A 57,671-nucleotide genomic window follows, 5' to 3' on the forward strand; every position below is an offset into this window, starting at 1 on the left:
AATTGAGAATATGTTCGGAAAACTCAAAGACTGGCGACGCATCCATACTCGCTACGACCGATGCGCGCACACCTTCTTCTCCGCCATCTGCATCGCTGCAACCGTCATCTTCTGGCTAAATCAATGAGTCCTGAGCTTAGAGATCATTCAAGTTTACTTTGATGCTAGGCTCGCCAATTCGATTCTCCGCTATTGTGTTTAATTCATCATCTTCACTTACTTCAGTTGATTTTTTAATTCGGTATGCACCCATTCCGGCGCATCTTCTGGAGCAAGAATGTGGGTATGTTCAACGCCGCTACGCCGCTCATAATCGAACACAAAACCGGTGTGATGATCTTCAATGCGTTCAGCAGAGCGATAGGCACTAGCCGCAGTTGCGCTACGTCCTTGAGTTCGCGAAATCATCGTTGCTCGTAAATGATAAATCGCCGATTTAGCACAATACCTTACCTAAGAGTTAAGGGGAGCGTAGCATCCCCAACCCACACAAACGCGAAGCAGTTTGTATAAGTAAGCACTTCTATGTTAAAACCATAACCCGCAGCGCAACAAAAGGTTCATCCCCGCGTGTGCGGGGAACACGAGCATCCGCAGCAGGCGTGCATTACGGTACACGGTTCATCCCCGCGTGTGCGGGGAACACGCCGGTCGTCAAAACACCAATATTGCAAACAACGGTTCATCCCCGCGTGTGCGGGGAACACGTATTTTCTACGGACTGATTTGCCATCCTGACCGGTTCATCCCCGCGTGTGCGGGGAACACGGGTTGCCCCACTCAATGAATATGCGTGAGTGCGGTTCATCCCCGCGTGTGCGGGGAACACTATCCAGTTAATTGCCCTCTGGATATCCAGATCGGTTCATCCCCGCGTGTGCGGGGAACACTCTTTGGACTTCTAACATTAGTAGGTATAGTTCGGTTCATCCCCGCGTGTGCGGGGAACACCGTCCGGCAGGCTTGGGGAACTGAGCGGCCAGCGGTTCATCCCCGCGTGTGCGGGGAACACTGCCACCCGCGCTAATACTGATGTAGCTCAGCGGTTCATCCCCGCGTGTGCGGGGAACACAGTCTCTGCCGCTGTTTTTGCCGACTGGGCTGCGGTTCATCCCCGCGTGTGCGGGGAACACACGAGATCGGATAGGTTCGCCGTTTTCGCCAGCGGTTCATCCCCGCGTGTGCGGGGAACACGTATTCTGTTCCTGATGTACCGCCACCCTGTGCGGTTCATCCCCGCGTGTGCGGGGAACACACTGAACCGTTGTCCATTCCTGTAACGTTGGCCGGTTCATCCCCGCGTGTGCGGGGAACTCTCTTATGTCTGCTAACTTGCCTGTTGAGTTTCCGGTTCATCCCCGCGTGTGCGGGGAACACAATCAACCGGCCATTTTGTCATTTCATTTCTCCGGTTCATCCCCGCGTGTGCGGGGAACACGAATTGAAGCTTTTGCAGCGTGGCGGCGCTATCGGTTCATCCCCGCGTGTGCGGGGAACACGACCCAAAGGACTTTGCGAAGAGACTTCTTGCCGGTTCATCCCCGCGTGTGCGGGGAACACGCCGGTCGTGGTGCGTGCCCATACGCACATACCGGTTCATCCCCGCGTGTGCGGGGAACACTACTACCGAAAAAACGGTGATTTGGTTCGAGACGGTTCATCCCCGCGTGTGCGGGGAACACAGCGTCTAATCTAACAGGAGCAGCAACATGCGCGGTTCATCCCCGCGTGTGCGGGGAACACCACCGAACAAGAAGACAGTTATCTGTCGCGGTCGGTTCATCCCCGCGTGTGCGGGGAACACGGTCGACCACCCCCACCCTTCGACCTGGGGGGCGGTTCATCCCCGCGTGTGCGGGGAACACACAACCAATCTAAGCCCAGAGCAGCAGGCTATCGGTTCATCCCCGCGTGTGCGGGGAACACTGGACGATATGGGTCTGTTTGCCTGCAAGTCACGGTTCATCCCCGCGTGTGCGGGGAACACGGGAACGATGCAAGCCAGCGGAAAACAGTCGTCGGTTCATCCCCGCGTGTGCGGGGAACACGATGATGGCGCAGAAACCGTAAATTCAAAAAACGGTTCATCCCCGCGTGTGCGGGGAACACATATAATGGCAGATGCACGACGACTAGCAGAACGGTTCATCCCCGCGTGTGCGGGGAACACTTGTGAATGCCGCCGTTACCGCGTCAAGAATGCGGTTCATCCCCGCGTGTGCGGGGAACACCCGCACACCAATCGCAGCAGGCACAAGCATTTCGGTTCATCCCCGCGTGTGCGGGGAACACCTCTCCGTCAGCCATGCGACCTGCAATAGCTTCGGTTCATCCCCGCGTGTGCGGGGAACACTAACCGAGATTTAATCCGAGTTCCTCTGCCAGCGGTTCATCCCCGCGTGTGCGGGGAACACGTACCCGATCCATGCGTAATAGTATGGTGAGCCGGTTCATCCCCGCGTGTGCGGGGAACACGTGCGCCCGTAGATGCTGGAGATGCTGTAAGCCGGTTCATCCCCGCGTGTGCGGGGAACACCTGGCTGTTCGCCGCCATCATATTGGATACGTCGGTTCATCCCCGCGTGTGCGGGGAACACTGTGACTGGTAAGCCTGCATATCCGCATTATACGGTTCATCCCCGCGTGTGCGGGGAACACGCCACATCTGGGTTTAACGAGGGCTTGGCAAACGGTTCATCCCCGCGTGTGCGGGGAACACGCCATATCAGCATAATAGTCATTTGCCATGCGCGGTTCATCCCCGCGTGTGCGGGGAACACCCAGGTGGGTTACAGTGTCAACAGTTATTTTGCGGTTCATCCCCGCGTGTGCGGGGAACACATCGAAAAGCCAAGTAATACTAGCAATGAGGTCGGTTCATCCCCGCGTGTGCGGGGAACACGTCAACTCGCCACCCATAAAGACAAGTGGAACCGGTTCATCCCCGCGTGTGCGGGGAACACGCTGCAAATCCTAGAACTAGATCCTTTGGCGGCGGTTCATCCCCGCGTGTGCGGGGAACACCTCACCACAATGCAGGTATAAAGATCCGCCGACGGTTCATCCCCGCGTGTGCGGGGAACACAATGTCGTTGTCTTTCATAGTGAACTCCAATCCGGTTCATCCCCGCGTGTGCGGGGAACACCGAGCACAGCACGACATCTGGCGCACATCATTCGGTTCATCCCCGCGTGTGCGGGGAACACATTGTTAGGTGTGTTTTCCCATTTAGTCACGGCGGTTCATCCCCGCGTGTGCGGGGAACACTCTTCCTGTAGTCTATTGATTTACAAACATATTTGCAATGTCAAAGATCGTACCAACTTTTTAGCGCAATAAAATCAGCTTCAAGTGGTCTTTACAGGTGGTAAAAAACGCACCAGTTTCAGGCCGTCAAAATCAACCGGCATGCGGCGGTTCTGGCCAGCGGTACGAAAATCATAGCCCTGATCAGTCGGCGCATTCCACGCCATAACGGCATCCCCCTCACCAAGCCCGTCAAGCACCTGTTGCCAGATCATCTCACGGGTGCGCGCTGAATAATCGCCAACATAAACACCCGCTCTTATTTCCACCAGCCATGCCGCAAGCCGCCCGCGCAATCTTGGCGGAACATTGGAAACCACCACCACAATCATCCGCGATGCCCCGGATCCCCTGATTGCTCTTCTTCAAAAGCAATTGGCAGCGCCTCGGCCGGAGGTTCAGGACGCGGCAGCTCACCCGCCTGCAGCACTTCCTCAATAACCGGAATAATACGCCGCAAAATACCATCACGGCGGAAAGCATCGCGACAGGCAAGCCTTACTGCCCGGTCAGGTGCCATATCAAGCTTACCCTTGGCAGCAAGCCCCGCAATGCGGAAAGCCTCCGGCACCACCGTTGCCAGCTTGAAAATATCTGCAATATCATAAACAAAAGACAGCGGCTTGCCCGTATGCAGAAAACCAATGGCCGGTGCATAACCTGCCGCCAGCACTGCGGCCTCAGTCAGGCCATGCAAACAGGCGGTTGCGGCAGAAAGACAACGATTTGGCACATCGCCTGCCTCCCAATCGGCAGGATTATAACGGCGGCGTTTCCACTCAACACCATATTGTGCAGCCAAAAGCGCATAACTTTCACGCACGCGCACGCCTTCAATGCCGCGCAATTGCTCAACAGAACGGCGCAAGGGAGCATCCTCGCCAAAACGCATGGCATACATTTTGCGCACAACCCGCAAACGCGCTGCATCATCCAGGGCAATTTTTGCCTGCCACAATAACCGGTCTGAACGAGCACCCCCGGGCTGACCGGCAGAATAGAGACGCACCCCCGCTTCCCCCACCCATGTAATAAGCGTACCCGCACGGGCGGCAAGCGATACCGCCGCATGAGAAATACGCGCCCCCGGCTCCAGCATAATGCCAGCCAAACCGCCTACCGGTATTTGGGTGCGTGTGCCATCGGCATTCACCGCAACAAAAGCGCCATCCAGCACATCAAGCTGGGCACGCTCCACAAAAACCAGTGAAGAGCGATCTTTGAGCGGTATGAGCTTGGGCGGGGTAAGCCCGGGCAGACCAGACTGCCCGGACTTACTCATCTCGTCCTCCTGATCAGCATTAACCCGCAACCAAAGGCTTTTGCCCGCCCAAATCCCCTCGCCAAAGCGGCCAGAAAATCATCCGGCTTTTCAACCCGCAACCGGCCGGACAAATCTATAATGCCAAAATGAGGGCGGTCTTTGCGCCCGCGATAAAGCGGCAGGGTTTCAGTTGAATAATCATGTGCCTGAGATTCCAGCAGATGAAACCCTGATATTGCCCCCTGCCTCTCAAGCCACACGCGCCCTTCTTCATCCGCCAGTTTCATGCGTTGAGAAGCCCGCTCACTGCGTGATATCTGATGCAATGCATCCATCACCACATCAACGCGCTTGCCCTGTTTTGCCCGCGTTGCATTGACCCGCAGAAGAAAATCCAGCCTGTCACCGGCTGAAAAAGCCGGAGAAAACGGCTTGATCCGGTGCGGTTCAAACAGATCCGTCTGCAAAGGTGCACGGGAAGACAGTACAAAAAAACTGCCGTCTTTCTCCTCACGCCAGAGAAAATCGCGTTCACACTCCGGATTATCTGCAAAGACAGACCAGAGGAGATTATGCTGAACAGAACGCCGCAATGCGGCATTTTCCGGCATAAGCACCCCTGCAAGCGCACTTGCTGACGGGCTGCGCGACAAACGGAGATGACTGAGAAAAAGATTCATGCCTTGCCCCCCGCAACAATCTCCACCGGACGCAGCGCAACACGGCGCTGTGCAAAATGCCAAAGCTTCCGGTTAAGCGGGATATCATGAATGACCTCCCCTGCCGGATCGGCGCTGACCAGAATTTTTGCTCTTGCGCCCTCCGCCCGCTGGTGCCAAAGCGGCACGGAAACCTCAGAAAGGGCTGCTTCTGCCGTTTCTGCCTCCACAATCCGCGCGCCTGCAGGTGCTGCCAGCGGGCAGGATTTGCGCCCGAAATAAAGCGTGAAATGCGGCTTTGCCAAAGCGGTTTTCAGCTCTTCCAGCTCCTCTCCCCGTATGGCAACACCATAAAACACACCGGTTCTGTAATCACGCAATGTGATTGTCGTATTGGTTTTTCCGGATGCGGCGGCAAGCAGGGCTTGCGGGCGGGAATTGGGCATCTTTACCGCGGCAGAAGGCACTGTTTCCACCGTGTGGTAATCACGCAAAGGCGCCCCTGTTTCAAAAATGGCAATATCAACCTCCAGCCTGTCCAGTGCTGAAAAATCGCCATCGCGCCGGATACCGAGCGCCGCCCCGAGCAGGCCGATAATGGCTGAGCGCGCCGGCCAGATCAGGGAACCGCGCCTTTCATGACCTGCCAGCTCACCCATCGCCCCCAGCGATGCAGCGAGGCTGAATACAAGAAAAGACTGCATCACACACCCCGCACTGTATCGCCGGCAAAGCGCACGATCTCCTCAAGTGTTCCTTCTGCGCCCACTTCCATACGGCAATCTGTCTCACAGGTTTTTCCGTAAGCTTTATCAATGGCCGCACGCATTTCTTCCAAAGCTTTGACAGAGCTTGCCATATGCGGCTGAACCGGCTTGAAAAACGCCCCGGAAAGATCACGCGGTGCCTGCCGGCCGGCTTCAGCCAGCACAAAATGCGCGCGCGGATGATGGGCAAAACTATTCTGCTTGCCCCGCGGGGTTGTCTGCGCCAATGCACGGGCGAGAGCCTCGGCACCGCGTGCCGCCAGTTCACGGTCGCCAGCCAGATTCTCCAGCAAAAGATCGCAATTGACACAGACATATTGATAATAAATGCCTGAGCCATAACCGGTTTCCCCAAGATGTCCGGCACCGGTTTCTTCTTCTTTATTGAGATCATCAACGGCAGTAAACCAGTCTTCCTCAGCCTGAGCCTCATGTGTGGTAATGGCATGAGCCACCTGCACCGCCGCATCACGGTTATAATCTGCATCATCTGCCAGCATACGCCCGAACATGGCAATATCCACAGCACCATCGGCGCGGCGCAGCACCAGTTTTTTCAAATCCTTATCTGTTGGCAAATTTTCGCCTGCGGCAATTTTTTCTGCCAGTTCACAGGCAAACTGCCATTCCTGCGGAGAAATAAATGCCAGCGTCTTGGCAATTCTGCCAGGCGCATCTTTTTTCGGCGCTTCCAGCTTGCCAAAAATCTCGGCCACTGTCTCGGCCGCTTTTGCAGCCTCAGCTTCCGCCACATTCTTATCGAGCAAATGCGCAACAAGCTTTTCATAGAGCCGCTTGGTTCGTGTGCCGATATTGCCTTCAAGATCCAGCGCAAAAAAGCTGCTTTCGCGCAATGCCCGCTTCAGGGATTGTGACGACATGCGAAGACGCGGCGCGCCACCGATCACAGCCTGCTTTGGCCGCCCCAGATCATCACGGTTAGGATTAGAAGGGCCATAAGCTGTCAGCAGATGAAATTGCAGGAAAGTAGTCATTCAGTTGCCCTCCCCAGGCTGTTGTTTTGCGCTTCATCACGGGGCGCATCAGTATCAAAATAATGGAAGCACCAGCGGTTGCGGGTTGCCTCATTCCAATGGATAAGATCACCGGCAAGTGCTGCAACATTGCAGCGGTATTCTGCCATCCGGATCGCCCGCCGCATCAGGTTAGTCAGCGCCTCACCTTCAGAGCGGATCAGTTTTTCAAAACGCGCAGGCGAGAGAACAGGGTCATCACCGCCGAGCTTGCGGGCAAGCGGCGCCGCCTCATATCCGCGTATTTCAGCAAGCAGGCAAACAAGCTGCACCAATTGTTCAGCCTGTGCCGGCCCGAAATGAAGATCACGCGCCAATTCATGAACCTTCGGCTCACACAACACCGCCAGCGCACTGTCAGCGCGGCGCAACCGTGCAGAAAGGCCACGCGCTGCCGCCCCGTTATACAGATCATTCTTGTTGTGCAGATCAGCCTTATCACGCGGAGCAATATTGCTTTTCCACCAGCTCATGGCGATTTCGCCAGGGCGCTGTTTTTTTGCCTCCTCACTCATGCCGCTTTCCTCTTCTTGACAACCGGAACAGGCATGCCGAGGGCTTCAAAAATAAGTTTGCCCTGTTTGGAATAGCCGGCAAATGCCATATTCAGAAACTTGCGTGCGTTCACAATTTTTTCGACCACCCCAATTTCACGCTGATAAAGCAGGGGCTGTGCCTGCGCATCAAACTGCGCCAATGCCTGTGCGCGCAATTCAGCAAGCCAGACAGTTTCCGGCTCACCCCCTGCCTGAAGAGAACGGACATGATCAAAAAACCGCGCTTCCGTTGCACGGTAAAACTCTTCACGCTCTGCCTCGCGCACTTCTCCCTCCGCAAGCACAGTTGACAGGGCATTGCGCAACACCAATGCCGCATGTTCCGCCGCCTCAATCAATCCGACAAGACGACTGCTTGTCTCTGCCGGCAGATCAATCAGCGGCTGGCGTGAAAGGATAAAATCTCTCGGCTTCATATTATCCATCGCCCAGCCGGCAACAAGAAGCGAGCCACCGCCAACCCGCTGCCTCCACTCACGCAGTGAAGCGGAAAGTTCCGTCAAAACGCCAGCCTCATCAACCCTGTCTTCACAAACAATACCGAGCCAGTTGCGATAGCTGAAACGCCCCGCACGCGGATGTTTGGGCAACCACTCAGTGCCAACCTTGAGGCGATAATAAGGGCTGAGCGGATGTTTCCACCCCGCATAATTAATGCCATAGGGTTTTTGAATAACTCCGGTAACAGCCGCATTATTCCCAACCAGACGCAACCGGCGCGGCATGCCAAAAAATGCCTCCGCACCAAAGACATGCCCTTCCGGCATCACCTGCTCACCTTTTTCCGATGTGCGTACAGGCCGCATCCATGGCAGATCACTCATTTGCCCCGGCAAGCCTGCCGGAACATTGGCCCAGACAATATCCCAAAGCCCGCCGCCAGGATCTGCCAAGGTAACCATGGGGCCGCCGCCGCGCATGGATGTGCGGTTTCCGGCGCCGCCCGATGGCGCAAAGGCCTGAAATGTATAAAGCGCCATTGCTGCCAGCGGCAGATCAAGCTGATTATAGCGCGCGCGATGCACCATCAAATCAGCATTATTGCGCGCAGTCTGCGCGCCGGCACTGTCAATAAAAAGCATATCGACAGGATTAGGTTCACCCGCAAGCAATGCCGGATCCTGCAGAAAAAGCGCACCCTCACCAATAAGATTGAAAGCAGGAGCAAAAGGCGCAAGCCGTGCCCGCAACCGCTCGGGATCACCTTTTTCACGTGCATCCCAATCGCTGTTATTGGCAGGCGGATCAGCAAGATAAACCAGCCCGATCAACAATTCATAACAGGCAATATTCAAATCCGGCCGCGGCCAGTCCGGCTCGATAATATCCGGTTCAGCCATTTGCCAGGGCGCAATAATGCGCCGCTCCCCGCCAGCACAAATAACAGGAATCCACGCATCATTTATAAGATTAAGCGACATGACTCTCCCCCATAAATACGAATAGGCAGCAAGACATATGCCAAGCCACCTATCCGCCAAGAAGAACGCTTGCGTTTTTAACGCAAAATACCCCCCAGAACGGATAGACAGACAAGATTTTCCGTTGCCTTACCTCCGTTTTTTGTTTCTAGCATTTTTGCAAAGAGAAGTCAAATTCTCTACAAATTTAAATTCATACTTTATAAAACTTATAATCACACTTCCTCTTTGTTTAACATCCCCGCTAGCGCAAGGAACTAAAACCAATCTACGATCCCAAACTTAAAATCATACGGTTCATCCCTTTTTACAAAGGGAAGCATATATCAAACCGTATTCGCTGTCATAATGCAAGCCTTCACAAATTCTGCCATTATCCTCAACCGGACAAAGCAGATAGGCCTCGCGCTTCCATGCAGGCCAATGCTTGGTGATTGCGCAAATCTCCGGCGCTGATTGATCTGGTATCGGCAGATTGGCAATCCGCTTACAGGCAACAGAAACCTCCGAGAGCGGCCATGCCTCCCCCGCCGCCCCGTGATCAGCCCATGGCACCAGCCCGTCATTGGTGCGCCGGGCAAGCACAAGCATGCGCCGCTCATCACCCAAACGGGTCGGGTAATGTGCATCATCATTACCGCGCCCCTCGCTGCGGTAACCATTGCCCCATGTAATAATATTATGCAGCGCCTGTGTGCGGGCGCCAAGCCCCTTGCCCTCCGCCTCTGTTTCTGCCTGCACAAGAGGCGCCGGCACGGGCTCTGCCTCATCCCCGTGAACTGCCTCAATCAAGGCGCGCAGCCCCTTTGGTGCAGAGATTTTTCCGACGCCAAACAAAACACGCGCACTGCGCCACACATCACTAACCGGATAAACCCATGCACCGCGCTCCAGCGTGCCGTGAAGCCAGCGTGAATCCGCAACCTGATCAGGATCGGGCGAAAGCACATAAAGCACAGGCTCCCGCACCGGCCGCCCACATGCCGGACGCTCATCCATATGGCGCCACAGCCGCCCCGCCCGCTGGATAAGGGCGGCAACCGGCGCAATATCCGACACCATCACATCAAAATCCAGATCAAGCGAGGCTTCAAGCACCTGCGTGCCCACCAACACAAAACCCGCACGATTGCTGCCGTTTTTGCCTGCACGCGCCAGCATTTCCGCCTCAATGCGCTTACGATCACATAAAGCAAAACGCGCATGAAGAAGATGAGCCGCAATGCCCCTTTCCCGCAATGCGCTGACCGCCGCAATCGCATCATCAACCGCGTTGCGCACCCATGCACAGGCAGCCCCTTTAGCGGCTTGTTCTGCAATAAGTTGCAAAGCTTCATCCGCTGAATCCAGCCGCCTGACTGCCACATCGCCTTTTACCGGCCGCGGATCAGCAGCAAAGGCAGTTATTGCCTGCCCGCCCGCCACTGTTAATGCCGGATAAGCGGCATTTGCCGAGGAACCCCCATAGGTTGCCAACAATTTTTGGCGCAGATTGAGCGGCAGGGTTGCCGTTAACAATACGGCAGACCCGCCTGCCGCACGATGCATACGCAACAGCGCCACAAGCTCCTCGGCAATATAAGGCTCGCCCATCTCATGCACTTCATCAACAATCAAAATCTTTGATGAAAGACCATAATGGCGCAGAGCCTGATATTTGACCGGCAAAACCGCCATCAACGCCTGATCAATCGTACCCACGCCAATATCGGCAAGCAATGCGCGCCGGCGGTTTTCCATGAGCCAAGCGGTGGAGGATGGTTCATCCTCACCATAATTGGCGCCCGTATCACGCACCAGACTGCGAAATGTTTCTGAATAGGCAGCGCGGCCATGCGCCAGCGCAAGCGAGGCATTGGCAAACATGCGCTTCATCGCACCGGCAACACGCACAAACATGGCATCGGCCGTTGCCATTGTCGGCAGCGCAACATAAAGCCCGCGCCCCTTGCCCGCATTCACCATGCGTTGCGCAAGCAGCAAAGCTGCCTCGGTCTTACCCGCGCCGGTCTCCTCCTCAATAATTGCCAGAACAGGCTCCTGCTCCGGCAAATAGATATCACAACAGGCCTGCTGCATGGGGCGCAGGGCAAAATCAAACAAAGGCTCATTCAAGCAACGCGCACCGGCAAGCCCTGCCTCTTCAACTGCGGCTTGCGCCTTTTTGCGCGCCTGTTGCAGATAATCTTCAAGCGGCATTGCAAAAGGCGTGGATGCAAACCAGCATTTGCCGGAACCGATCCAGTCAGCCGCCGCACAAAAACCGGGCAGCCACCAGCCAAGCGCCGTCAGTCTCTCACTCTCCGGTTCCAGTTCATTCAGCGTGGCATCAGGCCATAAAGCGCAAAAAGCGGCAATCAGCTCCCCCGCCGCCGCCTGCCCGCTGCCCGCACACTTTAAGGCCTGAACAACCGCCCTGTTGCCCTGCACTTTTAAAGGAGGCCTGCCAATTTCACGGTCTGAAGGCCTGCCATGGTGCCCGGCAACAGCCGCATAGAGCACCTGACGCAAACGTTTTGTGCCGCCAAGATGCGCTTCTATAAGATCATCATAGGCATAAAGAAAAACTTCGCTCAGCTCCCAATGCCGCCAAGACTGCGGCACCCCCTCGCGCAGCATATTACGGAAGCTCTCGCTTATTTTGCCAAGATCATGCAGCGCCACCAGAAAAACCAGCGCATCCCGCAAGCCGGGTGAAAAATCAAACGGCGCGATCAGCTGCTCTGCCACTGCGGCAACATCCAGCATATGATAGGCTGCAGGATGCTCGGGCTCCCCTTCAACCGACGGGCTCTTGCCCGGCCATACTCCCCAGTCCATATCCCCCTCAGACTATTTTCAGACCCGACACCTAACCTGATAAGCAAAGATTAAGTGTTTCGGCACATTATATAAAGGAGAATTTTAAAAAACCGGAATAACTGCCGGCATATCAATCAAATTGATGTCTTTATTCTTCAAGAGGGGTAATTTTTCCCCAGCGTCTGGTTGTGCAACGATTAATATAAATCCCCCGCAAATAAACAGCCAGCCGCTTGAGCGGCCGTTTAATCTCACGAATAATTCGATATAACACCGGCGGGCGTTGATACTCTTTCTCGCGCTCTGCACCAAGTGTGCTTTCCAGCCCTGCCTACCCGCAAATCACAGGATTAACCTGATAAATTTTTAATTGCCTGAAAAATCCGCAAGCAGGCGTGAACAAAAAATGATCCATCGGTGCAGCCGCATCATTCATATGCTCCAGAAGATAGGCAGCGCAACGGGCAGAAATAATATAACCGGCAGATAAAATATTCTGGCTAAGCAGGCGCGCCACCTCATAGCCACCGGCAACTTGTGCCACCGGCTCACCTGTCAGCACTTTGCGGCCATGCGTTTCCAGCTTGATGATATCCGCATCATCGGGAATCCAGCCATCATCAGCAAAGAACTGCTGCGCATTTCTGGAAAAGGCAATATCATCCTCAAAAACGGCTGCGAATCTTTCCCCCGCCTGAACAATTTGCTCATAACAACGACGATGGCTGAGAAAACACCCGATCTCACTCAGAGATAAAGGCTGTTCCCAGCCCGGGTTACGTTTGATTTCTGCCAGTTCCGCATGATTCATCGCGCGCCCGTCAACAGCCGGAACACGGACGAATTCAAGCCCTGCCTTGGCAAACTGCCCCTTCATGCGCTGCAAACGGTCATCCGAACGATCCAGATTGATCAGATAGGCTTTCATAAAATTTCGCCTGTATAATATCGCGATAAAATGCAGCAATCATACCAGATTATTCAAGGAAAATGGTGCGGGTGGTCGGAATCGAACCGACACTCCTTTCGGAACCGGATTTTGAGTCCGGCGCGTCTACCAGTTCCACCACACCCGCACATTTTGCAGGCACTTCATATCAAGTGCCACACTGGTGTGCCGAAATATAGTGAGAACCGCCCTGCCGTCAACTGGCAAAATCCATTTATGACGATATTATTTTAACAAATATCGGTCGCACATGGATAATTTTCCGTATCAACCGCAATAACACTGCACTGCATTGCTCTGAAAGATATTTCGTTTTACACACAGCATCGAATTTGAATGGCTTGTGCCTCTTCCTTTTCCCAGATTTATAACAGAGGCTATTATGCTGCGCAGACTTTATGACTGGACAATTTCACTCGCAGGACGCAAATCTGCAGCCCTGTGGCTTGGTTTTATCGCTTTTGTGGAAAGTTCAGTTTTTCTCATCCCTGCGGATGTTTTGTTTGTGCCAATGGGCATTGCCCGCCCCCGCAAGGTCTGGAAATATGCCCTGATCGCAACTGTCATGTCTGTTCTGGGCGGTATTCTGGGCTGGTATATCGGCCATTATGCCTATGAGGCTGTGGCCAAACCGGTCTTGGAGTTTTACGGCAAGCTCGACACCTTTGAAAAATTGCGCGGCAGCACCAGCGCCGACATGATCCTGCTACTGTTGATTACATCCGGCCTATCACATCTGCCGCCGATCAAAGTAGTGACGATTCTTGCCGGTGCCGCCAATATCAATATCTGGCTGTTCATCATCTCAGCCGTTCTTGCCCGCGGCGCGCGTTTCTTACTTTTGGCATGGCTCCTGCAACATTTTGGCGAGCCAATCCGTGATTTTATTGAAAAACGCCTCGGCACCATCGCTATTGCGGTTGCATGTGTGCTGATTGCGCTCTTTGCCATCATCAAATATGTGCATCTATAAACCGGCACCTGCGATAATCAGAAGCACAAGATGAATTATGCGCACAAATATTAAGACACACCAGATATCAACAGGCTGTGCAATGAAGATAGTGCAGCCATGTTTATGCCATAACAAAATGACTGTACTGTCTTAAAACAACACATCACAAGGATCCCGCCCGTGCCGGACAGCAGCTGCACCTCAAAGACAATGTCAAGACAACATCTTCTGATCTCTGGTTTTCTGGCTATAGCAATGGCGGGCGTGGTTGGCACGGCGCTTGCTTTTCAATATATCGGTGGTTATCTGCCCTGCAAATTATGCCTTGAGGAACGTATCCCCTATTATACCGGCATACCATTAATGCTGTTTGGCGCAATTTTATCAGCATTGGGAAAATCAGAAAAACTCATCCGCATCCTGCTGGTTGTCGCCGGCCTGCTGATGGCTTATGGCTTTATGCTTTCCGTCTACCATGCCGGCGTAGAATGGAAATTCTGGGCAGGGCCTGCAGATTGCACAACCGGCGCTGTCGCTATCACCACCAATGCAGGCAACCTCCTCAATGAGCTTAATGCTATCCGGCCTGCTGCCTGCGATGTGGCTGCAGGGCGTTTTCTTGGCATTTCCTTTGCCGGCTGGAACGCTGTTGCCGCACTCATTCTGGCAATCATTGCCTTTTGCGGCGCAAACTGCAAATCCTGCCGCAAATAACAGCTCAAAAAAGCCGGAGGCGTTTATTTACGGCTCCAGCTCCACATCCCAGTATAAATAATCAATCCAGCTTTCATGCAGGTGATTGGGCGGAAACCGCCTGCCATTTTTATGCAGATCAAAAACTGTAGGCATATAGGGTTTCTGCCGCGGCCACATCTGTGCTTTGGCCGGCATCAGGCCGCCCTTGCGCAAATTGCAAGGGGAACAGGCTGCCACCACATTTTCCCATGTTGTCTCCCCGCCACAACAACGCGGAATGACATGATCAAAGGTCAGATCATGTTTTGCACCGCAATATTGGCACTCAAAACGATCACGCAAGAAAACATTAAACCGTGTAAAGGCCGGATAGGTCGGCGGTGAAATATAGGTTTTCAGGCTGATAACACTTGGCAGCCGCATGGAAAAACTCGGCGAACTGATCTCCGTATCATATTCTGCGACAATATTGACACGGTTGAGAAAAACAGCCTTGATCGCATCCTGCCACGACCACAGCGATAAAGGATAATAGCTGAGCGGACGAAAATCCGCGTTCAGTACCAATGCCGGCAACCGGCCGGCAAATGCGGCTACAGTCAAAGAAACACCTCCTGTGATTATATTGCAGTCTTTTCAGACATTCATGGCAATATAGAAATGAGAGCAGTTTCAGGAAAAATAAGCACCTGATAAAACAATACGCGAAAACCGGATATTTTTACCATAAGTAATATGGAAGCAGCACATGTCATTATTGTGAAGCCGCTGCATTTTTCAGTCAAACAGATTTTGTTTTTCCAGGGCTCTTCTGCCCCCATGTTACATGCAATAATACCAATATTTATTGACAGCTTTGACAAGACTGCTGCCTGACGGCACTTTCTTTTTATCTGCAGTTCGGACTAAGCTGAGGCGGAGGAAAGCAGCGAACACACAGGGAGCATATAATGAGCAGGCGTATTGAACATGCAGGCTTGCAGGTTGATCAGGAACTGAGCCGTTTTCTGGAAGGGGAAGTCTTGCCGCAGAGCGGCATAGAAGCAGCATCTTTCTGGGCAGGATTGGCGGCAATGGTCAGGGATCTTGCACCGCGCAACCGTGCATTGCTTGCCAAACGCGATGAGATTCAGGCAAAACTTGACGCATGGTATAAAGCCAACCGCAATTATACCATGGCTGATTATCAGGCATATTTGCGTGAAATCGGTTATTTGCTGCCGGAAGGTGAGGATTTTCAGGTCACGACCGCCAATATTGATCCTGAGATTGCCAGTATTGCAGGCCCTCAGCTTGTTGTGCCGGTGATGAATGCCCGTTACGCGCTGAATGCCGCCAATGCGCGCTGGGGCTCGCTTTATGATGCGCTTTACGGCACCGATGCGATCAGCGAGGAAGATGGTGCGGAAAAGGGCAAAACCTATAATCCGGTGCGCGGCGCTAAGGTAATCGCCTGGGCAAAAGCCTTTCTTGATGAGGCAACCCCGCTGAGTGAGGGGCGCTGGGAAAACGTGACAGGTTTTACAATTGCCGGCACAAAGCTCTCCCTTACGCTTGATAACGGCAAATCCGTATCCCTGAAAGATCCTCTGGGCTTTGCCGGCTATCAGGGAGAACCCTCATCCCCTTCCCTCATCCTTCTCAAAAATCACGGGTTGCATATCGAAATTTACTGCGATGCCACCCATGTGATTGGCAAATCCGATCCGGCGCATATTGCCGATATCACGCTGGAATCAGCACTCAGCACCATTCAGGATTGTGAGGATTCCGTTGCCGCTGTTGATGCTGCCGATAAGGTTCTGGCCTATCGCAATATTCTCGGCCTGTTCAAAGGCACCTTATCAGAGAGCTTTGAAAAGGCAGGCAAAACCATTACCCGCAAGCTCAATGCCGACCGTCATTATACCGCAGCCGATGGCTCTGCCCTCACTTTGCCCGGGCGCTCGCTGCTCCTGATCCGCAATGTCGGTCATCTTATGACCAATCCGGCTGTTCTTGACAGTGATGGCAATGAAATTCCGGAAGGTATTCTTGATGCCGCCTTCACCGCGGTGATCGCCCTGCACGATATTGGCACGGCAGATGGCAAACTCAGGGGCACACGGCTTAATTCCCGCAGCGGCTCGGTCTATATTGTAAAGCCAAAAATGCACGGCCCCGAGGAAGTGGCCTTTGCGGCAGAGATTTTTGCGCGGGCTGAAAGCCTGGCCGGCCTTGCGCCCAATACTCTGAAAATGGGTATTATGGATGAAGAACGCCGCATGACGGTAAACCTCAAGGAGGCAATCCGCGCAGCCAAAGAGCGTGTTTTTTTCATCAATACCGGTTTTCTTGACCGCACGGGGGATGAAATCCACACCTCCATGGAAGCAGGCCCTGTTATTCGCAAGGGTGATATGAAACAGGCGGCCTGGATTGCCGCCTATGAAAACTGGAATGTGGATACCGGCCTTGCCTGCGGCCTGACCGGCCATGCGCAGATTGGCAAGGGCATGTGGGCAATGCCGGATCTTATGGCTGCCATGCTGGAGCAAAAAATTGCCCACCCCAAGGCCGGCGCCAATACCGCATGGGTGCCCTCGCCCACAGCGGCAACGCTCCACGCCACCCATTACCACAAAATTGATGTGGCAGCGGTACAGAATCAACTGAGATCCCGTGAAAAGGCCAAACTGGAAGATATTCTGACAATTCCTGTTGCCCGTGATACCAATTGGGCGCCGGAAGATGTGCAGGCCGAAATTGACAATAATGCGCAAGGCATTCTTGGCTATGTCGTGCGCTGGATTGATCAGGGTGTCGGCTGTTCCAAGGTGCCGGATATTAATAATATCGGCCTGATGGAAGACCGCGCCACCTTGCGCATTTCTGCCCAGCATATTGCCAATTGGCTGCATCATGGCATTGTCAGTGAGGCGCAGGTGATGGAAACCCTGAAACGCATGGCCGCGGTAGTGGATAAACAAAATGCCGGTGATCCGGCCTATCTGCCAATGGCAAGGGATTTCAACGCTTCCATCGCCTTTCAGGCGGCATGTGATCTGGTCTTTAAGGGGCGGGAACAGCCAAATGGCTATACAGAACCTGTGCTCCATGCCCGCCGCCGGCAATTCAAGGCTGCGCAGCAATAAATTATTGACCAGCCGGATAAGCAGCATAAAAATGGCAGGCAGGGTGCATCCCGCCTGCCATTTTCATAAGAACAGATGCATTACAATTTGGCAGAAAAACGCCGTAAATAATTGATGCTCCTTATTTCTTTTTGCAAAACCGCTGCGTCATCCGTCAAAATGCCCCGAGGCCGATTATGCCAACCATTTCCCATGCTGACACCACCCATCTGCCGGCTATTCTCGATATTTATAATGATGCCATAGCCCATACGACAGCCGTCTGGATCAACAATATGGTTGATCTTGAAAACCGTGAGCAATGGTTGCTGTCCCGAAAAAAGGAGGGCTTTCCCGTGTTGGTTCTTATGGAGGGACAGCAACTGCTTGGCTATGCCAGCTATGGCCCGTTTCGTGCCTTTGAGGGCTATAAATATACAGCAGAATTATCAGTTTATGTGGCGGCACATGCCCGCGGCAAAGGTGCGGGCAGCAGATTGATGCAGGCTTTGCTGGAGCATGCATATGGCAATAATATCCACGTATTGCTCGGCGCTGTTGAAGCGCAAAACACCGCATCTGTGCGCCTGCATGAAAAATACGGCTTCACGCAGGCAGGCCTGCTGCCGCAGGTTGGCCGCAAATTCGGCCGCTGGCTTGATCTTATATTGATGCAGCGCATTCTCTGACATTCACGTTTTTGTTAACGCAAATTTGCAATGTAAAACCGCATTGCATTTAGAATTATTCTAATTTATATATTTTTAGAACAATTCTAAAAAAGAGGCCTGTATGTTTTCCTCCTTTTTTTCCTCTTCACGCCGTTCATTTGACAGTCTTTCAGAACAGGAAATTCTGGCGCTGGCCATATCTTCAGAAGAAGATGATGCCCGCATTTATCTCAGTTATGCCGATGGCCTGCGGGAGCAATATCCGCAATCGGCCAAAATTTTTGAGGCTATGGCGCAAGAAGAGCACAATCACCGTGATCGCCTGATTGCCCTGCACCGCCAAAGATTTGGCGAGACAATACCGCTGATCCGGCGCGAACATGTGCGCGGTTATTATGAGCGCAAGCCTGACTGGCTGGTTCGCCCACTTGGTATCGATAAGGTGCGCGCCACGGCCGCACAGATGGAAGAGCAGGCGGCACTGTTCTACCAACAGGCTGCCATGCGGGTTTCAGATGCCGCCACACGCAAACTGCTTGGCGATCTGGCACTGGAGGAGAAGCATCATGAGGCACGCGCGCAACATCTGGAACAAAAGCTGACACCGGAAGATGTGCAGGATCAGGAACGTGCCAGTGAGCGTAAGCAGTTGATTCTCACTTATATCCAGCCCGGGCTTGCGGGGCTGATGGATGGTTCCGTCTCCACACTGGCACCGATTTTTGCTGCGGCCTTTGCCACGCAGGATACATGGCAAACTTTTCTTGTCGGCCTTTCCGCTTCTGTGGGGGCCGGCATATCAATGGGCTTTACAGAAGCCGCCCATGATGACGGGCACTTATCAGGGCGCGGCTCGCCGGTGAAACGCGGCCTTGCCAGCGGGATCATGACTACAATCGGCGGTCTTGGCCATGCCCTGCCCTATCTCATTCCGGAATTCTGGACAGCAACCAGCATAGCAATCTTTATTGTTTTTGTGGAATTATGGGCCATTGCCTATATTCAGAACCGTTTTATGGAAACGCCGTTCATGCGCGCGGCCTTTCAGGTGGTGCTTGGCGGCGCACTGGTATTGGCCGCCGGTATCCTGATCGGGAATGCCTGAGGTTAAAACCTTTTCAGCCTGCCGCCACGCTCAGTGCTGCGGCAGGCCGGACAGGTTGCACATTATCCATAAATGGCTCAATACAAATATGATTTGGCCTGTCGATGGTGACAAAGCTGTTGCGTGGCACCGCCATCCAGTTTTCAGCCACACCATCCAGCGGCTCCGATACCACGCATACGCCTGATGAAGCCATTTTAGCGGTGTATAATGTCGGCGCATAAATATCACTGGCATAACGCACGGCAAATAAAGTCTTCCCGTTAGAAAATGCCGCTGTCAGGCGGATAAATGGCGGCACATGTGCGGCTTTCGCGGCATCATAAATTGTTTCAACCGTGCGCTTGAGTGCAGATACAGGATCATCATCCAGCCCGAAATGCAGCATCAGCAAAAAAAACAGTTCCGAATCCGTTGAGCCGGATTTGTGACTGTAAAGATTATCGGGGAGCAAGGCCTCAAGGCTGCGGCGCAACCGGTCAAAACTGCCGATCTGCCCGTTATGCATAAAACTCCAGCGCTGATAAACAAAAGGATGACAATTAGCGCGGCTGGTCTCTCCGCCGGTTGAAGCGCGCACATGCGCCAGAAACAACCGTGAATTGATCTGGCGAGCAAGGCTGCGCAAATTCTGATCCGACCAGGCAGGCAACAAATCCCGATAAAGCCCCGGCTCTTCCCGTGAGCCATACCAGGCCACGCCGAAGCCGTCACCATTGGTTGCGGTTTTTGCCTCATGCGCATGGTGGCTCTGCGCAATCAAGGAATGACAAGGCGAAGTTATAATATCTTCAAGATAAAGATCAGAACCGAAATATGCAGCCCAGCGACACATGAAAACACTCTGACAACTGATCGGAAGATAAAACTGACAGGCCGTTTGCTGCCTGCTATTATCTTTTACCAATATGGTTAATGCAATATGGTTAATAATGCCCTGCTCCACTGCATACTTATAGTTGTACCCATAAGAGCACACCGGAACAGCGCCTTGCGGTTCTGCCAGCTAAAAATGGCAAAATTACATAAAATGCTCCCACAAAAATAGCGGCAAAAACCGCAGAGCAACAGGTGGCCGATGCCATAAGTTTGAAATAATTTACACAGAAGATGAATGCTATAAATGCTCTGTCTCTTTTAAATTGCTTTCTTCTGTGGTTAGTGCTCTTTTTAAATCATATATTGTCTGAGAAGGTTTTATCATGTCTGCCAATTCCCCTTCATCTCATTCCCGCCCGAAGCTCGGAATTGTCCGTCTTGAACATGCCGAAGGGCTTGATCTGCCGGCATATGAAACCGCAGGCGCATCCGGCATTGATCTGCGCGCTGCAGTGCCGGAGGATCGTCAGATTGTTTTACTTCCCGGTCGCCGCGCTTTGGTGCCAACAGGTCTGATTTTTGAGCTGGAGGAAGGCTATGAGGCACAAATCCGCCCGCGTTCCGGCCTTGCCTTTAAAAACGGTATCACCTGCCTCAACACGCCCGGCACAATTGACAGTGATTACCGCGGTGAGGTTAAGGTTCTGCTGATCAATCTTGGTGATGATGATTTCCGCATTGAGCGGGGCATGCGCATTGCACAGGCCGTGATTGCGCCTGTGGCGCGGGTTGAAGTGGAAGAGCGTATTCAGATCAGCCAGACAACACGCGGTGCCGGCGGTTTTGGCTCAACCGGCCATAAATGACTTTTATCTGATGTCACAAAAAGCGCCGCAAAATTCATGCGGCGCTGCTTATCAGTTAAATTTGAACGGCACCTGAAAAGGTATGCGCGAGGCAGCCATTGACGGCGGCGGAGCCGGCACCGGTGAGGCCGCCTTTACAGCCGAGAGCGCGGCCTGATCCACCTGCGGATTTCCGGATGTGCCGCTAATACGTGCCGATATCACATTCCCGCCAGCATCAATCACAAAAGCAATCTGCACAATTCCTTTATCTGCACGCCCCAGCCTGCGTTGGGCTGTGCGTTTTTTGCGCTCAAGATGCGCCTGTACCTTTGACTGCCATTTGGCAGGGCTTATTCCGGCGGATGCATTGCTTTGGCGGTTGAGGCTGGCCGCCATGCGCGAAGAATTCTGCGCATTGATTTGCGGAGCGGAGGCAGCCTGTGTCTCAGCCGCTTTTTGTGTTTTTCCGGCCTTCTCCCTGTGCCGTGGTTTATGTTTCGGCTTTTCAGGTTTTGGCTCAGGCTTTTTCTCATTCTTCGGTTTTTCCGCCACTTTTGGCAGCACAATTTCAGGCTTTTGCGCCTCGATCACCTCCGGCACTTCTTCAACCGGATCCGCTGCAGCAAGCTCTTGCGGCTCTTCAATTACAGGTTCTTTGCTTTCAGCATGCTCTGCCTGCGGCTGCGGCTCATATTCTGCCTGATCAGGATGAGGCGAAGTTTCTGCTGAAGGGATTGCAGAATCCTGCGCCGCTTCCGGTGCCTGTGCAACCGGATCAAGCTCAAGCATAATGGCAGCGGGCGGCTCTCCCTCAGGCTGATGATGCACATGTTCAGAGTGCAGAGCATAGGCACCAGCCCCATGAACAGTTAAAACAACAAGAGCCGCAACACTCCAGCGCACTGCATCCCTGCGCTTGAAGCCAGCCTCTTCAGAGATCAGACCGTTTTTCATACCCCGCACCGGCGGATGATCAATCGGCAAATCTTTCATGCCTCATTCCCCAGCCTTTTGCGCTGCTCCCTGCACTGTATCATTTACAGTATCCTGCATTGCGGGGGCAGTTTCCAAACCAACCAGCGCAATTTTAAGATAACCCGCCTCACGCAGCAGATTCATAACATTCATCAGTTCGCCATAGCCAACCATCCTGTCAGCGCGCAGAAAAATACGCGTCTCCTTATTGCCTTCCGCCAAACGATCCAATGCCTGCCCCAGTGCCTCACGGCTCACTGTATCATTGCCAAGGCTGATGCTGAGATCTTCCTTTAAGGTCAGATAAACAGGCTTATCCGGCCGTGGCTGCGGTGTGGCGCTGGCTGCGGGCAGGTCCACATTAATATCAACCGTTGCCAGAGGTGCGGCCACCATAAAAATAATCAGCAGCACCAGCATCACATCAATAAAAGGCGTCACGTTAATTTCATGACTTTCCTGAAGATCATCGTCAACATTATCGCGTAAACGGCTGCCCATGATAATTACTCCGCAGCCTTGACAACGGCTGCACCGTCCTTGGAAACCGGCTGCCGGTCGGATTGTTTCTGCGCCATATCCCTGGCAGCACGCATATCAAGATCACGGCTGACAAGACGTTCCACACCGGCACTGACATCAGCCAGCAATTGGCGATAAGAAGTGACAGAGCGGGCAAAAATATTATAAATAATCACTGCGGGAATGGCCGCAACCAAACCGATTGCAGTAGCCAGAAGCGCCTCGGCAATACCCGGTGCCACAACAGCCAGATTGGTGGTCTGCGCCTGCGATATACCAATAAAGGAATTCATAATTCCCCACACGGTTCCGAACAAACCAACAAAAGGCGCGACGGAGCCAATTGTGGCAAGTACCCCTGTGCCTCTGGCAAGCCGGCGTCCGGCCGCGGCTTCAATCCGGCCAAGCTGTGAGGAGACACGCTCTTTCAGCCCCTCACCTCCGACATAGCTTACAGCAGGTGTTGATTGCAGCACCTCTTCTTGCGCCGCACGCACCAAATGGGCAGCGGAACCGCGCTTTTTTTCAAGCGCCTGCACAGCCGCAACCAGATGGTGCGCATGAGAAACCTCTTTCAACACAAAACGTGCATGACGGCGGGCTGCGGCAATCTCAACGGATTTGGCAAGCCACACTGTCCATGTTGCCAGAGATGCGAGTGCAAGGCCGATCATGACCGCTTTCACAACAAGGTCAGCGGCCATAAACATACCCCATGGCGACAAATCATGAGGCAGTTGCAATGTATTTATTCCGGCCTGCTGCGCCATAACCGGCGCGGCTGATGCAAAAATCATACTGCTTGCTGCCAGTATTACGGCACATGGCAATAGGGTCAATTTTGCCTGAAATGCTCTTTTTATCTTAAACACTGCATCGTCCTCATTGCCTGATGCATTTAAGTTTACAGAAATACCAAAATGCCTCATTCTCTGTTTAATGTATTATCGGCTCTGTTTACCTATTATTGACCTTGGCATTACACATTTGCGCTGCGCAAAATGCCTCAATATTCAGGACAGCCCTGCCCGCCGCAACAGGCGTTACTCCCCTCTGCATTACTACTATTAAATATGACAATTCAAGTCATATTTAAGAAAAAATATCTTTTCTGCCTTATTTGATCATAATTTCACAATCTGTGCAGCGATAAATCATCATGATGCCATGGGCGATACTGTTCTGTCCCTTATCACTGTTTTATCACAGCCCCTTGTCAAAGAGGCTTGATATCACTGCGCGGGCATAATGAGTTGCAATTATGCAATCATCTTATTGTCAGCAAACAATCATAAAGCTGACGTATAGACAGCCTATCATGGCTTTACGCTTTCCAGTGTATAAGCAGGGGACAATAAATGCACCAGAAAATGCAAAATATTGAGACCACCGCCCGCCTTGCCATGGTGCATCCTTGCGAGCCCGCCCGTCAGGAAACCGCCATTTTGCGTGCCGGTTTTTATGTAACCGCAGCCTGCATTTCTTTGACCGCGCTGTTTTTGATAATTATCTGATGTGCCTTCTTCTATAACTAATATTGTAATAATAGATATTCAGGCTGCGCGAATAAAATTTATCCTGTTAACTGTACCGGCATTTTTACAACACCAAAACACAGGTTTCAGCTGGCACTGCGCAGCAGGAACCATTATTCTGGCCGTACGTTATAAGTATGATTTATATTTCAGTTTTATTTAACGGAGGCTCTCATGGCTCGTGACGCAAAAAATATCAACGACACCCAGACGAGCAACACAGAAGAATTACAGGCGCAGATTGCACAACTCAAACAGGATATTGCATCCCTTGCCGCCACACTGTCTGATATCGGTTCACAAAAAATCAACCAGGCCAGACAAAACGCATCCGAGAACTATCAGGATATTTATGAACAGGGTGAAAATGCTATTCATGCACTAAAAAATCAGGCTTATTCACTTGAGGAACAAGTAACTGATTATGTGCGGGAGCGCCCTTTGACAACGCTGGCGCTGGCCGCCGCGGCCGGCTATCTTTTCTCCGCAATCACACGGCGCTGATATGCTGAAACGCCTTATCCCGCTTTTGACCGGCCTTGCTGACGCTGAAATGAAGGCTGCAGCTGCACGCACCAAACGCAATATCACATTCTTTACGATTATCACTCTGGCCACTCTTCTCACCGTCATATTTCTGGTTATTGCCGCTTATCTTGCCCTCACTGTCCGGTTCGGGCCTGTAATAAGCGCATTGCTGATTGCCGCAATCTGTGCAGTGGTGGCGTTTTTTGCCTTTGCCCTCAACCGGATATATGAGAAAGCGCACAAAAAGCGGCAGGCGGAACGTCGCGCCGCCATTGATACCAATGCCGCACTCACCGCCGCAGCCGTTGCAGCCGTGCCCACATTTCTAAAACGACCTGTACTGACAATTGTCCTGCCGCTGGCAGGCCTTGCCGTCTTGTCAATCTTATCCGGCAAAAACAGCAAAAAAACAGACCACGATGAGTAATTAAAAAGAGCGCATGGTTACCTGTGCTGACATATTATCAGGCCCGTAATCATAATTGCCTGTCACATTCAGCAGTTCCTGCAAACGCACACGCGCACGGCTGACGCGGCTTTTAATAGTGCCGATTGCGCAGCCGCATATTTCCGCCGCCTCTTCATAAGAAAATCCGGAGGCGCCGATCAGAATAATCGCTTCACGCTGATCATCCGGCAACTGGCTGAGCGCATGGCGGAAATCCTGCAAATCAAGTGAGCCATATTGTGCAGGATGCACAGCCAGCCGCTGCGTGTGATAGCCTTCTGTATCCTGCACTTCACGGCCGCGCTTGCGCATCTGACTATAAAACTCATTGCGCAATATTGTAAAAAGCCACGCTTTAATATTCGTGCCCATAATAAAACTGTCGCGCTTGCCCCAGGCTTTCATGATCGTATCCTGCACCAGATCATCAGCCTTATCCGGTTGTCCGGCAAGAGAAACCGCAAAAGCACGTAACGCCGGAAGAGCCGCAAGCATCAGGCGTTTAAAGTCGTCCTTCTCCTCCACCATAGGCATCAGTTCCCTGAAACTGAGGATAATTTATGCTCAGCCTGATCCAGTTTTTCCAGCAGATCGAGAAAACGCTCCGGAATTGCCTCTTCCTGAATACCCGTATAAAGCGCCCGCAATTTAAGCCCGATCTCACTATTAGAGCCAAGCTCATCACCCGCATTGGCTCCGTCGCACATTCTGTCATGCTGCGTGGTATTTTCTTGCGCCTGTGCAGTCATATTATCATCTTGCGCCTTCAAAGAATTTTTACAGTTCATCGCATCCGTATTCCGGTTGATTTGCTGGTATTTTCCGGCCAGTTGCATAGGCGAAGCTTGCCGCAATTCATAGCTACCTGTTTTTAAAACCCCTTATTATGCGCATTCTCCGGCAACTTACATTTGTTCAAATCCGCGCAATTAAAGAACATGTAATACCGCAGGAGCTGCAATGGAAAATACGCAATTACAATAAAATGCAGCATCGAAAAATTAGTTCCTGCAGCAGGAACATTTATAATTGCCAGACGTTTTAAAACCATACAATCTGATATGTCACTTCAGTCTGTAGCCAGTCTTCCTGACGGAGCATTCAATGTCACTATCCACACGTATTGCACCACATCTGCCCTATTTGCGGCGTTTCTCACGCGCCGTAACCGGCTCGCAGGCAGCCGGCGATGCCTATGTTGCTGCAATTCTTGAAACCCTGATTGACGATATCTCCGTATGGCCTGACTGCTCATCCGATAAGATAGCACTCTACCGCCTATATTCCAGTATTTTTGACCGCACATCCATTGAAATACCCGATAATGCCTCATCCGCCGTATGGGAAAAACACGCCGCGCGTAATCTTGCCCTGCTCACCCCGCGCTCACGGCAGGCTTTTCTGTTGGTTTCGGTTGAAGGATTTAATGAACGGGAAGCAGCAGAAATTCTTGATGAAGATCAGGCCGGATTTGCAGCTCTTCTTGCTGAGGCGTCTGAACATATCTCCCGCCATATCGCCACACGCATCATGATCATTGAAGATGAACCGCTGATTGCAATGGATATTGAGCAAATGGTTGAAGAGCTTGGCCATGAGGTTACCGCCATTGCCAGAACCCGTAAGGAAGCCGTTTCTCTGTATCATCAAACCAAACCGGCCATGATCCTGGCCGATATTCAATTGGCTGATGGCAGCTCCGGCATCGATGCTGTGAACGAAATTCTCAAACAGGACAATCTGCCGGTTATATTCATCACCGCCTTTCCTGAGCGCCTGTTGACAGGAGAAAGACCGGAGCCGGCTTTTTTGGTCACCAAACCGTTTAATCCGGATATGGTCAAGGCGCTGATCAGTCAGGCATTGTTTTTTGAAGAGGAGGCAACAGCGCAAGCCTGACACGAAGAGAAGGCGCCTCTGCCTTACAGGAAAATATCCCAGCCACAATACAAAACGGCTCGGGCAAAACGGCTCAGGCAAAACCGCTCGGAACCAAATCCGCAACCATTCGTTTCAGGTCAGGCAAACAAACAGATCTGCCGCGCCGCGGTTTATCACCTGTGCAATGCCCGCTATATCGGTGAGATAACAGAAAGCACATATGTTATGGCGCCAACTGCCTCTTCAACCAATTACAGCAGCACCGGCCAGATCCGGCTGCGCTCCCTGCTCCGCGCCATACGCAACAGCAATGTTGCCGTTTTTTACCAAACACCGGACCTCTGTTACGCCTGGGCAGAAAATGTGCCGGCATTCTGGCAATTATGCTGGCAAGCCGGCATCAGCGAACAGGATCTTATGCCGCGCCCCATTGCAGAAAAACTTATGCTTGCCAAAGCACGGCTCCTGCAAAATGGTGAGGCACAACGCCTTGAAATCGCTTTTACTGAAAAGAACAATCCGCGGTGGTACGAGTTTTTCATTGATCTGGATAAAGATGAAAACGGAGCAATTATCGGCATTGTCACCACCGCAGTTGAAATCAGTGAGCTGAAACACCGTGAACAGGTTCTTAAAATCCTGCTGCGCGAGGTCAGTCACCGCTCAAAAAACCTTCTGGCAGTCATTCAGAGTATCGCCGCACAGACAGCGCGTTATTCCGGCTCTGTTGATCAATTTCTGCACAAATTTCGCGGACGGCTTTATTCCCTTTCCCATTCGCAGGATCTGGTAACCGATTCCAACTGGCATGGTGCAGCGTTTCACGATCTTTTAAACGCACAACTGCAAAAATATATCCACCTCAAGGATGAGCGCCTCAAGATCGAAGGGGAGAATGTCTACCTGTTCCCGGGGGCAGCCTTGCATATCGGGCTTGCACTCCATGAGCTTATTGTTAATTCCGCCTCCTATGGCGCCCTTGCCTGCAATCACGGCAACCTCACCATCTCGGCAAGGCTTGGCACCAACAACAAGGGGGAAACAGATCTGGTAATTTGCTGGAAGGAACTCAGCCCCACGGCGGAAATCCCCCGTCTCCAACCACAAAAAATATCAGAGAAAAACAACCATGGCAGCAAGGCAGGCGCAGCGCAACATTTTGGCAGTGCTGTTTTGCTGCGCATTGTACCACAGGCTGTTAACGGCACAGCAAGCTATGATATTCACAACGGTCTTGTAGAATACAGGCTGCACATTCCCTATCAGCATTTTGATTATTGATAATTGCCAGCCTTTACAGCCAATCATGAGCCGGCATAAACCGCGTTGATTGCCAAGAAATGCTAAAAGCTAATAGTAGCGCAGGGACAATAGTGGCGCGCTCCGGAGATAAATCATCCGGAAGCGCGCGAGACCGGAAATAGGGGGCGTATTTACGGTCGGTAAAAAACATGATTGCGAGAAAACATGCTTTCTGTTGGCCATAACGCATCAAACAACAAAAAGTTTCATCCCGGCATAATAAAAACCAGAAAATAATCGATTTTTGTTATCAATATAAAAAAGAAGATGATTTTACCTGCAATATCAATAAGATAATAAAATTTATAACACTGTTTTTGAAGAAACCTGCTTTGCGGCTTTTAATAGGAAATTCGTCAATTCCGCTTTTTTAGTCTGCCTTGATTTTCCGGCCGTAAAGCTCAAAGCGATGATGAATAATCTCATAGCCGAGAGAGCGGGCAATCTCTTCCTGCAATTTTTCAATCATTTCTGAATGGAACTCAATCACATCACCGGTATCCATATCAATCAAATGATCATGATGCTCATTACCGGCCTGTTCAAAGCGTGACGGCCCGCCATCAAAGGCATGACGATGAATTGCACCCTGCTCCTCCAGCAATTTCATGGTGCGATAGACTGTTGAAAGCGAGATGCTCTTGTCAATCTCAACAGCACGGCGGAAAATTTCCATTGCATCGGGATGACCATCAGACTGGGCAAGAATATCAAGAATAACCCGACGCGGGCGCGTAATCCGCACGCCGGCTTCACGAAGCTGTTTCTCGTAATCAGTTTTCATTATCATAATCCCCATAGAAGCCCTTTGTACCAAGATCGGAAACACAGGCGCAAATGCGGGTAAACACGCAAATTATGACTGCAAAACCCTGTTTTACAAGCAGGGCTTTTGAGAAACACAAATATCAGTTTTGCAAAACCTGTGCTTCAGGTCAAATAACAGCCGGATACAGAATCTCTGTAAGCATGTTTATAAATTTACGAAAGACAATCAAAGCCTTTATCCGGCTTTACCGGCAAGAACACAAAGATTTAACAGGTAAACGCGGCAACTTATCATAGCGCCGGCAAAGCGGCGTAAACCGCTCTGCCGGCATAATGCAACAGGCGGTAAAATGCCGGCAAGGGCACGGAACCACCTGTTGATCAGCTTATTTTAAGATTATTCAAGATTGCCAAGACGCATACGGCCAACAAAACGGGATTTGCGGTAATCATAGATCATGATTTCCGTACCGCCATCTGGCAGCAGGGTTTCAAGTGAAACCAGATCACCTGAAAGGCTTTGCGAGAGCAGGCGTGTTCCCGGCGCAAGTTCCAGTTGTGATTCAACAAGCGGCAAAACATCATCCTTGACAGCCCCCTGCCCTGAAACTCCGGCCCCGGAGTTCCCCGGAATATCCGCTTTGGGGTTGTGCCCCGGAATATCTGATTGAGCTGCCGCGTTTTCTGCTGTATCGGGAGCCTTGTTAATTTTATAGATAACAGCACTCAGCACGGCCATCAGACCTATGACCATGATGGCAATTGATATGATCAACAGGCGAACCATTTTGCGGCGAACACGCTCCATAGCCGGATCGATCTGGGGTTCCTGATATGCCTGCGCAGCATATTGATGCGGTTCCGGATGTTCCTGATAATAATGGTCCTGCATTAAAGTCTCCGATTACTGGTATCGCGAGGCGTGATAACGAAGGGAAGAGACGATTGAAAGAGCTAATTGCCGATGCCGATGCCGCAGGAAAACGGCTTGATCAGTGGCTTGCTTCTCAACTCACGCCTGATCTTTCACGAAATCGCATCCAATCACTCATAAGTGCCGGCCATGTGCTGGTTGACAGCCGGATTGTGCGCGAGCCTAAGCACAAATTGCGCGAAGGTTCAATTATTACTCTGCACATTCCGCAAGCCGAACCAGCTGCTCCACAGCCGGAAGACATTCCGCTTGATCTCCTTTATGAAGATCATGACATAATTGTGGTCAACAAGCCTGCAGGGCTGGTTGTTCACCCGGGAAATGGCAATTGGAACGGAACTTTGGTTAACGCTTTGATACATCATTGCGGTGAAAGCCTCTCCGGCATCGGTGGCGTCAGACGGCCGGGGATTGTGCACCGGCTGGATAAGGATACGTCCGGCGTTCTGGTGATTGCCAAACACGACAAGGCGCACCAAAATTTAAGTGCGCAATTTGCTGATCACGGCCGCACCGGTATGCTGGAGCGCGCCTATCTGGCACTGTTATGGGGTATGCCGGAGCGCCCCGCCGGCACGATTGATACCTGGCTCGGCCGCTCCCGCCGCGACCGCACCAAACAGGCAGTGGTGCCGGAAGACCGTGAAGATGCCCGCCACGCAATCACCCATTATATGGTTGAAGAGCGGTTTGGTGAAAAGGACGATGCCACAGCACTTGCCTCACTTGTGGAATGCCGTCTGGAAACCGGCCGCACCCACCAGATCAGGGTGCATATGGCGCATATCGGCCATCCGCTGATCGGCGATGATGATTATGGCAGCGCCTATAAAACCAAGGCCAATCGCCTGACCGGTGAATTGCAGGAAACAATCCGGAATTTTCAAAGGCAGGCGCTTCATGCACGCCTTCTGGCCTTTGAGCATCCTGTAACAGGGCAATTTATGGAATTTACTACCGATATGCCGCAGGATATGCAAAAACTTCTGCATGCTTTTCGCCAAGGCGGGCTGGACGCAAAGTAATCGCAATCTTCAATATTGACGGATTAAATTTTTGTAATAACCGGAGAGAAGCCAAAAACACTCTCCGGCTTTTCTTTGCCATTATCAATTTACATCAAATAATATCCATATTTTTCATATTGTTAGGGAAAAGCTGACGGCGGACCATAATTTTATAGTCATATTGATAAAATTCACGTGTCCTGTCATTATCACCGTGTTTTTGCCCTAATTTTTCCTATATACTCACTTTATGCGACGAACTGCCTGAAATGGTGATCAGGCACAGGTTCGCCTTCAAGGGAACCTGTCATAAACAGGAGGGTGCTCTATGGCCCGTACAACATTACCGGCAATTACCGCAGGTGACGGCGGTCTTACGCGTTATCTGGATGAAATCCGCCGCTTTCCTATGCTGCAGCCGCAGGAAGAATATATGCTCGCCAAACGCTATAGCGAGCATGGGGATCCGGAAGCCGCACATAAGCTTGTAACAAGCCATCTTCGCCTTGTGGCTAAAATTGCCATGGGATATCGCGGCTACGGCCTGCCGATCGGCGAAGTTATTTCTGAAGGCAATGTCGGCCTGATGCAGGCTGTTAAGCGTTTTGAACCGGAACGCGGCTTCCGCCTTGCAACTTACGCAATGTGGTGGATCAAAGCCTCGATCCAGGAATATGTGCTGCGCTCGTGGAGCCTTGTTAAAATGGGCACCACAGCCAATCAGAAACGTCTGTTCTTCAATCTGCGCAAGGCAAAAAACCGTATTCAGGCACTGGATGACGGCGATCTCAACCCTGAACAGGTAAAAGAAATTGCCAATCGCCTGAGTGTAACGGAAGAAGAAGTTGTTTCAATGAACCGCCGCATGAGTGGCGATGCCTCACTTAATGCGCCGATCCGCGCCGCAGAGGGCGAAAGCGGCGAATGGCAGGACTGGCTGGTGGATGACAGTGCCTCACAGGAACAAATGCTGATTGATGAGGATGAACTGAACAACCGCCGCACCATGCTGGAATCAGCCATGTCCAAGCTCAATGAGCGTGAACGCCGGATTTTTGAAGCCCGCCGTCTGAGCGATGAGCCGCTGACACTGGAGGATCTTTCCGCAGAATTTAGCATCAGCCGTGAGCGTGTACGTCAGATTGAAGTGCGCGCCTTTGAAAAAGTTCAGGAAGCCGTTATGGCGGCTGCTCGGGCAGCATAATCTGCATAACACGCAGCCTGCAAAACAGGGCTGTTATTGATTAAATAAAAACCGCCTTCTTTATAAAAGAAGGCGGTTTTCTTTTACCCTTTCAAATGAAGAGCGGCAGATTGCTTTTCAGCCGTCCTGTATGCCTGCATGCCCATAAGAGTATTTCAGCTTTCAAAAAATACTGAAATTCCCTAATTGGCAGATGGAGCGCTGTTGCTCCAGTTTTTCATAACCTCATCAAATACCTTATCCCCCGGCACGCCTTTTTCCATGCTAATCAGCGCACGGCGGCCATTGCGATAGGTTATAGGAATATCAATCCACTGCTGGCGGCGCATCAAGGCCATATTCATATCCACCGCAGTGCGCGCATCATTCAAGGCGACGAGGAAAAAATTATCCGCAATTTTCATCGGTATAGCTGCCAGCGGATTGCCCGCTGCCTGTTCCGAATCCTTGAAAGTAATACGCTGCACATTTTCAATCACGCCGCCGGAAAAATCATCCGGCACAGTAAAGATCATCTCAATAAGATGGCTTGCCGGAATAGACTGATCCGCATTACGGCGGATTGTCATGCGCAGGCTGATTTTCGCATCAGGAAAACTCACATCAGCACGGATGGCCGGCTCATCCGGCGCGCCATCGCCCGGCGAATCCTGCACCACAGACCAGACAGCACTGCCCTTAACTGCCGGTGATGTTTCACCACCGCGCTGCTCTTCATAGAAGAAGGCGCTCTGGCCAACAGGGATTGGTTGTGATTGTGCGGCACCTGCAGGTGATGTCTGCCCGTTTGCCGGCGCTGTGCCGCTGGCAGCGGCTGTTGATGTGCCCTCACCAAAATTGGAGCCGCCATTGCCTGCGCCCTCATCAACCTCACTGCCATCCGGCAGCAATCGCTGTGTCAATTTTTGCTCGCTCTGCGGTTTATTTTCCGGTGGCTGGGCTTGCTGTGGCTGCGCCTGCGTCTGACTGTCAGCTTCCTCGCTATCAACATTATCGCCATCTCCGGCATCTTCTCCGGCATCCGTTCCCTCATCCGCAGATTGATCACCCGATGTCAAAGAGGCAACATAATCCCTGATCTGATCCTGATAGGTCCAGCCGGCATATCCGGCGCCGCCCAGAAGCAGAAGCGCAATCAGCCCGATTATCAGACCCTTACCGCGGTTGCGCGGCTCATCATCATAATCAGAAGCACTATAAGACGGGCGCCCTGCAAAGCCTGCATCATCATCGCGCGCATCCTGCAGATTATCATCCGCATTATCAACGGTTCCTTCATGCGGCGCATCGGATAATGCCGGATCAGGCTCAGTCCGCTCTTCAGCAACACCGGCTTCCTGCACGGCTTTCAGAAAATTTTCCAGCGGATCTGTTGTCTGCTCAGGCTGCGCCGCCTCTTCGGCCGCGCGCTCTGCAGCACGATAATCCGCTTCCACTTCTTCAATCGCGGCTTCCAATATCTGGCGCTGCTTTTGTGCCATGGCATCCGATGCATTGACCGCGGAAAGCTTTTGCTCGATTGTCGAGCGGGCCTTTGCATAGACACGCTGGCGCAACGCCTCATCAGGGTTTGCCTGTGCATCAATTGTCTTTTTCAGTACCGCTGCGAAATCTGCCATACTTTTCTATATCCGTTGCTGACGATTGAAATCTGCTGCCCTGTACACTTATCCGGCGCAATCTGCAGCAGCATCACCAAAAATCAGATGAAGCCTGAATGTTTATTAAGCATAAGTCTTAACGAATGCAAAGTTTACCGTATATTTCAACCTGTTAGAAGCGCCTAACTGCACCAATTGTGGCAAAAAAGTGCCTGTTTTATCAAAAAATAACCCATAAAACAGGGTGAACCACCCTGCCACAACAATCAGGCAGACTATAAATCAAAAAAGGCGGAATAAAAATTCCGCCTTTAAATCCTGTATTTTTTTGCATTCCGCAGGCAAATGCCGCAGGATTAATCCTGAAACGGATCTGTAACCAGAATAGTATCTTCACGCTCCGGACTGGTCGAGAGCATAGCAACCGGCGCGCCGATCAGCTCTTCAATATGGCGCACATATTTCACCGCCTGCGCCGGCAGCTCGCTCCATGAACGTGCGCCTGCTGTTGTCTGCTTCCAGCCTTCCAGCGTTTCATAAATCGGCTTGACACGCGCCTGCGCATCCATGGAGGCCGGCAGATAATCAATACGTTTGCCGTCCAGCTCATAGGCCACACAGACCTTGATCTCATCCAGACCATCCAGAACATCAAGCTTGGTCAGTGCAATGCCGGTAATACCGGAAGTGCGCACAGTCTGCCTGACCAGAACCGCATCAAACCATCCGCAGCGGCGGGAGCGGCCGGTATTCACGCCCACTTCCCGGCCAACAGTTGAGAGATGCTGACCGATCTCATCATTCAGCTCACAAGGAAACGGCCCTTCCCCCACGCGGGTGGTGTAAGCCTTGGTAATCCCCAGCACATAGCCAATCGCTGTCGGGCCAAGGCCTGAACCGGCAGCAGCCTGACCGGCCACGGTATTGGACGATGTAACAAACGGATAGGTTCCGTGGTCATTATCGAGAAGCGCACCTTGTGCGCCTTCAAAAAGAATACGGGCACCGGCCTTGCGCTTGTCATCCAGAATTTTCCAGACCTGATCCACATAAGGCAGGATCTTGTCAGCCACTTCCGTCAGCTCTGCATGGATTGCATCAACCGAGATCTCTGCAAGCCCCATACCACGGCGCAACGCATTGTGATGTGTCAAAAGCCGTTCAATTTTAGGACGCAGGCTTTGCGGCTCCGCCAGATCAATCACACGGATTGCGCGGCGGCCGACCTTATCTTCATAGGCAGGTCCGATGCCGCGCTTGGTGGTGCCGATTTTCAAACCGGCTGATCCATCTTCACGAATGGCATCCAGCTCACGGTGCAGGGACAGGATCAGGGGAGCATTTTCAGCAACACGCAACACCTCAGGCGTTACCTCAACCCCCTGTGCACGCAGTTTTTCAATCTCTGTCACAAAATGGTGCGGATCAACAACAACACCATTGCCGATAACGGAAAGCTTGCCGCGCACCAGCCCGGAAGGCAATAATGCAAGCTTATAGCTTACACCATCAATGACCAGCGTATGACCGGCATTATGGCCGCCCTGATAGCGCACAATCACATCGGCGCGTTCCGACAACCAGTCAACGATCTTACCCTTGCCTTCGTCACCCCATTGTGAGCCGACGACGATCACATTAGCCATGAAGAAAACTCCTCAGTACAAAATGTACAGCTTGTTTGGAATTTGAATCGAGCCTGTGACACATAGAGCATTTCCCGCAACAATGCGTAGCGATTTTACGTGCAGATAATGCGCCTAAACAAACACTTTAGGCCCGTTCCTTTCTAAAACGCGCTTTCATTCAAAACCCGCGCTTTTTTACAGAACGTGAGCTTCTATACAGCGTCACAATTAAAAGTGCGACTCCCGATTGCCGGAAATCGCACCTGTTCATGCAAAAACAGGCTTATTTATTCAGATTGCGCACCATAAATCGCGCATCAGCCGAATAGCTGAGCAGTTTTTCCCGCAGATCCGGCACATCCTGCACCACAAAACCCTGTTTTTCCCAATAAGGCTGCGAGCCATTTACGGCCACAAGTGACAGTGAGTCGAAACCATGCGCCAGCGCAATATCCTTCAGCAATTGCACAAGCTTGCGGGCGGCCCCCAAGGAACGCGCCTGCGGCAACAGCGCCACATCATGAAAATAATAAGTATCGGCATCCTCTGCCATGCGATGCAACAACGTGTTGAGGGCTGGCGCGCAATGACGGCGCCAAGGATGGCTGAAACTATAGCCGAGCAATTGGCCTGTCCCTTGCAAAACCAGAGCACCCTGCGCAAAAACCTTCAGGCGATCAGCAAAAATGGCCGGATCTTCCGGAAAGTCCGGATGCACAATACAGCTCATCGCATGCACTTCCGCAAGATCAGCTTCACACATCTGCCGCCATTGCGCCTTGAACGGCGCCGGATCTGCCGACATTAACAACCTCTTTTGAAAGAATATTCCGCAACAACCGGACAAGCGCCGGACAAGCAAATGACGGGAAAACCTGATTTTCCCGTCATTATATTTTTATACGATACTTTATACTTAATCTGCCGCCACATCAAAAACCAGTGGCCGCGCCTGCACAATTGCCTCATTGGCACGCAGAACATCCAGCACCGCTTCCGGAATACGCTCATCAAGATAAAGCAGCGCAATTGCATCGCCGCCCATACGTTCACGACCAAGCGAGAAATTAGCAATATTCACACCATGCTGACCGCAAACCGTTCCCAGCCAGCCGATCATGCCCGGCGTATCATTATTGGTGGTATATAGCATATGCCGGCCGACTTCCGCATCCAGATTAATTCCCTTAATCTGGATAAAGCGCGGCTTGCCATCAGAAAAGCATGTGCCGGCAATCGAACGCGTACGCTTGGTGGTGCGCACAGTGATCTTGATATAGCCGTCAAACACACCCGATTTATCGCGCTTGACTTCCGATACAATAATACCGCGCTCCTTCACCATAACCGGTGCAGAAACCATATTCACATCAGAGACCTGCGGGCGGATAAGACCGGCAAGCGCCGCGCTGATCAGGGCACGTGTATTCATGGTTGCGGTGGAGCCGTCAAAAAGAATTTCCACTTCCTGAATAGGCTCATCCGTCACCTGACCGATAAAGGCGCCCAGCACCTCAGCCAGTTTGACAAAAGGTTTCAGGCGCGGTGCTTCTTCCGCAGTAATCGACGGCATATTGATTGCATTGGTAACAGCGCCCTTGATAAGATAATCCGCCATCTGCTCGGCAACCTGCAATGCTACATTTTCCTGCGCTTCCGAGGTGGAGGCGCCAAGATGCGGCGTGCATACCACATTTGGCAGTTCAAATAATTCTGATTCTGTTGCCGGTTCCACTTCAAAAACATCAATACCGGCACCGGCCACCTTGCCGGATTTCAAGGCTGCAACCAGATCTTTTTCAACAATCAGGCCGCCGCGTGCGCAATTGATAATCCGTACGCCGTCTTTCATCTTAGCAATATTTTCTGCATTGATGATATTGCGGGTCTTATCAGTCATCGGTGTGTGCAGGCTGATAAAATCTGCCCGTGCCAGCAATTCATCCAGTTCCAGCTTTTCCACGCCCAGCTCTTCAGCGCGCGCCTCTGAAAGAAAGGGATCAAAGGCAACAACATGCATTTTGAGGCCGATAGCCCTTGTGGCAACAATGGAGCCGATATTGCCGCAACCGATAATGCCAAGTGTTTTGCCGGTAATTTCCACACCCATGAAGCGGTTTTTTTCCCACTTGCCGGCACGCGTTGACTGATCTGCCTCCGGCAACTGGCGGGCAACAGCAAACATCAGCGCAATCGCATGTTCCGCAGTGGTGATTGAATTGCCAAAAGGCGTATTCATCACAATAATACCGCGTCGCGATGCAGCCGGAATATCCACATTATCCACACCAATACCGGCACGGCCAACCACTTTAAGATTGGTTGCAGCGGCAATCAGCTTATCGGTTACTTTGGTTGCCGAGCGAATTGCCAGACCATCATATTGGCCGATGACTTCCAGAAGTTTTTCTTTATCCTTGCCAAGATCCGGCAGATAATCCACTTCTACGCCGCGATCCTTAAAGATCTGCACTGCGGTTGGCGACAATTTATCCGAAACGAGAACACGAGGTGCCATAACAGCCTCCGTAATGATGTGACAGAAGAATATAAGGGTGGCGCGCTGCAACCGTCCCAACACAGTTGCAGCTGATATTGCATTTCAAGAGAGCCTTGCGGCCAATATGGTGAAATCAGGAAAGCTGTGCTTTTTGCGTTTTGAATGCCCAGTCAAGCCACGGCAGCAATGCCTGCAAATCCGATGCCTCAACTGTTGCGCCTGTCCAGATGCGCAGCCCCGAAGGCGCATCACGATAAGCGCCGATATCAAAGGCAACACCCTCTTTTTCCAGCGAGGATACAAGTGCCTTGGCAAAAGCTGCCTGCTCATCAGCCGGCAGCGCTGCAACCTGCGCATCAGTAATGCTCAGGCACACAGAAGTGTTGGAGCGGGTGGCCGGATCTTTTGCCAGATTGGCAATCCAGTCACGGCTTTCAACAAAATCATTAATCACGGCAAAATTCTTGTCCGCCCGCGCCATCAGCCCCTGCAAACCGCCGATTGACTGCGCCCATTGCAGTGCATCAAGATAATCCTCAACGCAAAGCATGGATGGCGTATTAATGGTTTCGCCGCTAAAAATACCTTCAATCAGCTTGCCGCCTTTGGTCATGCGGAAGATTTTTGGCAACGGCCATTGCGGCTTATAGTTTTCCAGACGCTCAACAGCGCGCGGGCTCAGGATCAGCATACCATGCGCACCCTCACCGCCGAGCACTTTTTGCCAGGAGAAAGTGACAACATCGAGCTTGGCATAATCAAGATTCTGCGCAAAAGCCGCAGAAGTCGCATCGCAAATCGTCAGACCTTCACGTGTCTCAGGTATAAAATCCGCATTTGGCACACGCACGCCGGATGTGGTGCCATTCCATGTGAAGACCACATCACGGTCAAAATCCACTTTTGCAAAATCAACGATTTCGCCATAGGGCGCCTCAAATATACGGACGTCTTTAAGTTGAAGCTGTTTTACGACATCGGTCACCCAGCCGGCGCCGAAACTTTCCCACGCGACCATATCAATACCGCGCTCACCAAGCAGTGACCATAAAGCCATTTCAACAGCGCCGGTATCTGATGCCGGCACAATGCCAATACGATAATCTGCGGGAACCTGGAGAATTTCACGTGTCAGGTCAATTGCTGCTTTGAGCTTTGCCTTGCCGGTTTTGGCGCGATGCGAGCGGCCAAGCGGTGCATCTGCCAGCACATTAAGTGTCCAGCCCGGACGTTTTGTGCAAGGACCTGAAGAAAATTGTGCATTAACCGGACGGATATCCGGCTTTGGAAAAGTCGTCATTTAATCTACCCTTTCAGATAGCACGCTTCCCGTTGGGGAGAAGTGGCCCGCTGACCGGAATATAGAAACTTGTGCTTTTACGCAAGCTTTGTTTCATCAAACTGGTCTGCTTTTGTCTGTCTGCGACAATCTAACACCTCATAAAAGGATTTGACATATAGTTAGGTGCCAAACTATATCTGCCGTTATGGATAATAAATACACAGCCCTGCTCAGCCATGCTGAACGCAATGATCTCAATCCGCAGGATCTTCGCCTATGCTTTGAATTGCTCTCCACATCCAGACAAATTGATTTAAGCTGCGCTGCAAAACTTAGCCCCTATCAGCTGAGTGAAAGCCGCTTTGTCATTCTCTTTTTGCTGCGGGAGGAAAAAACAGGATTGCCCCCCTGTCTTCTTGCACAACGTGCGGGCATTAGCCGGGCAACGCTGACCGGCCTGCTCGACGGGCTTGAACGTGACGGCTTTATTCTGCGCAATCCTGTGCAGGAAGACCGCCGTTCAATTCTCATCACATTAACCAATAAAGGCGCAGACATAGCCTCGGCGCTGACCGATCAGCATATGCGATGGATTGCCTCCCTTATGAAGCCGTTAAACGCTCAGGAAAAACTTACATTAAGTGCATTGCTGACAAAAATCCGCATCACCGCAAAGGCTTCGGCAGATCATGACAAAGCCAGCGGTTAAGCCTGTTCGTCGTACCGGAGAAATTGCGCCGCAACGCCTGCGTGAACTCAATAACGGCACTGCGCAAACCACAATTTTGGCCGAGTGCCTTGCCGTTGATTTTGCACAATTGATGCAAAGCGCCTTGCCGCAAACCACATCCGAAATGCACCAGGTAATGGCCACTTCAACGGGCGGCATTACCGCACGCATGGCACTGGCCGCGCAATTACTGTATAAAAACGGTAATATTTCATTGTGCACACTCAGCAACCACCCTTCTGACACAATTCGCGGCTGGGCCTGTTATTTTATCGCAGCGCAAAAGAATCTCTCACTGTCAGAAAAGCTGGAGCACATTCACATTCTGGCCGATGATCCTCATTTTGGCGTGCGTGAATGGGCGTGGCTTGCTATGCGCAGCGACATTATTGCACAAGCAGAACACGCTTTTACATTGCTGCCCCCCTGGGCAAAGAGCCCGTCCTTTAAAATCCGCCGCTTTGCCAGTGAAGCCATCCGACCACGTGGTGTATGGTGCACTCATTTTAACTTGCTGAAAACCGAACCGGAGCGCGCATTGCCAATTCTTGAAGCATTACGCAGTGATCCGGAAATTTATGTGCAGGATTCTGTCGCCAACTGGCTTAATGACGCTTCCAAAACCACACCGGATTGGGTTCGGTCTGTGGTGGCGCGCTGGCGACAAGAAAGCACCTCACCAGCCACAGCGCGAATATGCAAACGCGCTTTACGCACAATTGATAAATGAGCAAACAGCATGACATATTATCTGGCAGAATTATACAGCCCGAAACCGGCATGGTTTGCAGCCTGCTGAATAGAAAAACACCGCGCCCTTAAGCCAGGCGCGGTGTTTTCAGATTATAGGGGTTTTCAGATTATAAAAGTGTTTCTGACCACTTATTTATAAACCGGTGTTGTCATGTCATTATAAGCGACAGGGGCATAACCGCCAAACTGATAGCGCAAGCCAACGCGCACATCATGAATGTCGAAATGCTTGTCATAACCATTGCCGATCCACTGATCCCCCTTGAACATCTGCCCCCCGTTAATGCGGCGGAAACGATAGCCCGCATCCAGTTTAAGGCTTTGGGTAAGATCATAAGAAACACCGGCCATCAATGCCCATGTAAAGCGCCAGTCTGATGAGCCTTCGTGCTCAGTTGAGCCGGGCTGATCAAAATTTCCGCCAATTGTATTGGTCAGATTACCCCATTTGATACGGGTACCACCAATACCGGCACCGACATATGGTGTGAAGCCATTGAAATTGCCAAGATCAATATATGCATTGGCCAAAATCGACAGAGCTGACATTTTTGCTGTATCAGTGGAGACGCAATCAAAAACCGTACCCCCAGATGTGCAGACACCGCTGGTTGAGCCGTTAAATTTCGAGCGCGTCAGATAATCAACCGTCAGATCAGTACGGAAATAATCAGTCACCTGATAACCGACACCGGCACCGATCAGGAACGAGCCTTTCAGCTTACCAAACAGCTCATTGCTGCCAAAACTTGAATTGGTGCCGCCACAGTCAGTCGGGCAATTATCAATCGTCGAATAATGCGCGCCTTTAAACTTGGGCGAGGAATAACCGATATCGCCACGCAGATACCAGCCACCCACATGTGCAGGCTGCACGATCACTTCCGGAACCGGTTCGGGAACAATAATATCTGCTGCAAGAACCGGAGAGGCTATGGCCGCCAATGCACCACCTGCAACACCGGCGATAAGCACGTCTTTCAATCTTTTCATCTTCATATCCTATCGCGTTTCCACGGCCTTCCAATACCGGGACAATCACTCTCGGATTCACCATAAGACTGAAAAGTTAAGCAGCATTTAACCTTAATTATTTACGATATTAATTAATACTTACGCAAATAATAGAATACGAATAGTATAATAAAATTCATATGTTCCGGCAGCTCCCTTCAAAATTGCAGCCGGAACTTTTTTTATAAAAACTTGTCAGATTTTGGAGGCGGCTCTGATTGAAGTGATAATATCATCCACCACGCTCTCAACCAGGCTATGATCATCGCCCTCCGCCATCACGCGGATCAACGGTTCTGTGCCTGACGGACGAATCACCACACGGCCGGACGCACCAAGCTGCCCTTTGGCTTCTTCAATCGCCTGTACGACCTTTTTATCTGCCAGCAGGCCGGAACCAGATACGCGGATATTTTTAAGAATCTGCGGCACCGGTTCAAATTTACGGCAAACCTCACTTAACGGGCGCTGCCGTTCCTGCATGACAGCCAAAATCTGCAAGGCTGAGATGAGACCATCGCCGGTTGTTCCAAAATCAGACAGGACAATATGGCCGGATTGCTCACCGCCAACATTGAAACCATGCTTGCGCATATGTTCCACCACATAGCGGTCGCCCACTTTTGTGCGCGCCAGCGATAACCCCTTATCACCCAAAAACCGCTCAAGGCCGAGATTGGACATGATTGTTGCAACAATCCCCCCGCCAACGAGACGACCGGTATCCGCCCAGTTTTCCGCAATCACCGCCATAAGCTGATCGCCGTCAATAATTGTGCCGTTTTCATCCACCATCAGCACACGATCAGCATCGCCATCCAGCGCAATACCAATATCTGCCCGGGTTTCATGCACTTTACGGATCAGCCCTTCCGGATGAGTAGAGCCGCAATCCTCATTAATATTGGTACCATTTGGCGCATTATTGATGGTAACAACCTCTGCACCAAGCTCCCATAATGCGGCAGGTGCCACTTTATAGGCCGCGCCATTGGCGCAATCGACAACAATTCGCAAACCATTGAGCGACAAATGCCGCGGCATTGTGCGCTTGGCAAATTCAATATAGCGATAAATATCGCCATCAACACGCTTGGCACGGCCAATCTCGCCATGGCTGCTCATATGCGCGCTCATATCATCATCAATCAGTTTTTCAATTGTCAGCTCCAGCTCATCCGACAATTTATAACCATCAGGGCCAAACAGCTTGATACCATTATCATAATAAGGATTATGCGAGGCAGAGATCATAACGCCGATATCTGCACGCAGGGAACGGCATAACATCGCCACGGCTGGCGTTGGAATAGGCCCCAGCAAAAACACTTCCATGCCCATGGCCGTAAAACCGGCAACCAGTGCATTTTCAAGCATATAACCGGAGCGGCGGGTATCCTTGCCGATCACCACGCGGCGCCCCTGCCCGCCATCGCGGAAGGAAAGCCCAACAGCCATCCCCACCCGCATGGCTATTTCTGGTGTCATCGGAAAAGAATTAGCCTTACCGCGGATGCCGTCAGTACCAAAATATTTACAGGACATATCCAAGCCTTTTCTTCACGGAACAACCAAACTGCCCGCCTAGAAAACAATATTTGAAAAAGACAGGTCAGCAGAAAAACAAGCAATGCAGCGATTTTCCGCCGCTTGTCAAACAATGTCTGGGATAATCTGCATTATTGGATAATTTTTTAACAACAGCCAGAAAAAACCGGGCTTCACAGCCCGGTTTTATTTCAGATTTTGGCTTATAGCTCAGGTGAGATCTTCATTCTCAGAATGAGATCGCTCTCACGCCTGCGGCTCAGGCTCCATATTCTGCCCGGCTTCCGGCTCATCACCTGGTTTTTTGCGGGCACGGCCTGTTTTTGGCACCGCAGAGCCGCGTGAAGATGTCGTATCATCGCCATTATCGCGATTAGGCTTCTGACCGGCAATCAGCTGCCTTATCTCTTCACCGCTCAGCGTTTCATATTCTAAAAGCCCTTCAGCAATGGCAACCCATGCATCATGCTGCTCTGTCAGAATACGGCGCGCCTCTGCATAGGCATTATCAATCAGTTCCCGCACTTCCGCATCAATCAGCTGGGCAGTTGCCTCGGAAACATTCTGTGTGCGGGAAACGGAATGACCAAGAAACACCTCTTCCTGATTTTCGCCATAAGCCACATAGCCAAGCTTTTCCGAAAAGCCCCAGCGGGTTACCATGGCTCTGGCAAGTTTGGTTGCCTGCTCAATATCGGAAGATGCGCCGGAAGTGATATTTTCCTTACCGAATTTGAGCTCTTCGGCAATGCGGCCACCCATCATAATAGCAAGGCGCGACACCATCCATTTATAACTCATGGAATATTTGTCGCCTTCGGGCAATTGCATCACCATGCCCAATGCCCGGCCACGGGGAATAATCGTTGCCTTATGCACAGGATCGGCCGCCGGAACATTCAATGCCACAATGGCATGACCGGATTCATGATAGGCGGTCAGCTCTTTTTCTGCCTGCGTCATGGCTGAAGAGCGCCGCTCTGCACCCATCATAATCTTGTCCTTGGCGTCTTCAAACTCCTGCATGGTGACCAGACGCTTGTTGCGCCGCGCCGTCATCAGCGCCGCCTCATTGACAAGGTTCATCAAATCGGCACCGGAAAAGCCCGGCGTACCGCGCGCCAGCACTTTCAGGTCAACATTTGGCGCCAGCGGCACATTGCGCACATGCACTTTCAAAATCTGCTCGCGGCCGGTTACATCCGGATTGGGCACCACAACCTGACGGTCAAAACGGCCGGGGCGCAGCAAGGCAGGATCCAGCACATCAGGGCGGTTGGTTGCAGCAATAAGAATAATATTCTCATTGGCCTCAAAACCATCCATCTCAACCAGCAGCTGGTTCAGCGTTTGCTCGCGCTCATCATTGCCGCCGCCAAGACCGGCACCGCGGTGACGGCCGACAGCATCAATTTCATCAATAAAGATAATGCAAGGCGCATTTTTCTTGGCCTGTTCAAACATGTCGCGAACACGGCTTGCACCCACACCAACAAACATTTCCACAAAATCCGAACCGGAAATTGTAAAGAACGGCACATTGGCCTCACCGGCAACCGAGCGTGCCAGCAAGGTTTTACCGGTTCCCGGAGGGCCTACAAGCAGCACACCGCGCGGAATTTTACCGCCAAGACGCTGAAACTTCTGCGGATCACGCAAAAACTCAACAATCTCTTCCAGATCTTCCTTGGCTTCCTCAACGCCGGCAACATCCTGAAATGTCACCCGTCCATGCGCCTCAGTCAAAAGTTTTGCCTTGGATTTGCCAAAGCCCATGGCCCCGCGTGAACCGCCCTGCATCTGACGCATGAAGAAAATCCAGACGCCAAGGATCAGAATCATCGGCAGCCAGGATAAAAGAATACCAAACAGCGACCCCGAACCATCACTTTCAGGCTTTGCGGTGATCGCAACATTTTTTTCTTCAAGGCGGCTGATCAGCGAGGAATCCGACGGAGCATAAGTCTGGAAACCGGCATTATTATCCGCATAAGAACCAATAATACGCGGCCCCGTGATCGTAACGGATTTAACCCGCCCGCTCGATACATCATCAATAAATTGCGAATACGGAATTTCACGAGACGACGCACGCTGCGCCGGACTCTGAAACAGGTTGAATAATGCAACCAGCAGGAGAGCAATGATCGCCCAAAGGGCGAAGTTGCGGTAATTTGGATTCATCTCGGGTCCAATCGACTATCAACGTCTTTCCGATCCTGAGCACCTTTTGCGCACATTCGGAAAAATATTCAAACCTAACATAGGTTCGATGAACCGCCTTGCCAAGACAGTGCAAAGCTTCATAAGTGATTCTTCTGCATTCTTTGCAGAATTTACATGATTTTATGGTCAAGAGGCATGGTTAAAAACGCTTTTACTACCCTTGCAACCTCAAAATCATAGCCGGAAAGCACATGATCAAAACAGGCAAAATAAGGTTTCACGCTCACAATACTGTTTTGATCAGCCAATCCGGACAAGGCAGGAATTGCCATACATAGATTATCAACAAACACAGCGGGCAAAACCAGCAACTCCTCCCGTCGCGCGGGCAGGGATGCAGGCAATTTTGCACGATCATGGCAGCGCAGAAAATCAGACAATTGTCGCATATTCACAGATGCGATTGTCAGCGTCAGCGTTGTCTTATTTATCACACTATAGCGCCCGTCCCAGATAATCCCCTGCCCTGCGGCAACGGCCATTTCCGGCAGGTTGCGCCGCTCGCGGCGGATCATAATTGCGCCCTGCACCCGCTCAATCACACAATGGTGCAATGTCCGGCTTCCGCCACCGCCAGCCTGCATTGCAGGCAGGCTTTGCAGCAATTGCGCACAATCACTGATTGCCGGCAAAAATGACCTGCCGCCAATTGCCGCCAAAAGATAGGCAAGCGCCAAAGATGCATATGCAGTATATTGCGCATTCCAGCCATCGCGCAGCAGCAAACCGCCATTTGCCAGCGGTTGAAAATATGCCCTGTTTTGGCACATCAATGCCGCAACTTTATGATTATCCTCCAGACGCTGGCCTGCATATTGGTGTATTTTCTGCAAAATTGCGGCTTTATCTGCAAATTGTGCTGCCGTTCTTGTGCGCGGGCGCTCATAAGCCTGGTTCATATTGCTCGGATCATCCACCCAGCCAATATTACGTGCGCGCAAAAATTGCCGCAGGGTTTCGCGTCCGGTTTTCAATAACGGACGGCACAATAAAACACTGTCTTGCAGCAATGTCTGCGGTGCCATAACGGCCAGCCCGCGCCCCGCACCGGCAATATGACATTGCCGGTTAAGGCGCTTTTGCCGCATCAGATAGGTTTCCACCTGATCATCAGCCGTATGCCCGCTCAAAATAACACTTGCACCAACCTGCCGCGCTGCGTGCACCAAAAGTGCATAACGGGCAGTTCTGGCTGCAGCTGCAATGCCGCTTGCAGGTTTTTCCCCCTCCCAGCTCAGAATTTGGTGCTCAATATTCAGGCGGCTGCACAATTGCCCCACGGCCGAGGCCTCAGCGGCTGATTCTGCACGCAATTGATGGTCAATTGTTACCGCAAGCAACTTGCTTTCAGGGCTTTTCCGGGCAAGATAAATTTGCGCCAGTAACAACAGCGCCACGGAATCACTCCCGCCGGAGATCGCAACCACCACCACGTGCGGGGCAGGCTCCGGCCAGCAAGCATCAAATCCGGCAAAGATGCTTTCATCAGCATCAATATTTTCAATGGTTGAAAATCCGCTCACATCATTGCTCAGCAATGGTTGAGTTTGCGTTCTTCATCGGCGCGTTTGAGCACCGCAGGAGCCGCATTGGGATAGCGGCTGCCGATTTTTGCCAATGTTGCGCAAGCCACCTCCCGGTCATTAAGCTTAGCCATGGCCATGCCAAGTTTCAGCATATTTTCAGGCCCGCGCCTCGAATCAGGAAAATCACGCTGCATATCAATAAAAACCGTTGCCGCCTCTGCATAACGTGCTTGCCCAAACAGCGCCTCACCCAGCCAATAGCGCGCATCTGCCGTCATCGGATCTGCCGGATAACGCTCAATATGCTGACGAAAAGCCACCTCTGCGGCACGATAATCACCGGAAAGAATATATTGATAGGCAGCCTGATAAAGCTCATTCGGATTATCGGTCTTAGGCAGGGATGCAACAACCTGCTGCTGAACGGCATCTTCATTCAGGCTGCCGCCGATTACATTGCCACTGGCATCAAACCGGATTGAGCCAAGCGCACGCGGCGCCTGTGAGGCAACAGTAACCGGATTTTGCTGGCCAGTGGCAACGGAATTGGCGGCAGGCGCAGTCTCTGCAATGGCAGGCTGTGCCTCTTTAAAATCTGAAATATCCTTATCCGCATCATCTGCGCTGCCAAAGCGCGCCTCTTTAGCAGAAGCTGCAGCGGCAGGATCTGCCGCCGCTGTTTTGGTTGAGGAATCAGAGCCTGCATCGGCTTTTTTCTGCTTTTCCAGCTCCTGAAAGCGGAATTCATTATCTTCCTGAATTTTGCGCATCTGCTCCTGCATCTGCAAAATCTGGAAATTAATCTCTTCCAGTTTACCTGTCAGGTCACGTACCTGCTCCTGCAACTGGTTAATGCGCTGATCATTCACCTGTGCCTGTGCGCCTGTTGCGCCCAGCCCCGTTCCTGACAGCAGTAAACCGGCAATAACAGCCAGTTTTGTCATTGCTCTCTTCATTCGCAATACCTCATGCGCCCGAAATTTGTCACGACTTCACTTCAAAAATGGTTGTCTCGGTCATTTCCTGTTTTTTTTAAAACTGAAAAATGCCTTTATGATGATATGAGCAAAATAACTGCCAAACACAGTTCTGCATCATATCCGGATCATCTTTATAATCTCCGTATGAATGGTGCAATTGAGTGCGGCTAAATTTGGGCTTTCATATTTAAAATGAAAAAGCGACCCTGAGGCCGCTTTTCACATAAGTCTGTGTCTTTTTTATCGCAGAATTATATCATCTCGCGAAATTTTCAGGGCAAATATTATACTATACGCGCACAATCTGCCCTGTTTTCACGCCTTGGCTATTTTTAACCTTAGCTGCCGGCACCATTAAGCACAGTCACAGCGCGGCGGTTCTGCGACCAGCAGGAAATATTATCACACACGGCAACCGGACGCTCCTTACCATAGGAAACAGTGCGCATACGGCTCACCGGCACACCGCGCGACGCCAGATAATCACGCGCGGCAGCGGCGCGGCGCTGACCAAGGGCAAGGTTATATTCGCGGGTGCCGCGCTCATCCGAATGCCCTTCAATAGTGATTGAATAATTCGGATAGCGGGCAAGCCACTGAGCCTGACGGTTCAGGGTTTGCTGTGCATCTGCGCGGATAACGGAAGAATCGAGGTCAAAGAAAACACGATCACCGACATTAACTGTAAAGTCCTGGGCAGAACCTGCAACCGCACCATTTGCACCATAGCCGCCATTAAGGCCGAGATCACCGGCATTGTTTGGCAGGTTCTTCTTATTGGCGCAACCGGCAACGGCAAGCGACAGGAACAGGGCAACAGCAAACGGGCTGCGGGCAATCGGCTGGGAACGGCGCATGGCCCGTACTCCTTAAAGAATATTGCGTTTAGATGGATATGACCAATCAAATGATTAATCATATTTAGGTTAAAAACCGTTCAAAAGACATGGTTAATTGTCGCTTAAACGGTGTAAAAACTCAACTGTTTTACCCCCGGGCAATCATAACCGGCGCTTATCCGGAGATTATCCTGAAAAAGCCTGCCGGAAGGCTTATATCACCCAAAGGCATGACCCTGCCGGCAACTTAAAAAACAATAAGGCAGAAACACGACTTGTGCGGCAAAAACCGGTTGCCAATATTGTTACAAACAGGCCTGCACAGTGAGATGACATTTATTTTCTCAACATGCTGACCTTATGCCAGACTTAAAACATCCGGCAAATACGTCCTGTCATCAATTCAGCAATGGTGACCATGCTGGATCGGAAGCTGCATTCGGCGTTTGAATTTGGCGTTCATTGCGCCCTGTAAGATCAATGGTGAACAGACGCGAAACCCCGCCAACCTCACGGAAGAACATCAGGACACGGCCATTTGGCGCCCATGTCGGGCCTTCATTATGGAAACCGCTTGTAAGGATACGCTCTCCGGAGCCATCCGGTTTCATCACGCCGATGGAAAACTGCCCGCCCGATTGCTTGGTAAAGGCGATAAGATCACCACGCGGCGACCAGACCGGAGTGGAATAGCTGCCATTGCCAAAAGAGATACGCTGCGGGTTGGAACCATCTGCCCCCATCACATAGAGCTGCGGGCGACCACCACGGTCAGAGGCAAACACAATCTTTGAACCATCCGGCGCGTAGGAGGCCGATGTATCAATAGCCTGTGTGCTGGTCAGACGGGTTGTGGTGCGCGACCGCAAATCCATTGTATAAATATTGGCACTGCCATCATCCTGCAAAAGGCTCATGATCACTTTCTGCCCGTCGGGCGAAAAGCGCGGTGCAATTGTCATGCCGGGGAAATTTCCCACCAATTCCTGCTGTCCGGTTTCCAGCTGCAGAAGATAAACGCGCGGGCGGTCACCCGCAAAGGACATATAGGTGATTTCCTGCCGGTTTGGCGAAAAACGCGGTGTCAGCACCAGATCGCGGCCATTGGAGAGATAACGCACATTGGCACCATCCTGATCCATGATTGCCAGACGCTTGATCCGTTTCTGGGCATTGCCGGATTCATCCACAAACACAATACGTGTATCAAAATAGCCCTTTTCACCGGTCAGGCGCTCATAAATCGCATCTGCAATAATATGAGCCACACGGCGCTTGTTCTCCGGTGTGGTAAAAAACTGCTGGCCGGCAAGTTGCTGGCCGGCAAATGTATCCCACAGACGGAACTCGGCTTTCAGGCGGCCGTCCGGCTGCTTGGTAACACGTCCGGTCACCAGAGCCTGCGCATTAATCACTTTCCAGTCTTCAAAACGCGGCGCCACATCCGGATTGCTGATCTTCTCAATAAAGGCCTTTTTATCAATCGGCGCAAACAGGCCGGAACGCTCAAGATCAGCAGCAATAATGGATGTGATCTCCGTACCCAGTTGATCACCGGATAAAAAATCGGTCAGCGCAATCGGCAGCGGGTCAACATTACCCTTATTGATATTGACTTCCACAACCGCACGTGCAGGCAGCACCGCAGCCGAACTTACTGCCGCAGTGGCAACAAACAACGAAATGAGTGTTTTAAACAATGTCTTCATGATGGCGTGGACCTCGTTTGTCCTGATCATTTGGTTTTGTGAGAAGTCTCACCTTAAGTTGGCGTTATTCTGACTGGAGCACATCCGGTTTGCATGCCGGATGTGCCGGCTATATTATCTTTATTAAGAGTATCCCGTTTTTCACAGAAATACCGGAATGCTCTAGAACATGTCGCTCGGATCAAAATTCACAATCACCGTTGCCCATGTATCATATTTATCCCGCGGCAGATTATAGGGTGCCGCGCGCAAGACTGCCCGTCGCGCACTGTCTGCCGCAGCCCGGCCAATCACGGAATCGCCGCCCGTATAGGTTACCTCCGGCGTACCGTCGATGTCGCCATTCTCCTTCAGCCGCATCTTGACCGTAATGCGCAAATCAGAAGCATCAGCCACACCGGCAGGCACACTCCATTTATCGCTGATCTGCCCCTTCAGGGCATCCATTTCCGTCTGGCTGAGTTTGCCGCCGGTCGTCTTCTTGCCGCCAAAAGATTCTTTATCCGTAGAGCGTTTCGCACCCCCGCCTGCCGCTTTTTCACGGTTCAGCAGAGCTGCTATTTCATCCGCCTTGGCATCTTTATCCTTAGAGGTATTTTGCGCTGCGGTGCTAGGCTTTTCCGGTTTTTTCTCAGCCTTTTTATTATCTTCCGCCTTGGCTGTTTCCACAGGTTTCGGCTTCGGCCTTGCTTCCGGCGCGGGCACACGATCAGGCAATTTCACATCCTCTTCAGGCTGTTTCTCAATTGCTTCTGCCACCGGATCAGGCTTGGTCTCGGCTTTTGGTTCAGGCTTTGGCTCAACCTTTGGCTCCGGTTGTTTCACCGGCTCCGGTGTTTTCACAGGCTCAGGCTTTGGTTGCGGCTGTGTCTCCTGCAGCGGCTCCGGTTTTTCTGCCGGTTTTTCCGCAGGCTTTGCCGCCTCGGCCGTTTCAACCGGTTTTGGTTTTTCATTCGGCATTGGCGGGGTTTTCAGATCAAGATCGCTATCGCCGGCATTTTCAGCCTGCTCCACAGTTTTGGGTCTTTCTGTCGGCTTTGGCGCAGGCTTATCCGTTTTGGCTGCTTTTTTCTCCCCCATCTGCACCTGAGAAATATCCTCAATCGGCACAATATCAACGGGAAAGGATTCTGTATCCGTCATGTCGAAAGGCTTTGGCGAGGAGAATGTAAACAATCCCCAGCCAATAATAATGACATGCATAAGTGTGGAGGATGTCAGACCTGCCTTCATGATGGCGTCAGCTATCCTGCTCCTGAAGGGTTACAAGACCGATATTCTTGAAACCAGCCGCAGAGATGCGTGACATCACTTTCATAACCGTGCCATAATCGGCGTTTTTGTCCCCGCGCACAAAAATACGTTCTTCATAACCGGTTTTGGAAATGGCTTCGAGTTTTGGCACCACTTCACTCATATCAATTTCCGTTTCCTGCAGATAGACCTGCCCCTTATCATTCACGGATACGGTAATTGGCTGTGTATCGGCATTCAGCGCCTTGGCCTGCGTATCCGGCAGATCAATCGGCACGCCGGAAGTAAGCAGCGGGGCAGAAACCATAAAGATAATCAGCAGAACCAGCATCACATCCACAAAAGGCGTAATGTTGATTTCGCTCATAGGAGCTTTTTTGCCCCCGCGCCGGCGGCGGCTGCCCGATCCGCCCTGACTACCCAATGACATACCCATATCTGAAACCTTCCGGCTTTTTTCCTAACCTGATAATCCGGGCCTGTTTTTAAACAACAGGCCTATAAACCGGATATTTTATCCGCGCGGCGTCAGCTTCTCATCAATTTGTCGCGAGAGTATGGCCGAAAACTCATCGGCAAACCCCTCCATACGTGCGGTGATCTTGGCCGCATCAGCCGTCAGCTTATTATAGGCAATAACGGCAGGAATAGCGGCAAGAAGGCCGATTGCTGTTGCCAGAAGCGCCTCGGCAATACCGGGCGCCACAACAGCAAGGCTGGTATTTTTTGAGGCAGCAATCGCCATAAATGAGGTCATAATCCCCACAACCGTACCAAACAGGCCGATAAATGGCGCGGAAGTTCCAATCGTTGCCAAAAAACCAAGTCTGGATTCCAGCCTGTCATTCTCCCTTGCCAGCGCAATATCCATCGCTTTTTCAATGCGCATCTGCAAGGCAATTGGTGAGCGGGCGCCTTTCTCAAAAGATTTTTTCCACTCACGCATCGCTGCCATAAAAATCGAGCTCATGCCCGTGGTGCGGCGCTCGCCAAGATTGCGGTACAATTCTTCCAGCGACTGACCGGACCAGAAAACCTGCTCAAAACGCTCAATCGCGCCGTTTGCACGGCGATAGGCCAGCATCTTGTCAATAATAATTGCCCATGTCCAGATTGAGGCTGCCAGCAAACCCAGCATCACCAGCTTGACAATCCAGTTGGCCTGCATGAACAGTCCCCAGAGACTGACATCAGCTGTATGCGCTGCAATGGGTAGCGTTTCCATTTGTTACCTGTCCTCGAATCCAAACGCCCGGCTCATCACCGGGCGGCAAAAGCAAAACAGCTGACATATATTGTGCCAGACTGTTTTAATCTGTTGTTACCTTGGCGTTCCGGATGCTTATTTGCACGGCTCGCCTGATTGCTTTGCGCCGTATATGCAATTGCCGGCCGTGATCTGCAAGACCGGCAAAAATGCTTTTTACGGTTAATTTTGGTGAAAGGAAGGCGACAGGCAGATTTCGCATGCCCCTTTCCGTCCTTGCTGCAAAGATGAACGATTATGGTTAAAGATAAGTTAGGATTCAGCTTCCTGCAGGTATTTTTATCAGTACTATTTATTTTTTCATGTCTATCCGGGTATTTAACGCCCCGCAAACAAGGCTTTCCATGCCGCCGGCATGCGGCGCGGCCGCCCTTGCTTGTTAATCAGCGCCGCCTCAACCCTGGCCTCAATTAAAAGCTCAGCCTCCTGCCCTGCCCCGTTATAGCGCCTGATCGTCTGGCCCATGGTAATACGCGCGCCCGATGCTTCTTCCACCATGGTTTCAACCAGCAACAAATCATCAATACGGGCAGACATACGAAAATCAATCTCCATACGCCGCACAATCCAGACAACCGGTTCCCCCAGCTGGCCTGCTTCCAATTGCGTGTGATGCACGCCTTTGAGCCGCAGAAAATCAGTGCGCCCGCGCTCCAGAAATTCCAGATAACGCGCATGATAAACCACGCCGGAAAAATCGGTATCAGCATAATAGACACGCGCCAGCAAGCAATGCCCCTGTGCTGTCAGCGTTCCGTTGATTACATCCGCCTGCGTCTCACTCAATCCGTTCGTTTCCGCAATAATGCCCATCAGTCTTCATCCTCAAACAGGCTGATCTGCTGTGCGGAAAGCTCTGCCGGAGCGGCAAGCCCCAGATGCTGCCACGCAACCGCTGTGAGCACCCGCCCCCGTGGTGTGCGCTGCAAAAAACCCTGCTGGATCAGATAAGGCTCAATAATATCCTCAATTGCATCACGCGGCTCGGAGAGGCCGGCGGCAATGGTTTCAATCCCCACAGGCCCGCCGCCAAAATTGCGCGCAATCATATTAAGATAGCGCCGGTCAAGCTGATCAAGGCCGATATTATCCACTTCCAGACGGATCAGCGCCTCATCGGCAATTTTCGCATCAACAATATCTGCCTTTGCTACCAGCGCAAAATCCCGCACACGGCGCAGCAAGCGCCCCGCAATACGCGGCGTGCCCCGCGCACGCCGTGCAATTTCCCGCGCGCCATCATCAGAAATATTCAGCTGCATCAGCCGTGCGCCACGGCGCACAATATATTCCAGCTCCTCAACTGTATAAAAATTTAACCGCACCGGAATGCCAAAACGGTCACGCAAGGGTGTGGTTAAAAGCCCGAGGCGGGTTGTTGCCGCAACAAGCGTGAATTTGGCCAGATCAATCTTGACAGAACGTGCTGCAGGTCCCTCACCAATAATCAGATCCAGCTGAAAATCCTCCATCGCCGGATAGAGAATTTCCTCCACTGCGGGGCTCAAACGATGAATTTCATCAATAAACAACACATCGCGCTCTTCAAGATTGGTGAGAAGAGCTGCCAGATCACCGGCCTTGGCAATAACCGGACCTGAGGTGGAGCGGAAATTAACCCCGAGTTCTTTGGACATAATCTGCGCCAAAGTGGTTTTGCCAAGCCCCGGAGGGCCGACAAATAACACATGATCCAATGCCTCACCGCGGGTTTTTGCCGCTTCAATAAAAATTTTCAGATTGGCGCGGGCGGCAGCCTGACCGACAAAATCATCCAGACTTTGCGGGCGCAAGGCCGCATCCGTATCCTCTCCGCGCTTTTGCGCAGAAATCAGACGATCTTCACCACTCATTAATTATACCCGCACTTTCAATTATTCAGCCGCACCTTAACGCGCCAGCTCTTTCAGGCCAAGCCGGATCAGCCTGGCAGAATCCGCATCTTCTCCAGCTTCGCGCAAGGCTGAAGCCACCGCATTGGCTGCCTGATCACGTGAATAGCCAAGATTGCTCAAGGCAGAAACCGCATCACTCACCGCCGTGGAAGCCACACCCTCACCGATTTCCTGTTTCAGCCCGATATTGGCCGCCGCCTCACCGGCAAAGGCAGGCGCTTTATTCTTCAACTCGGTAACAATACGCTCCGCCACTTTTTTGCCCACGCCCGGCGCCCGTGACACCATGGCAATATCGCGCAGGGCAATGGCATTGGCCAGTTCGGCAGGGGTTAATGTGCCGAGCACTGCCAAAGCCACTTTCGCTCCCACACCTTGCACATTTTGCAACAGCCGGAACCATTCCCGCTCCAGCGCCGTAGCAAACCCGTAAAGCCGCAGCACATCTTCCCGCACATAGGTTTCAATCAGCAAAATTGCCGCCTCACCCGCCGCAGGCAGATTGCCGAGCGTGCGTGCAGAGCAGAAAGCCACATAGCCAACACCATGCACGTCAAGAATAACGTGATCATCAGCAATCTCATCGACAATACCTTTCAGCTTCCCGATCATGATATGGCTGCAATCCTCCCGCTTTTCTTCAATTCCGCCAGATTATACAGGCTATGCCGGTTATGGGCATGGCAAACAGCAATAGCAAGCGCATCGGCCGCATCACTGCTATCAAAACTGGCGCGCGGCATCAGCACTTTCACCATCATATGAATTTGCTGTTTTTCACCATGCCCCACACCGATGACAGATTTTTTAACCGCATTGGGCGCATATTCGGCAACGCGCAACCCTGCCTGCGCCGGCACCAAAAGCGCAATACCCCGCGCCTGGCCAAGCTTCAGCGTGGCTGCGGCATCCTTATTGACAAAAGTATGCTCAACCGCAGCCTCATCCGGCATCATCCGGTGCAAAACCGCACTCAGCCCCTCATGCAATTGGCACAAACGGGATGCAAGATCCATCTTGTTATCAGAAGTAACGGTTCCTGCTGCCACAAAATGCAAAGCATTGCCCGCAGCCTCAATCACGCCCCAGCCGGTGCGGCGCAAACCCGGATCAATACCAATAATGCGAATCGCCTGTTTCATATGCCAACCTTATCTTGTGTAAGGGGCATTCAACAATCAAAATGTGAACAAAATGGAAACATTTACCTGAAAAGAAATAAAACAACAGGCCGGACTTTTTATCTATATGCTTATCAGGCCGCTTAATTGCTGCCAAAGGCAGTGCGCAATAACACAATCTGATCAGAAACAGAATTGCTCCGGCGTTCTTCCGGAACATGTGCCGGAGGCTGTTTATCACCATCCATACAACGCACACGATCCTGCAGATAAAGGGAACGGGCAACCATATCGCGAAAGACCTGCGGCAATTCCTGCCAGCCTTGTGCAGCTTCTCCTGCAGAAGCAGTCTCCAGGCTGATTTTGGCTTTTTCGCGCGCCACCATATCACGTGGCATATCACCGGAGCGGCTGGCGCGCTGCAATAACAGCCATGAGGCAATATGCATCAAACGTGATGTCAAACGCATGGATTCAGCCGCATAAAGCGTTGCCGCCTCATGAGACAGATGTCGCGCAACATCCCTGCCTTCATGATCAATATAAGCAGCAGCCTCTTCAACCAGCGCCATGCCTTCACTATAGAGCGGCTTGAAACTGTCCGAAAACACCATACGCTCCGACAGGCGGATCATATTATCCGTCATCCGGTTTTCATTGCGATATGTCTGTTCCATCATCTTGCTCTGCTCACTACAACATATCACGCCCGCAACCATTCAGGTAAAATAACCATTCAGGTTAACCGCGATCATGCGCCATATTCCGGCAAAGCGGCTTTGCAGCCTGTTGCCGTTTTTTGCCCCGCATCCTGAACCGCGGGTTCTTCAGGCGGCGCGGGTTGTAACCACCAGAGCCGGCGAATCCCCTGTTGTTCAGGCTGCATTTCACCCATGTGCAGCATAAAGCGCCGACAGAAAACACTCTCAGACCACAGCCTGTCCAAGTAAAATGCACGCTCATACACGCTCGCGCAATAATATGGTTAAAGAAAGATGAATTATAATTTTTTACTTGCCAGAGCCCTGATCTGCCACAATCTCAATAAATATATTTAATTCATATAGTTAGAAAGAATCAGGCGTATTTTCCCGCACAGAGATAAATTGTGCAGGCAAACGCGCTTATCCACAAAAGGCGGATATAAACCTCAGATACCGGTATATTATAAATAGCAGGACAGGATCAGAACATATCCGGTTGACGCCAAAATAATAAAAGGCGCTCTGTTTTTCACACATCCCGCCCCGTCAGCCCCTTACAAAACCCGCCACAAAAAAAGAGCCGCGATAGCGGCTCTCAAAAGTTTAACAGGGAGGCGTCATACAGAGGGACCAGGTCCACTCGGTAAGAATCCGACAATGCCGGATAGGTTCATATTGTTTCGTTAACGTTAATATTTGGTTAACCCGGCATTAACCCAGCCTTTTTCAGGAGGCTGCTACAGATTGCGGCTTAACCTTGATGAGAGCCGGTTTATGACGGTTCTCATCAGGACGCGCATCAGAGGGCACGGGCTCCGCTGCCACTGGCTTCACAGTGGTTTTGCCGTTCCAGCCAATAGCACGCAACCATTCCAGATAATAAACCAGCGCAAATTGTGCCATAATTCCGCCGGCAATCAGCAATGTATCAAAAGACAGGCTGACCGCATGCACATAGCGCAGCGCCTGCCCCATCATGGCAAGAATCGTACCGGCCACAAAAACCGGCAGCGAGTGCCGCCC

The 57,671-nt window shown here is 51.7% G+C and carries 55 protein-coding genes, 1 tRNA gene, 1 pseudogene and 1 CRISPR repeat array (1 of these 58 running past the window's edge); of the genes and pseudogenes, 16 read left to right on the forward strand and 41 right to left on the reverse strand.

The genetic code is table 11. The annotated features are described in order from the left end of the window. Positions 1-127: transposase (locus ACSTTO_RS01750; protein WP_439271086.1), on the forward strand; the 127-nt coding region annotated here is incomplete at its 5' end. An 89-nt stretch (positions 128-216) separates the two neighbouring features. Here the strand turns inward: ACSTTO_RS01750 and ACSTTO_RS01755 are convergent. From ACSTTO_RS01755 to ACSTTO_RS01805, 11 genes are all read right to left on the reverse strand, one after another. Beyond that, entirely contained in the window at positions 217-408 is a 192-nt protein-coding gene (locus ACSTTO_RS01755; protein WP_439271391.1) for a MobA/MobL family protein, read from the reverse strand. Between the two features lie 148 nt (positions 409-556). After that, positions 557-3,268: direct repeats of the CRISPR family, unit length 29 nt; unit sequence CGGTTCATCCCCGCGTGTGCGGGGAACAC. Between the two features lie 80 nt (positions 3,269-3,348). After that, positions 3,349-3,639 carry a type I-E CRISPR-associated endoribonuclease Cas2e gene (cas2e, locus tag ACSTTO_RS01760; protein ID WP_439271392.1) on the reverse strand — a complete coding sequence of 97 codons (291 nt, stop codon included), beginning with the start codon at positions 3,637-3,639 and terminating at the stop codon, positions 3,349-3,351. Next, complete coding sequence (cas1e, locus tag ACSTTO_RS01765; RefSeq protein ID WP_439271393.1) at positions 3,636-4,589, reverse strand: type I-E CRISPR-associated endonuclease Cas1e; 954 nt, start codon at positions 4,587-4,589, stop codon at positions 3,636-3,638. Before cas1e ends, cas2e begins: the two co-directional genes overlap by 4 nt. Then, positions 4,586-5,251: a type I-E CRISPR-associated protein Cas6/Cse3/CasE gene (gene cas6e / locus ACSTTO_RS01770; protein ID WP_439271394.1), complete on the reverse strand. Its 666-nt coding sequence runs from the start codon at positions 5,249-5,251 to the stop codon at positions 4,586-4,588. Before cas6e ends, cas1e begins: the two co-directional genes overlap by 4 nt. Continuing rightward, positions 5,248-5,934: a type I-E CRISPR-associated protein Cas5/CasD gene (gene cas5e, locus ACSTTO_RS01775; RefSeq protein WP_439271395.1), complete on the reverse strand. Its 687-nt coding sequence runs from the start codon at positions 5,932-5,934 to the stop codon at positions 5,248-5,250. The genes cas6e and cas5e overlap by 4 nt, the downstream gene beginning before the upstream one ends. Then, on the reverse strand, positions 5,934-6,992 hold the full coding sequence (gene cas7e, locus ACSTTO_RS01780; protein ID WP_439271397.1) for a type I-E CRISPR-associated protein Cas7/Cse4/CasC: 1,059 nt from the start codon (positions 6,990-6,992) through the stop codon (positions 5,934-5,936). The genes cas5e and cas7e overlap by 1 nt, the downstream gene beginning before the upstream one ends. Further along, positions 6,989-7,546 carry a type I-E CRISPR-associated protein Cse2/CasB gene (gene casB / locus ACSTTO_RS01785; RefSeq protein WP_439271398.1) on the reverse strand — a complete coding sequence of 186 codons (558 nt, stop codon included), beginning with the start codon at positions 7,544-7,546 and terminating at the stop codon, positions 6,989-6,991. Before casB ends, cas7e begins: the two co-directional genes overlap by 4 nt. Beyond that, positions 7,543-9,009, reverse strand: coding sequence for a type I-E CRISPR-associated protein Cse1/CasA (gene casA, locus ACSTTO_RS01790; protein ID WP_439271400.1), 1,467 nt, complete (start codon positions 9,007-9,009; stop codon positions 7,543-7,545). The genes casB and casA overlap by 4 nt, the downstream gene beginning before the upstream one ends. A 297-nt stretch (positions 9,010-9,306) precedes the next feature. After that, positions 9,307-11,829, reverse strand: a complete 2,523-nt coding sequence (cas3, locus tag ACSTTO_RS01795; protein WP_439271401.1) for a CRISPR-associated helicase Cas3' — start codon at positions 11,827-11,829, stop codon at positions 9,307-9,309. A gap of 313 nt (positions 11,830-12,142) precedes the next feature. After that, positions 12,143-12,739 carry a glycosyltransferase family 25 protein gene (locus tag ACSTTO_RS01800; protein WP_439271403.1) on the reverse strand — a complete coding sequence of 199 codons (597 nt, stop codon included), beginning with the start codon at positions 12,737-12,739 and terminating at the stop codon, positions 12,143-12,145. Positions 12,740-12,802: 63 nt separating this feature from the next. Next, positions 12,803-12,887, reverse strand: a tRNA-Leu gene (locus ACSTTO_RS01805). A gap of 255 nt (positions 12,888-13,142) precedes the next feature. On the opposite strand from ACSTTO_RS01805, the gene ACSTTO_RS01810 reads away from it, so the two are divergent. Both ACSTTO_RS01810 and ACSTTO_RS01815 read left to right on the forward strand, forming a co-directional pair. Then, positions 13,143-13,733 (forward strand): YqaA family protein, encoded by a 591-nt coding sequence (locus ACSTTO_RS01810; RefSeq protein ID WP_439271404.1) that lies wholly within the window; start codon positions 13,143-13,145, stop codon positions 13,731-13,733. A 162-nt stretch (positions 13,734-13,895) separates the two neighbouring features. Next, positions 13,896-14,429: a disulfide bond formation protein B gene (locus ACSTTO_RS01815; protein WP_439271406.1), complete on the forward strand. Its 534-nt coding sequence runs from the start codon at positions 13,896-13,898 to the stop codon at positions 14,427-14,429. Positions 14,430-14,456: 27 nt separating this feature from the next. Here the strand turns inward: ACSTTO_RS01815 and ACSTTO_RS01820 are convergent, their stop codons facing one another. After that, positions 14,457-15,014 carry an HNH endonuclease gene (locus tag ACSTTO_RS01820; protein ID WP_439271407.1) on the reverse strand — a complete coding sequence of 186 codons (558 nt, stop codon included), beginning with the start codon at positions 15,012-15,014 and terminating at the stop codon, positions 14,457-14,459. A gap of 347 nt (positions 15,015-15,361) precedes the next feature. Here ACSTTO_RS01820 and ACSTTO_RS01825 point away from each other — a divergent pair, with 347 nt between their 5' ends. The 3 genes from ACSTTO_RS01825 (at position 15,362) to mbfA (ending at position 19,300) form a co-directional block, all read left to right on the forward strand. After that, complete coding sequence (locus tag ACSTTO_RS01825; protein WP_439271408.1) at positions 15,362-17,545, forward strand: malate synthase G; 2,184 nt, start codon at positions 15,362-15,364, stop codon at positions 17,543-17,545. A 176-nt stretch (positions 17,546-17,721) separates the two neighbouring features. After that, on the forward strand, positions 17,722-18,213 hold the full coding sequence (locus tag ACSTTO_RS01830; protein WP_439271410.1) for a GNAT family N-acetyltransferase: 492 nt from the start codon (positions 17,722-17,724) through the stop codon (positions 18,211-18,213). 103 nt (positions 18,214-18,316) lie between these two features. Beyond that, positions 18,317-19,300 carry an iron exporter MbfA gene (gene mbfA / locus ACSTTO_RS01835; RefSeq protein ID WP_439271411.1) on the forward strand — a complete coding sequence of 328 codons (984 nt, stop codon included), beginning with the start codon at positions 18,317-18,319 and terminating at the stop codon, positions 19,298-19,300. Positions 19,301-19,313: 13 nt separating this feature from the next. Here mbfA and ACSTTO_RS01840 read toward each other — a convergent pair whose 3' ends face one another. Next, the gene (locus ACSTTO_RS01840; RefSeq protein ID WP_439271413.1) at positions 19,314-20,135 is read right to left on the reverse strand and encodes a class II glutamine amidotransferase; all 822 of its coding nucleotides are present in this window, start codon (positions 20,133-20,135) and stop codon (positions 19,314-19,316) included. A 367-nt stretch (positions 20,136-20,502) separates the two neighbouring features. On the opposite strand from ACSTTO_RS01840, the gene dut reads away from it, so the two are divergent. Next, a complete protein-coding gene (gene dut, locus ACSTTO_RS01845) occupies positions 20,503-20,985 on the forward strand; it encodes a dUTP diphosphatase (RefSeq protein ID WP_439271414.1) in 483 nt (160 codons plus the stop codon). A 51-nt stretch (positions 20,986-21,036) separates the two neighbouring features. Here the strand turns inward: dut and ACSTTO_RS01850 are convergent, their stop codons facing one another. The 3 genes from ACSTTO_RS01850 to exbB are packed head-to-tail and all read right to left on the reverse strand — an operon-like array spanning position 21,037 to position 23,303. Next, positions 21,037-21,960, reverse strand: a complete 924-nt coding sequence (locus ACSTTO_RS01850; RefSeq protein ID WP_439271416.1) for an energy transducer TonB family protein — start codon at positions 21,958-21,960, stop codon at positions 21,037-21,039. 3 nt (positions 21,961-21,963) lie between these two features. Further along, the gene (exbD, locus tag ACSTTO_RS01855; RefSeq protein WP_439271417.1) at positions 21,964-22,443 is read right to left on the reverse strand and encodes a TonB system transport protein ExbD; all 480 of its coding nucleotides are present in this window, start codon (positions 22,441-22,443) and stop codon (positions 21,964-21,966) included. Positions 22,444-22,448: 5 nt separating this feature from the next. Beyond that, positions 22,449-23,303, reverse strand: coding sequence for a tonB-system energizer ExbB (exbB, locus tag ACSTTO_RS01860; RefSeq protein WP_439271418.1), 855 nt, complete (start codon positions 23,301-23,303; stop codon positions 22,449-22,451). Positions 23,304-23,822: 519 nt separating this feature from the next. On the opposite strand from exbB, the gene ACSTTO_RS01865 reads away from it, so the two are divergent. From ACSTTO_RS01865 to ACSTTO_RS01875, 3 genes are all read left to right on the forward strand, one after another. Continuing rightward, complete coding sequence (locus ACSTTO_RS01865) at positions 23,823-23,978, forward strand: hypothetical protein (RefSeq protein ID WP_439271419.1); 156 nt, start codon at positions 23,823-23,825, stop codon at positions 23,976-23,978. A gap of 195 nt (positions 23,979-24,173) precedes the next feature. Further along, positions 24,174-24,503 (forward strand): ElaB/YgaM/YqjD family protein, encoded by a 330-nt coding sequence (locus ACSTTO_RS01870; protein WP_439271420.1) that lies wholly within the window; start codon positions 24,174-24,176, stop codon positions 24,501-24,503. Between the two features lies 1 nt (position 24,504). Then, a complete protein-coding gene (locus ACSTTO_RS01875; RefSeq protein WP_439271422.1) occupies positions 24,505-24,954 on the forward strand; it encodes a hypothetical protein in 450 nt (149 codons plus the stop codon). Here ACSTTO_RS01875 and ACSTTO_RS01880 read toward each other — a convergent pair whose 3' ends face one another. Next, complete coding sequence (locus tag ACSTTO_RS01880) at positions 24,955-25,509, reverse strand: RNA polymerase sigma factor (protein ID WP_439271423.1); 555 nt, start codon at positions 25,507-25,509, stop codon at positions 24,955-24,957. Then, positions 25,509-25,682, reverse strand: coding sequence for a NepR family anti-sigma factor (locus ACSTTO_RS01885; RefSeq protein ID WP_439271517.1), 174 nt, complete (start codon positions 25,680-25,682; stop codon positions 25,509-25,511). Before ACSTTO_RS01885 ends, ACSTTO_RS01880 begins: the two co-directional genes overlap by 1 nt. 397 nt (positions 25,683-26,079) lie before the next feature. Here ACSTTO_RS01885 and ACSTTO_RS01890 point away from each other — a divergent pair, with 397 nt between their 5' ends. Together ACSTTO_RS01890 and ACSTTO_RS01895 are read left to right on the forward strand one after the other, a co-directional pair. Then, positions 26,080-26,874: a response regulator gene (locus ACSTTO_RS01890; protein ID WP_439271424.1), complete on the forward strand. Its 795-nt coding sequence runs from the start codon at positions 26,080-26,082 to the stop codon at positions 26,872-26,874. Positions 26,875-27,081: 207 nt separating this feature from the next. Then, entirely contained in the window at positions 27,082-28,137 is a 1,056-nt protein-coding gene (locus ACSTTO_RS01895) for a sensor histidine kinase (protein WP_439271425.1), read from the forward strand. Between the two features lie 391 nt (positions 28,138-28,528). Here ACSTTO_RS01895 and ACSTTO_RS01900 read toward each other — a convergent pair whose 3' ends face one another. Next, entirely contained in the window at positions 28,529-28,957 is a 429-nt protein-coding gene (locus tag ACSTTO_RS01900) for a Fur family transcriptional regulator (RefSeq protein WP_439271427.1), read from the reverse strand. 366 nt (positions 28,958-29,323) lie between these two features. Beyond that, the gene (locus tag ACSTTO_RS01905) at positions 29,324-29,818 is read right to left on the reverse strand and encodes a hypothetical protein (protein WP_439271428.1); all 495 of its coding nucleotides are present in this window, start codon (positions 29,816-29,818) and stop codon (positions 29,324-29,326) included. A 53-nt stretch (positions 29,819-29,871) separates the two neighbouring features. Here ACSTTO_RS01905 and ACSTTO_RS01910 point away from each other — a divergent pair, with 53 nt between their 5' ends. Then, positions 29,872-30,885, forward strand: coding sequence for an RluA family pseudouridine synthase (locus tag ACSTTO_RS01910; protein ID WP_439271429.1), 1,014 nt, complete (start codon positions 29,872-29,874; stop codon positions 30,883-30,885). Between the two features lie 310 nt (positions 30,886-31,195). Then, on the forward strand, positions 31,196-32,071 hold the full coding sequence (rpoH, locus tag ACSTTO_RS01915; RefSeq protein ID WP_439271431.1) for an RNA polymerase sigma factor RpoH: 876 nt from the start codon (positions 31,196-31,198) through the stop codon (positions 32,069-32,071). A gap of 182 nt (positions 32,072-32,253) precedes the next feature. On the opposite strand, the gene ACSTTO_RS01920 is transcribed toward rpoH, so the two are convergent. The 5 genes from ACSTTO_RS01920 to ACSTTO_RS01940 all read right to left on the reverse strand — a co-directional run bounded on the left by ACSTTO_RS01920 (position 32,254) and on the right by ACSTTO_RS01940 (position 39,100). Continuing rightward, complete coding sequence (locus ACSTTO_RS01920; protein WP_439271433.1) at positions 32,254-33,690, reverse strand: transcriptional regulator; 1,437 nt, start codon at positions 33,688-33,690, stop codon at positions 32,254-32,256. 338 nt (positions 33,691-34,028) lie between these two features. Then, positions 34,029-35,318 carry an adenylosuccinate synthase gene (locus ACSTTO_RS01925; protein WP_439271434.1) on the reverse strand — a complete coding sequence of 430 codons (1,290 nt, stop codon included), beginning with the start codon at positions 35,316-35,318 and terminating at the stop codon, positions 34,029-34,031. A 265-nt stretch (positions 35,319-35,583) separates the two neighbouring features. Next, a complete protein-coding gene (locus ACSTTO_RS01930) occupies positions 35,584-36,105 on the reverse strand; it encodes a GNAT family N-acetyltransferase (protein ID WP_439271436.1) in 522 nt (173 codons plus the stop codon). Positions 36,106-36,216: 111 nt separating this feature from the next. Beyond that, a complete protein-coding gene (serA, locus tag ACSTTO_RS01935) occupies positions 36,217-37,818 on the reverse strand; it encodes a phosphoglycerate dehydrogenase (protein ID WP_439271437.1) in 1,602 nt (533 codons plus the stop codon). A gap of 115 nt (positions 37,819-37,933) precedes the next feature. After that, on the reverse strand, positions 37,934-39,100 hold the full coding sequence (locus ACSTTO_RS01940) for a phosphoserine transaminase (RefSeq protein ID WP_439271439.1): 1,167 nt from the start codon (positions 39,098-39,100) through the stop codon (positions 37,934-37,936). A gap of 187 nt (positions 39,101-39,287) precedes the next feature. Here ACSTTO_RS01940 and ACSTTO_RS01945 point away from each other — a divergent pair, with 187 nt between their 5' ends. Together ACSTTO_RS01945 and ACSTTO_RS01950 are read left to right on the forward strand one after the other, a co-directional pair. Beyond that, positions 39,288-39,791: a MarR family winged helix-turn-helix transcriptional regulator gene (locus ACSTTO_RS01945; RefSeq protein WP_439271441.1), complete on the forward strand. Its 504-nt coding sequence runs from the start codon at positions 39,288-39,290 to the stop codon at positions 39,789-39,791. Then, on the forward strand, positions 39,772-40,542 hold the full coding sequence (locus ACSTTO_RS01950) for a DNA alkylation repair protein (RefSeq protein WP_439271443.1): 771 nt from the start codon (positions 39,772-39,774) through the stop codon (positions 40,540-40,542). The genes ACSTTO_RS01945 and ACSTTO_RS01950 overlap by 20 nt, the downstream gene beginning before the upstream one ends. Before the next feature lie 152 nt (positions 40,543-40,694). Here the strand turns inward: ACSTTO_RS01950 and ACSTTO_RS01955 are convergent, their stop codons facing one another. The 16 genes and pseudogenes from ACSTTO_RS01955 to ACSTTO_RS02030 form a co-directional block, all read right to left on the reverse strand. Next, positions 40,695-41,558, reverse strand: a complete 864-nt coding sequence (locus ACSTTO_RS01955) for an outer membrane protein (protein ID WP_439271444.1) — start codon at positions 41,556-41,558, stop codon at positions 40,695-40,697. A gap of 216 nt (positions 41,559-41,774) precedes the next feature. Further along, positions 41,775-43,124, reverse strand: a complete 1,350-nt coding sequence (gene glmM, locus ACSTTO_RS01960) for a phosphoglucosamine mutase (protein WP_439271446.1) — start codon at positions 43,122-43,124, stop codon at positions 41,775-41,777. A gap of 249 nt (positions 43,125-43,373) precedes the next feature. Then, the gene (gene ftsH / locus ACSTTO_RS01965) at positions 43,374-45,311 is read right to left on the reverse strand and encodes an ATP-dependent zinc metalloprotease FtsH (RefSeq protein ID WP_439271447.1); all 1,938 of its coding nucleotides are present in this window, start codon (positions 45,309-45,311) and stop codon (positions 43,374-43,376) included. A gap of 152 nt (positions 45,312-45,463) precedes the next feature. Next, complete coding sequence (gene tilS / locus ACSTTO_RS01970; protein WP_439271449.1) at positions 45,464-46,876, reverse strand: tRNA lysidine(34) synthetase TilS; 1,413 nt, start codon at positions 46,874-46,876, stop codon at positions 45,464-45,466. 8 nt (positions 46,877-46,884) lie between these two features. Further along, positions 46,885-47,289 (reverse strand): annotated as a pseudogene (gene ybgF / locus ACSTTO_RS01975) (tol-pal system protein YbgF); the annotation flags it as partial. Between the two features lie 908 nt (positions 47,290-48,197). Continuing rightward, positions 48,198-48,716, reverse strand: coding sequence for a peptidoglycan-associated lipoprotein Pal (gene pal / locus ACSTTO_RS01980; protein ID WP_439271451.1), 519 nt, complete (start codon positions 48,714-48,716; stop codon positions 48,198-48,200). Positions 48,717-49,096: 380 nt separating this feature from the next. Next, the gene (tolB, locus tag ACSTTO_RS01985) at positions 49,097-50,407 is read right to left on the reverse strand and encodes a Tol-Pal system beta propeller repeat protein TolB (protein ID WP_439271452.1); all 1,311 of its coding nucleotides are present in this window, start codon (positions 50,405-50,407) and stop codon (positions 49,097-49,099) included. A 162-nt stretch (positions 50,408-50,569) separates the two neighbouring features. Further along, on the reverse strand, positions 50,570-51,640 hold the full coding sequence (tolA, locus tag ACSTTO_RS01990; protein WP_439271453.1) for a cell envelope integrity protein TolA: 1,071 nt from the start codon (positions 51,638-51,640) through the stop codon (positions 50,570-50,572). A 7-nt stretch (positions 51,641-51,647) separates the two neighbouring features. Further along, entirely contained in the window at positions 51,648-52,097 is a 450-nt protein-coding gene (tolR, locus tag ACSTTO_RS01995) for a protein TolR (RefSeq protein WP_439271455.1), read from the reverse strand. A 78-nt stretch (positions 52,098-52,175) separates the two neighbouring features. Beyond that, positions 52,176-52,886, reverse strand: coding sequence for a protein TolQ (gene tolQ / locus ACSTTO_RS02000; protein WP_439271456.1), 711 nt, complete (start codon positions 52,884-52,886; stop codon positions 52,176-52,178). A gap of 360 nt (positions 52,887-53,246) precedes the next feature. After that, positions 53,247-53,741 carry a YbgC/FadM family acyl-CoA thioesterase gene (locus ACSTTO_RS02005; RefSeq protein ID WP_439271458.1) on the reverse strand — a complete coding sequence of 165 codons (495 nt, stop codon included), beginning with the start codon at positions 53,739-53,741 and terminating at the stop codon, positions 53,247-53,249. Then, the gene (gene ruvB / locus ACSTTO_RS02010) at positions 53,741-54,781 is read right to left on the reverse strand and encodes a Holliday junction branch migration DNA helicase RuvB (RefSeq protein WP_439271459.1); all 1,041 of its coding nucleotides are present in this window, start codon (positions 54,779-54,781) and stop codon (positions 53,741-53,743) included. The genes ACSTTO_RS02005 and ruvB overlap by 1 nt, the downstream gene beginning before the upstream one ends. A gap of 36 nt (positions 54,782-54,817) precedes the next feature. Further along, complete coding sequence (gene ruvA, locus ACSTTO_RS02015; RefSeq protein ID WP_439271461.1) at positions 54,818-55,435, reverse strand: Holliday junction branch migration protein RuvA; 618 nt, start codon at positions 55,433-55,435, stop codon at positions 54,818-54,820. Next, the gene (gene ruvC, locus ACSTTO_RS02020; RefSeq protein ID WP_439271462.1) at positions 55,432-55,965 is read right to left on the reverse strand and encodes a crossover junction endodeoxyribonuclease RuvC; all 534 of its coding nucleotides are present in this window, start codon (positions 55,963-55,965) and stop codon (positions 55,432-55,434) included. Before ruvC ends, ruvA begins: the two co-directional genes overlap by 4 nt. A gap of 122 nt (positions 55,966-56,087) precedes the next feature. Next, positions 56,088-56,591, reverse strand: a complete 504-nt coding sequence (gene rcdA, locus ACSTTO_RS02025; RefSeq protein WP_439271518.1) for a protease adaptor protein RcdA — start codon at positions 56,589-56,591, stop codon at positions 56,088-56,090. A 783-nt stretch (positions 56,592-57,374) separates the two neighbouring features. Next, positions 57,375-57,671, reverse strand: partial view of an OpgC family protein gene (locus ACSTTO_RS02030; RefSeq protein WP_439271463.1) — the 3' end only. Its footprint extends 954 nt past the window's final position; 297 of the gene's 1,251 nt are visible here — the last part of the coding sequence; its start codon lies off the right edge, out of view; its stop codon occupies positions 57,375-57,377.

The sequence above is a fragment of the Pseudochrobactrum albidum genome (assembly GCF_051851455.1).
Lineage (GTDB): Bacteria > Pseudomonadota > Alphaproteobacteria > Rhizobiales > Rhizobiaceae > Pseudochrobactrum.

What these genes read in the sequence shown, in the direction of transcription:
- ACSTTO_RS01755 (WP_439271391.1), bottom strand. Translation starts at nt 408, where the DNA reads ATGATTTCGCGAACTCAAGGACGTAGCGCAACTGCGGCTAGTGCCTAT.
- cas2e (WP_439271392.1), bottom strand. Translation starts at nt 3,639, where the DNA reads ATGATTGTGGTGGTGGTTTCCAATGTTCCGCCAAGATTGCGCGGGCGG.
- cas1e (WP_439271393.1), bottom strand. Translation starts at nt 4,589, where the DNA reads ATGAGTAAGTCCGGGCAGTCTGGTCTGCCCGGGCTTACCCCGCCCAAG.
- cas6e (WP_439271394.1), bottom strand. Translation starts at nt 5,251, where the DNA reads ATGAATCTTTTTCTCAGTCATCTCCGTTTGTCGCGCAGCCCGTCAGCA.
- cas5e (WP_439271395.1), bottom strand. Translation starts at nt 5,934, where the DNA reads ATGCAGTCTTTTCTTGTATTCAGCCTCGCTGCATCGCTGGGGGCGATG.
- cas7e (WP_439271397.1), bottom strand. Translation starts at nt 6,992, where the DNA reads ATGACTACTTTCCTGCAATTTCATCTGCTGACAGCTTATGGCCCTTCT.
- casB (WP_439271398.1), bottom strand. Translation starts at nt 7,546, where the DNA reads ATGAGTGAGGAGGCAAAAAAACAGCGCCCTGGCGAAATCGCCATGAGC.
- casA (WP_439271400.1), bottom strand. Translation starts at nt 9,009, where the DNA reads ATGTCGCTTAATCTTATAAATGATGCGTGGATTCCTGTTATTTGTGCT.
- cas3 (WP_439271401.1), bottom strand. Translation starts at nt 11,829, where the DNA reads ATGGACTGGGGAGTATGGCCGGGCAAGAGCCCGTCGGTTGAAGGGGAG.
- ACSTTO_RS01800 (WP_439271403.1), bottom strand. Translation starts at nt 12,739, where the DNA reads ATGAAAGCCTATCTGATCAATCTGGATCGTTCGGATGACCGTTTGCAG.
- ACSTTO_RS01810 (WP_439271404.1), top strand. Translation starts at nt 13,143, where the DNA reads ATGCTGCGCAGACTTTATGACTGGACAATTTCACTCGCAGGACGCAAA.
- ACSTTO_RS01825 (WP_439271408.1), top strand. Translation starts at nt 15,362, where the DNA reads ATGAGCAGGCGTATTGAACATGCAGGCTTGCAGGTTGATCAGGAACTG.
- ACSTTO_RS01830 (WP_439271410.1), top strand. Translation starts at nt 17,722, where the DNA reads ATGCCAACCATTTCCCATGCTGACACCACCCATCTGCCGGCTATTCTC.
- mbfA (WP_439271411.1), top strand. Translation starts at nt 18,317, where the DNA reads ATGTTTTCCTCCTTTTTTTCCTCTTCACGCCGTTCATTTGACAGTCTT.
- ACSTTO_RS01840 (WP_439271413.1), bottom strand. Translation starts at nt 20,135, where the DNA reads ATGTGTCGCTGGGCTGCATATTTCGGTTCTGATCTTTATCTTGAAGAT.
- dut (WP_439271414.1), top strand. Translation starts at nt 20,503, where the DNA reads ATGTCTGCCAATTCCCCTTCATCTCATTCCCGCCCGAAGCTCGGAATT.
- ACSTTO_RS01850 (WP_439271416.1), bottom strand. Translation starts at nt 21,960, where the DNA reads ATGAAAGATTTGCCGATTGATCATCCGCCGGTGCGGGGTATGAAAAAC.
- exbD (WP_439271417.1), bottom strand. Translation starts at nt 22,443, where the DNA reads ATGGGCAGCCGTTTACGCGATAATGTTGACGATGATCTTCAGGAAAGT.
- ACSTTO_RS01865 (WP_439271419.1), top strand. Translation starts at nt 23,823, where the DNA reads ATGCACCAGAAAATGCAAAATATTGAGACCACCGCCCGCCTTGCCATG.
- ACSTTO_RS01870 (WP_439271420.1), top strand. Translation starts at nt 24,174, where the DNA reads ATGGCTCGTGACGCAAAAAATATCAACGACACCCAGACGAGCAACACA.
- ACSTTO_RS01875 (WP_439271422.1), top strand. Translation starts at nt 24,505, where the DNA reads ATGCTGAAACGCCTTATCCCGCTTTTGACCGGCCTTGCTGACGCTGAA.
- ACSTTO_RS01880 (WP_439271423.1), bottom strand. Translation starts at nt 25,509, where the DNA reads ATGCCTATGGTGGAGGAGAAGGACGACTTTAAACGCCTGATGCTTGCG.
- ACSTTO_RS01885 (WP_439271517.1), bottom strand. Translation starts at nt 25,682, where the DNA reads ATGTGCGACGGAGCCAATGCGGGTGATGAGCTTGGCTCTAATAGTGAG.
- ACSTTO_RS01890 (WP_439271424.1), top strand. Translation starts at nt 26,080, where the DNA reads ATGTCACTATCCACACGTATTGCACCACATCTGCCCTATTTGCGGCGT.
- ACSTTO_RS01895 (WP_439271425.1), top strand. Translation starts at nt 27,082, where the DNA reads ATGGCGCCAACTGCCTCTTCAACCAATTACAGCAGCACCGGCCAGATC.
- ACSTTO_RS01900 (WP_439271427.1), bottom strand. Translation starts at nt 28,957, where the DNA reads ATGGGGATTATGATAATGAAAACTGATTACGAGAAACAGCTTCGTGAA.
- ACSTTO_RS01905 (WP_439271428.1), bottom strand. Translation starts at nt 29,818, where the DNA reads ATGCAGGACCATTATTATCAGGAACATCCGGAACCGCATCAATATGCT.
- rpoH (WP_439271431.1), top strand. Translation starts at nt 31,196, where the DNA reads ATGGCCCGTACAACATTACCGGCAATTACCGCAGGTGACGGCGGTCTT.
- ACSTTO_RS01920 (WP_439271433.1), bottom strand. Translation starts at nt 33,690, where the DNA reads ATGGCAGATTTCGCAGCGGTACTGAAAAAGACAATTGATGCACAGGCA.
- ACSTTO_RS01925 (WP_439271434.1), bottom strand. Translation starts at nt 35,318, where the DNA reads ATGGCTAATGTGATCGTCGTCGGCTCACAATGGGGTGACGAAGGCAAG.
- ACSTTO_RS01930 (WP_439271436.1), bottom strand. Translation starts at nt 36,105, where the DNA reads ATGTCGGCAGATCCGGCGCCGTTCAAGGCGCAATGGCGGCAGATGTGT.
- serA (WP_439271437.1), bottom strand. Translation starts at nt 37,818, where the DNA reads ATGGCACCTCGTGTTCTCGTTTCGGATAAATTGTCGCCAACCGCAGTG.
- ACSTTO_RS01940 (WP_439271439.1), bottom strand. Translation starts at nt 39,100, where the DNA reads ATGACGACTTTTCCAAAGCCGGATATCCGTCCGGTTAATGCACAATTT.
- ACSTTO_RS01945 (WP_439271441.1), top strand. Translation starts at nt 39,288, where the DNA reads ATGGATAATAAATACACAGCCCTGCTCAGCCATGCTGAACGCAATGAT.
- ACSTTO_RS01950 (WP_439271443.1), top strand. Translation starts at nt 39,772, where the DNA reads ATGACAAAGCCAGCGGTTAAGCCTGTTCGTCGTACCGGAGAAATTGCG.
- ACSTTO_RS01955 (WP_439271444.1), bottom strand. Translation starts at nt 41,558, where the DNA reads ATGAAAAGATTGAAAGACGTGCTTATCGCCGGTGTTGCAGGTGGTGCA.
- glmM (WP_439271446.1), bottom strand. Translation starts at nt 43,124, where the DNA reads ATGTCCTGTAAATATTTTGGTACTGACGGCATCCGCGGTAAGGCTAAT.
- ftsH (WP_439271447.1), bottom strand. Translation starts at nt 45,311, where the DNA reads ATGAATCCAAATTACCGCAACTTCGCCCTTTGGGCGATCATTGCTCTC.
- pal (WP_439271451.1), bottom strand. Translation starts at nt 48,716, where the DNA reads ATGCGCCGTTCCCAGCCGATTGCCCGCAGCCCGTTTGCTGTTGCCCTG.
- tolB (WP_439271452.1), bottom strand. Translation starts at nt 50,407, where the DNA reads ATGAAGACATTGTTTAAAACACTCATTTCGTTGTTTGTTGCCACTGCG.
- tolA (WP_439271453.1), bottom strand. Translation starts at nt 51,640, where the DNA reads ATGAAGGCAGGTCTGACATCCTCCACACTTATGCATGTCATTATTATT.
- tolR (WP_439271455.1), bottom strand. Translation starts at nt 52,097, where the DNA reads ATGGGTATGTCATTGGGTAGTCAGGGCGGATCGGGCAGCCGCCGCCGG.
- tolQ (WP_439271456.1), bottom strand. Translation starts at nt 52,886, where the DNA reads ATGGAAACGCTACCCATTGCAGCGCATACAGCTGATGTCAGTCTCTGG.
- ACSTTO_RS02005 (WP_439271458.1), bottom strand. Translation starts at nt 53,741, where the DNA reads ATGGGCATTATTGCGGAAACGAACGGATTGAGTGAGACGCAGGCGGAT.
- ruvB (WP_439271459.1), bottom strand. Translation starts at nt 54,781, where the DNA reads ATGAGTGGTGAAGATCGTCTGATTTCTGCGCAAAAGCGCGGAGAGGAT.
- ruvA (WP_439271461.1), bottom strand. Translation starts at nt 55,435, where the DNA reads ATGATCGGGAAGCTGAAAGGTATTGTCGATGAGATTGCTGATGATCAC.
- ruvC (WP_439271462.1), bottom strand. Translation starts at nt 55,965, where the DNA reads ATGAAACAGGCGATTCGCATTATTGGTATTGATCCGGGTTTGCGCCGC.
- rcdA (WP_439271518.1), bottom strand. Translation starts at nt 56,591, where the DNA reads ATGACGGATAATATGATCCGCCTGTCGGAGCGTATGGTGTTTTCGGAC.